Annotated in this window: 49 protein-coding genes, 1 tRNA gene, 1 other RNA gene and 1 riboswitch (2 of these 52 cut by a window edge); of the genes, 27 read left to right on the top strand and 24 right to left on the bottom strand. The window is 65.9% G+C overall.

The window, feature by feature from the left end; translation table 11 throughout:
• Positions 1-236: the end of a response regulator gene (locus AC56LN_RS17705; RefSeq protein ID WP_499573698.1), read on the top strand. It extends 2,614 nt beyond the left edge of the window; only the last 236 of its 2,850 coding nucleotides appear in the window; its start codon lies off the left edge, out of view; it ends in the stop codon at positions 234-236.
• Position 237: 1 nt separating this feature from the next.
• Entirely contained in the window at positions 238-2,394 is a 2,157-nt protein-coding gene (locus AC56LN_RS17700; protein WP_499573696.1) for a putative bifunctional diguanylate cyclase/phosphodiesterase, read from the top strand.
• A 20-nt stretch (positions 2,395-2,414) separates the two neighbouring features.
• Here AC56LN_RS17700 and AC56LN_RS17695 read toward each other — a convergent pair whose 3' ends face one another.
• The 7 genes from AC56LN_RS17695 to ubiD all read right to left on the bottom strand — a co-directional run bounded on the left by AC56LN_RS17695 (position 2,415) and on the right by ubiD (position 11,325).
• Complete coding sequence (locus AC56LN_RS17695; protein WP_499573694.1) at positions 2,415-4,820, bottom strand: penicillin acylase family protein; 2,406 nt, start codon at positions 4,818-4,820, stop codon at positions 2,415-2,417.
• A 118-nt stretch (positions 4,821-4,938) separates the two neighbouring features.
• Positions 4,939-5,919, bottom strand: a complete 981-nt coding sequence (locus tag AC56LN_RS17690; protein WP_499573693.1) for a hypothetical protein — start codon at positions 5,917-5,919, stop codon at positions 4,939-4,941.
• 339 nt (positions 5,920-6,258) lie between these two features.
• Complete coding sequence (gene recR, locus AC56LN_RS17685; protein WP_332529836.1) at positions 6,259-6,849, bottom strand: recombination mediator RecR; 591 nt, start codon at positions 6,847-6,849, stop codon at positions 6,259-6,261.
• 59 nt (positions 6,850-6,908) lie between these two features.
• Positions 6,909-7,238, bottom strand: a complete 330-nt coding sequence (locus AC56LN_RS17680; RefSeq protein ID WP_183550557.1) for a YbaB/EbfC family nucleoid-associated protein — start codon at positions 7,236-7,238, stop codon at positions 6,909-6,911.
• A gap of 40 nt (positions 7,239-7,278) precedes the next feature.
• Positions 7,279-9,513, bottom strand: a complete 2,235-nt coding sequence (locus AC56LN_RS17675; protein WP_499573690.1) for a DNA polymerase III subunit gamma/tau — start codon at positions 9,511-9,513, stop codon at positions 7,279-7,281.
• A gap of 159 nt (positions 9,514-9,672) precedes the next feature.
• An RNA gene (gene ffs / locus AC56LN_RS17670) (signal recognition particle sRNA small type) lies at positions 9,673-9,771 on the bottom strand.
• Positions 9,772-9,840: 69 nt separating this feature from the next.
• The gene (gene ubiD / locus AC56LN_RS17665) at positions 9,841-11,325 is read right to left on the bottom strand and encodes a 4-hydroxy-3-polyprenylbenzoate decarboxylase (RefSeq protein WP_499573689.1); all 1,485 of its coding nucleotides are present in this window, start codon (positions 11,323-11,325) and stop codon (positions 9,841-9,843) included.
• A 621-nt stretch (positions 11,326-11,946) separates the two neighbouring features.
• Between ubiD and AC56LN_RS17660 the strand changes: the two genes are divergently transcribed.
• A complete protein-coding gene (locus AC56LN_RS17660; RefSeq protein ID WP_499573966.1) occupies positions 11,947-12,750 on the top strand; it encodes a transglycosylase SLT domain-containing protein in 804 nt (267 codons plus the stop codon).
• A gap of 210 nt (positions 12,751-12,960) precedes the next feature.
• Here AC56LN_RS17660 and nusB read toward each other — a convergent pair whose 3' ends face one another.
• Genes nusB through ribBA form a run of 3 tightly spaced genes read right to left on the bottom strand, consistent with a single transcriptional unit; the run spans position 12,961 to position 15,076 of the window.
• Positions 12,961-13,431 (bottom strand): transcription antitermination factor NusB, encoded by a 471-nt coding sequence (gene nusB, locus AC56LN_RS17655; protein WP_332529834.1) that lies wholly within the window; start codon positions 13,429-13,431, stop codon positions 12,961-12,963.
• Positions 13,432-13,450: 19 nt separating this feature from the next.
• Positions 13,451-13,930 carry a 6,7-dimethyl-8-ribityllumazine synthase gene (ribH, locus tag AC56LN_RS17650; RefSeq protein WP_183550546.1) on the bottom strand — a complete coding sequence of 160 codons (480 nt, stop codon included), beginning with the start codon at positions 13,928-13,930 and terminating at the stop codon, positions 13,451-13,453.
• A gap of 33 nt (positions 13,931-13,963) precedes the next feature.
• Positions 13,964-15,076, bottom strand: a complete 1,113-nt coding sequence (ribBA, locus tag AC56LN_RS17645) for a bifunctional 3,4-dihydroxy-2-butanone-4-phosphate synthase/GTP cyclohydrolase II (RefSeq protein WP_499573685.1) — start codon at positions 15,074-15,076, stop codon at positions 13,964-13,966.
• A 203-nt stretch (positions 15,077-15,279) separates the two neighbouring features.
• On the opposite strand from ribBA, the gene AC56LN_RS17640 reads away from it, so the two are divergent.
• From AC56LN_RS17640 to AC56LN_RS17620, 5 genes are all read left to right on the top strand, one after another.
• Complete coding sequence (locus tag AC56LN_RS17640; protein WP_499573683.1) at positions 15,280-15,423, top strand: hypothetical protein; 144 nt, start codon at positions 15,280-15,282, stop codon at positions 15,421-15,423.
• Positions 15,423-18,092: a two-component system response regulator gene (locus AC56LN_RS17635; protein ID WP_499573682.1), complete on the top strand. Its 2,670-nt coding sequence runs from the start codon at positions 15,423-15,425 to the stop codon at positions 18,090-18,092. The genes AC56LN_RS17640 and AC56LN_RS17635 overlap by 1 nt, the downstream gene beginning before the upstream one ends.
• 115 nt (positions 18,093-18,207) lie before the next feature.
• Positions 18,208-21,132, top strand: coding sequence for a M16 family metallopeptidase (locus tag AC56LN_RS17630; RefSeq protein WP_499573680.1), 2,925 nt, complete (start codon positions 18,208-18,210; stop codon positions 21,130-21,132).
• A gap of 134 nt (positions 21,133-21,266) precedes the next feature.
• Positions 21,267-21,923 carry an MEDS domain-containing protein gene (locus AC56LN_RS17625; protein ID WP_499573678.1) on the top strand — a complete coding sequence of 219 codons (657 nt, stop codon included), beginning with the start codon at positions 21,267-21,269 and terminating at the stop codon, positions 21,921-21,923.
• 14 nt (positions 21,924-21,937) lie between these two features.
• Positions 21,938-24,361, top strand: coding sequence for a hybrid sensor histidine kinase/response regulator (locus AC56LN_RS17620; RefSeq protein ID WP_499573675.1), 2,424 nt, complete (start codon positions 21,938-21,940; stop codon positions 24,359-24,361).
• On the opposite strand, the gene AC56LN_RS17615 is transcribed toward AC56LN_RS17620, so the two are convergent.
• The 9 genes from AC56LN_RS17615 to glyA form a co-directional block, all read right to left on the bottom strand.
• The gene (locus AC56LN_RS17615) at positions 24,322-24,954 is read right to left on the bottom strand and encodes a riboflavin synthase (protein ID WP_183550533.1); all 633 of its coding nucleotides are present in this window, start codon (positions 24,952-24,954) and stop codon (positions 24,322-24,324) included. The genes AC56LN_RS17620 and AC56LN_RS17615 overlap by 40 nt on opposite strands.
• Positions 24,955-24,960: 6 nt before the next feature.
• Entirely contained in the window at positions 24,961-26,070 is a 1,110-nt protein-coding gene (ribD, locus tag AC56LN_RS17610) for a bifunctional diaminohydroxyphosphoribosylaminopyrimidine deaminase/5-amino-6-(5-phosphoribosylamino)uracil reductase RibD (protein ID WP_499573964.1), read from the bottom strand.
• Positions 26,071-26,185: 115 nt separating this feature from the next.
• Entirely contained in the window at positions 26,186-26,779 is a 594-nt protein-coding gene (locus AC56LN_RS17605; protein WP_499573673.1) for a GspH/FimT family pseudopilin, read from the bottom strand.
• A complete protein-coding gene (locus AC56LN_RS17600) occupies positions 26,776-27,231 on the bottom strand; it encodes a type IV pilin protein (protein WP_499573671.1) in 456 nt (151 codons plus the stop codon). Before AC56LN_RS17600 ends, AC56LN_RS17605 begins: the two co-directional genes overlap by 4 nt.
• 28 nt (positions 27,232-27,259) lie before the next feature.
• Positions 27,260-27,904 (bottom strand): pilus assembly PilX family protein, encoded by a 645-nt coding sequence (locus tag AC56LN_RS17595; RefSeq protein WP_499573669.1) that lies wholly within the window; start codon positions 27,902-27,904, stop codon positions 27,260-27,262.
• Positions 27,905-27,911: 7 nt separating this feature from the next.
• Positions 27,912-28,958, bottom strand: a complete 1,047-nt coding sequence (locus AC56LN_RS17590) for a PilW family protein (RefSeq protein ID WP_499573666.1) — start codon at positions 28,956-28,958, stop codon at positions 27,912-27,914.
• On the bottom strand, positions 28,955-29,482 hold the full coding sequence (gene pilV / locus AC56LN_RS17585; RefSeq protein WP_499573664.1) for a type IV pilus modification protein PilV: 528 nt from the start codon (positions 29,480-29,482) through the stop codon (positions 28,955-28,957). The genes AC56LN_RS17590 and pilV overlap by 4 nt, the downstream gene beginning before the upstream one ends.
• Before the next feature lie 103 nt (positions 29,483-29,585).
• Positions 29,586-30,053, bottom strand: coding sequence for a transcriptional regulator NrdR (nrdR, locus tag AC56LN_RS17580; RefSeq protein WP_482898045.1), 468 nt, complete (start codon positions 30,051-30,053; stop codon positions 29,586-29,588).
• Positions 30,054-30,126: 73 nt separating this feature from the next.
• Positions 30,127-31,374, bottom strand: a complete 1,248-nt coding sequence (glyA, locus tag AC56LN_RS17575) for a serine hydroxymethyltransferase (protein ID WP_332529821.1) — start codon at positions 31,372-31,374, stop codon at positions 30,127-30,129.
• 99 nt (positions 31,375-31,473) lie between these two features.
• Positions 31,474-31,593, bottom strand: a riboswitch (ZMP/ZTP riboswitch).
• A 151-nt stretch (positions 31,594-31,744) separates the two neighbouring features.
• Between glyA and AC56LN_RS17570 the strand changes: the two genes are divergently transcribed.
• The 10 genes from AC56LN_RS17570 (at position 31,745) to AC56LN_RS17525 (ending at position 38,604) form a co-directional block, all read left to right on the top strand.
• On the top strand, positions 31,745-32,491 hold the full coding sequence (locus AC56LN_RS17570) for an SDR family NAD(P)-dependent oxidoreductase (RefSeq protein WP_499573661.1): 747 nt from the start codon (positions 31,745-31,747) through the stop codon (positions 32,489-32,491).
• Between the two features lie 246 nt (positions 32,492-32,737).
• Positions 32,738-33,142: a tol-pal system-associated acyl-CoA thioesterase gene (ybgC, locus tag AC56LN_RS17565; RefSeq protein WP_482898042.1), complete on the top strand. Its 405-nt coding sequence runs from the start codon at positions 32,738-32,740 to the stop codon at positions 33,140-33,142.
• Between the two features lie 23 nt (positions 33,143-33,165).
• On the top strand, positions 33,166-33,849 hold the full coding sequence (tolQ, locus tag AC56LN_RS17560; RefSeq protein WP_482898041.1) for a protein TolQ: 684 nt from the start codon (positions 33,166-33,168) through the stop codon (positions 33,847-33,849).
• Between the two features lie 16 nt (positions 33,850-33,865).
• Positions 33,866-34,297, top strand: coding sequence for a biopolymer transporter ExbD (locus AC56LN_RS17555; RefSeq protein WP_499573658.1), 432 nt, complete (start codon positions 33,866-33,868; stop codon positions 34,295-34,297).
• A gap of 24 nt (positions 34,298-34,321) precedes the next feature.
• Positions 34,322-35,380 carry a cell envelope integrity protein TolA gene (gene tolA, locus AC56LN_RS17550; protein WP_499573656.1) on the top strand — a complete coding sequence of 353 codons (1,059 nt, stop codon included), beginning with the start codon at positions 34,322-34,324 and terminating at the stop codon, positions 35,378-35,380.
• Between the two features lie 31 nt (positions 35,381-35,411).
• On the top strand, positions 35,412-36,683 hold the full coding sequence (gene tolB / locus AC56LN_RS17545) for a Tol-Pal system beta propeller repeat protein TolB (protein WP_499501611.1): 1,272 nt from the start codon (positions 35,412-35,414) through the stop codon (positions 36,681-36,683).
• A 33-nt stretch (positions 36,684-36,716) separates the two neighbouring features.
• Positions 36,717-37,241 (top strand): peptidoglycan-associated lipoprotein Pal, encoded by a 525-nt coding sequence (gene pal / locus AC56LN_RS17540; RefSeq protein WP_332529815.1) that lies wholly within the window; start codon positions 36,717-36,719, stop codon positions 37,239-37,241.
• A gap of 130 nt (positions 37,242-37,371) precedes the next feature.
• Positions 37,372-38,127 (top strand): tol-pal system protein YbgF, encoded by a 756-nt coding sequence (ybgF, locus tag AC56LN_RS17535; protein ID WP_499573653.1) that lies wholly within the window; start codon positions 37,372-37,374, stop codon positions 38,125-38,127.
• A 73-nt stretch (positions 38,128-38,200) separates the two neighbouring features.
• Positions 38,201-38,276 (top strand) — tRNA-Lys (locus AC56LN_RS17530).
• 70 nt (positions 38,277-38,346) lie between these two features.
• Complete coding sequence (locus AC56LN_RS17525; protein WP_499573651.1) at positions 38,347-38,604, top strand: hypothetical protein; 258 nt, start codon at positions 38,347-38,349, stop codon at positions 38,602-38,604.
• A gap of 112 nt (positions 38,605-38,716) precedes the next feature.
• On the opposite strand, the gene AC56LN_RS17520 is transcribed toward AC56LN_RS17525, so the two are convergent.
• From AC56LN_RS17520 to AC56LN_RS17510, 3 genes are read right to left on the bottom strand one after another with little or no spacing between them, the layout of a single operon-like run.
• Positions 38,717-39,526 carry an ABC transporter ATP-binding protein gene (locus AC56LN_RS17520; RefSeq protein ID WP_499573649.1) on the bottom strand — a complete coding sequence of 270 codons (810 nt, stop codon included), beginning with the start codon at positions 39,524-39,526 and terminating at the stop codon, positions 38,717-38,719.
• A 13-nt stretch (positions 39,527-39,539) separates the two neighbouring features.
• Positions 39,540-40,442: a nitrate ABC transporter permease gene (gene ntrB, locus AC56LN_RS17515; protein ID WP_499573648.1), complete on the bottom strand. Its 903-nt coding sequence runs from the start codon at positions 40,440-40,442 to the stop codon at positions 39,540-39,542.
• Between the two features lie 28 nt (positions 40,443-40,470).
• Positions 40,471-41,751 (bottom strand): CmpA/NrtA family ABC transporter substrate-binding protein, encoded by a 1,281-nt coding sequence (locus AC56LN_RS17510; RefSeq protein ID WP_499573646.1) that lies wholly within the window; start codon positions 41,749-41,751, stop codon positions 40,471-40,473.
• Positions 41,752-42,168: 417 nt separating this feature from the next.
• Between AC56LN_RS17510 and AC56LN_RS17505 the strand changes: the two genes are divergently transcribed.
• From AC56LN_RS17505 to AC56LN_RS17485, 5 genes are all read left to right on the top strand, one after another.
• The gene (locus tag AC56LN_RS17505; protein WP_499573644.1) at positions 42,169-42,363 is read left to right on the top strand and encodes a hypothetical protein; all 195 of its coding nucleotides are present in this window, start codon (positions 42,169-42,171) and stop codon (positions 42,361-42,363) included.
• Between the two features lie 41 nt (positions 42,364-42,404).
• Entirely contained in the window at positions 42,405-42,734 is a 330-nt protein-coding gene (locus tag AC56LN_RS17500; protein ID WP_499573641.1) for a hypothetical protein, read from the top strand.
• Between the two features lie 166 nt (positions 42,735-42,900).
• Positions 42,901-43,635: an ABC transporter ATP-binding protein gene (locus AC56LN_RS17495; protein ID WP_499573639.1), complete on the top strand. Its 735-nt coding sequence runs from the start codon at positions 42,901-42,903 to the stop codon at positions 43,633-43,635.
• Positions 43,632-45,062 carry a DUF3526 domain-containing protein gene (locus AC56LN_RS17490; protein ID WP_499573637.1) on the top strand — a complete coding sequence of 477 codons (1,431 nt, stop codon included), beginning with the start codon at positions 43,632-43,634 and terminating at the stop codon, positions 45,060-45,062. The genes AC56LN_RS17495 and AC56LN_RS17490 overlap by 4 nt, the downstream gene beginning before the upstream one ends.
• Complete coding sequence (locus AC56LN_RS17485; RefSeq protein WP_499573634.1) at positions 45,059-46,417, top strand: ABC transporter permease; 1,359 nt, start codon at positions 45,059-45,061, stop codon at positions 46,415-46,417. The genes AC56LN_RS17490 and AC56LN_RS17485 overlap by 4 nt, the downstream gene beginning before the upstream one ends.
• Positions 46,418-46,450: 33 nt before the next feature.
• On the opposite strand, the gene AC56LN_RS17480 is transcribed toward AC56LN_RS17485, so the two are convergent.
• Complete coding sequence (locus AC56LN_RS17480) at positions 46,451-48,250, bottom strand: methyl-accepting chemotaxis protein (protein WP_499573633.1); 1,800 nt, start codon at positions 48,248-48,250, stop codon at positions 46,451-46,453.
• A 242-nt stretch (positions 48,251-48,492) separates the two neighbouring features.
• On the opposite strand from AC56LN_RS17480, the gene AC56LN_RS17475 reads away from it, so the two are divergent.
• The 4 genes from AC56LN_RS17475 to AC56LN_RS17460 all read left to right on the top strand — a co-directional run bounded on the left by AC56LN_RS17475 (position 48,493) and on the right by AC56LN_RS17460 (position 52,423).
• On the top strand, positions 48,493-49,893 hold the full coding sequence (locus AC56LN_RS17475; RefSeq protein ID WP_482898027.1) for an L-cystine transporter: 1,401 nt from the start codon (positions 48,493-48,495) through the stop codon (positions 49,891-49,893).
• 95 nt (positions 49,894-49,988) lie between these two features.
• Positions 49,989-50,750 (top strand): histidine phosphatase family protein, encoded by a 762-nt coding sequence (locus AC56LN_RS17470; RefSeq protein ID WP_499573629.1) that lies wholly within the window; start codon positions 49,989-49,991, stop codon positions 50,748-50,750.
• 11 nt (positions 50,751-50,761) lie between these two features.
• Positions 50,762-51,739 carry an NAD(P)H-hydrate dehydratase gene (locus AC56LN_RS17465; RefSeq protein ID WP_499573626.1) on the top strand — a complete coding sequence of 326 codons (978 nt, stop codon included), beginning with the start codon at positions 50,762-50,764 and terminating at the stop codon, positions 51,737-51,739.
• Between the two features lie 291 nt (positions 51,740-52,030).
• Positions 52,031-52,423, top strand: a complete 393-nt coding sequence (locus AC56LN_RS17460) for a hypothetical protein (RefSeq protein ID WP_499573624.1) — start codon at positions 52,031-52,033, stop codon at positions 52,421-52,423.
• 70 nt (positions 52,424-52,493) lie between these two features.
• Here the strand turns inward: AC56LN_RS17460 and AC56LN_RS17455 are convergent, their stop codons facing one another.
• Positions 52,494-56,607: the 3' portion of an ATP-binding protein gene (locus tag AC56LN_RS17455; protein ID WP_499573622.1), read on the bottom strand. Its footprint extends 125 nt past the window's final position; 4,114 of the gene's 4,239 nt are visible here — the last part of the coding sequence; the start codon falls outside the window, past its right edge; it ends in the stop codon at positions 52,494-52,496.

Below are 56,607 nucleotides of genomic sequence, written 5' to 3'. Positions count from 1 at the left end.
CGCTGCGCCAGGCGCTGGGTGAAGGCGACGCCGAGAGCGTGCGGCGCGTGGCGCACGGCCTGAAATCGGCCAGCGCCAATATCGGCGCGGGTCACCTGTCCGGCCTGTGCCGCGACCTCGAACAACTGGGACGCAGCGGCAACGTGGACAGCGGCGGCCCGCTGCTGTCCGACCTGGAACGCGAGTTCCGCTCGGTGCGCCAGGCGCTTCACGCATCGCTTGAAAAGGAGTCCTGACATGCCCTCCGCACCCACCCAGCGCGTGACGGTCCTGGTTGCCGACGACGATCCCGTCATGCGGCTGTTGATGCTCGAAATGCTCGCGCAGGTCGGCCTGGACGCGATCGAGGCCGGCGACGGCATCGAGGCCCTGGCCCAGGCGCGCAGCAGCCGGCCCGACCTGATCCTGATGGACGTCGACATGCCACGCATGGATGGTTTCGATGCCTGCAGCGCACTGCGCGCCGCCGAACGCGACGGCGTCTGTGTCCCGGTCATCATGGTGACCGGCAGCGACGACATCGACGCCGTCACCCATGCCTACGAAGTGGGCGCGACCGATTTCGTGTCCAAGCCGATCAACTGGCCGATCCTCGGGCACCGCGTGCTGTACGTGCTGCGCGCCAGCGACGCCATCGCCCGCCTGCGCATCGCCGATGCCCAGAACCGCGCCGTGCTCGCGGCGATTCCCGATACGTTCTTTCGCCTGAACGCCGACGGTTTCTATCTGGATTACGAGCCGGGGCACGAACGCCCGAGCCAGGGCGGCCCCACCGGTGCGCTGCCGGCCGATGGCGCCGGCACGCGCTTCATTGGCAGGCACCTGACCGATACGCTGCCACCGGAAATCGCCGGCCGCATGCTGGACCAGATGACGACGGTGCTGGCCACCCACCAGGTGCGCTCGGTCGAATACGAACTGGTCGACGCTGGCGTCGCGCAGCATTTCGAAGCGCGCCTGGTGGCCACCAGCCCGTCCGAAGTACTGGGCCTGGTGCGCGACATCAGCGAACGCAAACGCGCCGAAGAACAGATCCGGCGCCTCGCCTATTGCGACGGCCTGACTGGCATCCCGAACCGCCAGGCGTTCCTGGAAACGCTGGAACGCGAACTGCACCGTTCAAAGGTCGGCAACAAGAAGTTCGCCGTGCTGTTCATGGATCTCGATGCGTTCAAGCGCATCAACGACACGCTGGGCCACAACGCCGGCGACCAGCTGCTCAAGATGGTGTCCGAGCGCCTGCGCGACACCACGCGCCCGAGCGACCTGGTCTCGCGCGGCGACAGCAGCGAAGCGCACACGGATGGCGTGAACAACCTGGCGCGCCTGGGCGGCGACGAATTCACGATCCTGATCCCGGATCTCGAACGGGTCGAGCACGCGCTCAATGTCGCGCACCGGGTCAAGGAAGCGATGCGGCGCTCCTTTCTCATCGAGGGCAACGAGATCTTCGTCACGGCCAGCATCGGCATCTCGCTGTTCCCGGAAGACGGCGACGATTCCGGCTCGCTGCTCAAGTTTGCCGATACCGCGATGTACCACGCCAAGAGCTGCGGCAAGAACAACGCCAAGCTGTACAGCTCATCGCTGACGATGCAGATCATGAGCCACGTGAAGCTCGAAGTGGGCCTGCGCCGCGCACTGCAGAACGACGAGCTGTATCTGGTGTACCAGCCGCAGCGCGACGTGGCCAGTGCGGAAATCGTGGGCGTCGAAGCGCTGGTGCGCTGGCGCCATCCCGAGCGGGGCCTGATTGCGCCGACCGAGTTCATTCCGCTGGCCGAAGAGACGGGCCTGATCGTGCCGATCGGCGAATGGGTGCTGCGCACCGCCTGCCGCCAGGCGCGCACGTGGCAACGCCTGACGCAACGCACGCTGCGCATCGCGGTGAACCTGTCGGCCAAGCAGTTCAAGGACGAAAACCTGTCGCAGATCGTGCTCTCGGCACTGCTCGATACGGGGCTCGAACCGCGCCTGCTGGAACTGGAGCTGACCGAAGGCACGCTGATGGACGATGCGCGCGCCACGATGGTCACGCTCGAACGCCTGCGCAACATCGGCGTGCACCTGTCGATCGACGACTTCGGGACCGGGTATTCGTCGATGAATTACCTGAAACGCTTCGACGTGCGGGCACTCAAGATCGATCGCAGCTTCATATCCGGACTGCCGCAGGACTCCGAAAACGCGGCCATCACACGCGCGATCATCGCGATGGCGCATGGGCTGAAGATGGTGGTGGTGGCCGAAGGCGTCGAGACGGGCGAGCAGCTGTTGCTGCTCGAGGAATATGGCTGCGACATGGTGCAGGGCTACTACCTCGGTCACCCGTCCAATGCCGAGACGATCACCGAGCTGCTGCAGGTCGTGCAACTGATGCTGCCGGCAAGATAAGGCCGGCAGCATTGGTTGTATCAGGGATAGAGGCGCAGCGTATAGAGCGCCGCCCCCGGCAGCAACGGCGTCGGCTTGCCATCGACCCACGCCTGGTGCCCGGTCAGAAAGAACGGCGACAGCGGATGCCCGCTCTGCCCGCCCGGCATATTGTACAAACCCTCTTCTTCGCGGCCTGGCGACACGACCAGGCGTTCGGACTGGCCGAACTTCGGTCCGGCGACGCGCGGCATGTGCGCATCGCCCGCCAGCTGGTCAGCCGGTGCGGCCAGCCAGGGCCGCAGCGCGGGCACCGCCATGCTGATCGGATGCGCGACGCCTGCCGTGTTGCGCTGGCCCCAGGTGGCTTGCGCCAGCGGCGTGCCGGCATCCTGCAGCGCGGCGAGCGCGCGGTCCACCGCAGCCAGTTGCAGCGCCTGCCAATCGGCGTGGCCCGGCGGCAGCCAGCCGGCCGGCCGCGCGTCGAGCAGGCGCGCCACCACGGCCGGCCAGCGCGCGCTGGCGCCGGCGGCGCTGGCTTTCGGATCGAGGTCCTTCAGCGCGAGGTTGGCGCCGCCGTACAGCAGGTCGTGCAATGCCCACATGAAGTCGCGCGCCAGGCGGTAACCGACCGAGTTCACACTGGCGCGGCCATCCCAGCTGGTCTCGAGCAGGCGCCGGAACTCGGCGCGCGCCGGATGCCCTGCCAGCGCCCCGGCGTCGAGCGCCGCCAGCGCGCGTTCACGCCAGGCGCCGATCAGGATCGCCCGGTCGTCCAGCGCCGCGTCGAACGCGCGCCGCACATCGGTCTGCGCGCCCAGCGCGGCCAGGCCATTGTGCAGCTGGCGGTTGCGCATGCCCAGGTCGTAGCCGCCATCGCCCAGCAGCGCGTAACCGGTGCCCATCAGCTGGCGGCTGTTGGCGGTGGTGAGCTGGCCGTTGGCGGGGTTGATCACGCGCGGATGCGCGGCATACGGCAGCGCATTGGCCCAGGTGGGTGTCGCGCCAGCCGGCGCCAGCGGAAACGTGGTGTCGCCCGGCGCCGTAGCGCGCTGCGGCAGCAGGCCGGCGATCGTCCAGCCGATGTTCCCCTGCGCGTCGCCGGCCACGAAGTTCTGCGCCGGGATGCCATCGCTGGCCGCCGTCGCCAGCGCTGCATCGAGTGTGGCGCTGGACTCGAGCCGGATGTGGTGCAGGTTGAGCGCTGCCGGATCGTGCGCGATCCAGTGCACGGCGTAGCTGCGGCCGGCAACCTCGCGCACCGGGCCGAGCGACGTCTCGCGCACGACCATCCGTTCGGCCGGCGCGCCTTTTACCAGGATCGACTCGACGTGTTCCTGCGGCGTTTCCCACTTGCCCGCCACCTGCAGCTGGCCCGGGCGCGCGGCGTCGACGCCCAGTTCGACCAGGTCGAGCGCATCGGCGTAGCTGTTGGTGAAGGCCCACGCCACCTGGCCATTGCTGCCGACGATGACGGAAGGCGGCGCGCCGGGCAGGCTCACGCCCACCAGGCGACGCTGGCCACCGGGGGCAGCGGGATCGGGAAAGCGCAGCGCCAGCCGGTACCAGATATTCGGCAGTTGCAGGCCAAGATGCATGTCGTCGGCGACGATCGCTGCGCCATTGGTGCTGCGGCTGCCGGCCAGCGCGTAATTGTTGCTGCCGACCGAATCCGTCACGTCCAGGCCGGCCAGCTTGATGGGGGCATCCGGAACCGCTGCTGCTGCGCCCCACCAGGCCGGCGCACGTGCCGGGATCGGGGCTGGCGCCGGCGGCGCGCCGCCATCGAGCGTGGTGTCGAACGCAGTTGCCTCGGGCAGCAGGAACGCCAGTTGCGCGGCGTCGCTGTGCTCGCGCAGCCAGCCGCGCGCGATTTCGCGCGACGCCTGCATCCCTTGCAGGTCGATGTACATGGCCCAGACGACGAGCAGCGAATCGGCGCCGCGCCACGGCCGCTGCGCCGCCCCAGTCAGCGCGTATTCAAACGGGCGTGCGCCCAGCGCTGCCACGCCCGCGTTGACGCCGGCCGCGTAGCGCTCGAGCAGCGCGCGCTCGGCCGGGGCCAGGCGCGCGAACGTGGCTTGGGCGCGCGAGGCGAAGCGGTGCAGCCGGTTGGCACGGTCGAGCGGCACGGCGCGTGGCCCGAACAGCTCGGCCAGCTCGCCGCTCGCCGTGCGGCGCAGCAGGTCCATCTGGAAGAAGCGTTCCTGCGCGTGCACGAAGCCGGTCGCATACGCGACATCGAGCCGTGTGGCGCCGGTGATCAGGGGCACGCCAGTCGCGTCACGCTCGATCCGCACATCGGCCGACAGGCCCGCGCCCTGGCGCTCGCCGTCGAGCTGCGGCAGGCTGGCGCGCAGGAACAGCCAGGCGCCCAGCAGCACCAGCAGCACGAGTCCCAGCAGCGCCGCAAGGCCGCGCAACGTCCATTTCTTCCATCCCTGCATGGTGTCTCCCTGAGTGTTCCCTGAGTGTCCCCTTGGTGCTGCGTATGTTGCCAGAAAAAACTGTCAACCGGCATGGAGACGCTGTCGGGCGTTAAGGGCTGCCGGGACCGGCAGATGATCAACCGGCGTTCGTTGACGGCTTACCCGCTATCCGTTGCTGCGCTCGCCAGGGAAGCCTGGCAAACACCGCGATGGGAATCAGGAACGGGTACAGGCTCCAGATGGCCCGGCCTTCGATCCGTACGGACAAGGCTGCGTACAAAGGTGGGATGGCCATCATCAAGAGAATCCCCTTGAGCGGCTTGATCCGGTCGGGCACCCGTTTCCATCCCAGCACCGCCAACGGGATCACGATGATGGCCGCACTGATCAGGGACATCAGCGATCGGTTGTCACGCAACGCTGCAATGACGGTGCCGATATTCGGCATCCAGACATAGGACGGCAGACCGGCAAACAGCCACCACCGCACGCCAATCAGCCAAAGCCCGGCAAGCGCCAGTGCCATGACCCCACGAACCAGCCCGACCCGTCCGAATACCAGCAGCCAGCCGAGCAACAGGATGTTTTCTTCCCTGACTGTCGTGGCAAACAACGCGCCGGCCAGTGCCATCCACGGCTGGCAAGTCACGACACCAAGCACGAACACCGCCTTACCAAAAATGGCGCCAGGATCGGTGAGCAGATAAGGGGCATACCAGAAGGTCGGTACCGAGAAGATGAAGAGCAGTCCCGCGAGTACGGTCTGGCGCCGGTTGCCGCCAGCAGCATGCACGACACAGGACAGGACGATTGCCGTGCCTGCGGTTGCCAGCCAGTTCAGCGTGGCGAAGGCATGGCGAACGTCGCCCGGCATCAACGCCGCCAGCGCAGGCATGGTCACCCGGTAAGGAAATGGCGCGCGCAAGTCGGAAAAAGGCACTTCTCCCCGGAGATACCGCGCCGTATTGAAGTAGGCCAGCGAGTCCTCGACGGTGCCGCCCCAGCGGGCCCACATGATCGCAAGCGAACATGCGGCAAATGCCAGGGACAGGCCGATCCAGTGCGTTCGCAACCATGCGCCTTCAGGAGATACTGCCTCGTGTTTCATGGAATCCATGCTGCGCCGCTTTTTGAAAATTTCATGAGGCCGGTATTCGCCTCGTTGGTGACGGTGGTCTCGAATGCCACTTGCAAGCAGCAGCGTGGAAACAGCAATTCCCATCATCCCACCGTCACAGAGCGGAAGAGTATAGGGGGCAATCCCGCGTGGAAGCTCACAGAAAGTCACACTGGCGCGACGATCCGTGAATCAGGTCGTGCCTGACACGGGGCGTGTCGGCAGCACCTTGTCGGCTCGCCGGGATCATCACCGGGCACCGCGGCGGCACGAAAAAAACGAGGCCCGCGCGAACGGGCCTCGTCTCGATCCGGCCGGCGCTTCAGCCGGCAATGACGCCTATGTGCTGCGCCGGTCGAGCATCGCGCGCGCAATCGTGCCCGCGTCGACGTACTCGAGTTCGCCGCCGACCGGTACGCCGCGCGCAAGCCGGCTGACCTTGAGACCACGCGCCTTGAGCATTTCGCTGATGTAGTGCGCGGTGGCTTCGCCCTCGTTGGTGAAATTGGTGGCCAGTACCACTTCGCCCACCACCTCGTCGGTGGCGCGCGTCACCAATTTTTCCAGGTGCAGATCGCGCGGCCCGATGCCATCCAGCGGCGACAGGCGCCCCATCAGCACGAAGTACAAACCGCGCCAGGTCAGCGTCTGCTCGACCATCAACTGGTCGGCCGGTGTTTCGACCACGCACAGCAGCGTGTGGTCACGCTCGGTATCGGCGCACAGGTCGCAGATCTCGATGTCGGAAAAGGTATTGCACTTGATGCAGTGGTGCACCGTGTCGACCGCCTGGTACAACGCGCGCGACAGTTGCGCCGCACCCTCGCGGTCATGCTGGAGCAGGTGGAACGCCATGCGCTGGGCCGATTTCGGGCCAACGCCAGGCAGGCGCCGGAGCGATTCGATGAGAAATTCGAGGGATGTCGACATGGGTGCGTGAACAAGACGGCCCGCCGGCGTGGTGCCGGCGGGACCGCCTCATGCCTGGATCAGAAAGGCATCTTGAAGCCAGGCGGCAGGCCCGGCATGCCGGCGGTCACGCCGCTCATTTTTTCGGCGGCGGTGGCTTCGGCCTTGCGCGAAGCGTCGTTGAACGCAGCGGCCACCAGGTCTTCCAGCATGTCGCGGTCGTCGCCGAGCAGCGACGGGTCGATCGTGACGCGCTTGACGTCGTTCTTGCAGGTCATGACAACCTTGACGAGGCCGGCGCCCGACTGGCCTTCGACTTCGACCAGGGCCAGCGCTTCCTGCGCCTTTTTCATGTTGTCCTGCATGGCTTGCGCCTGTTTCATCAAGCCTGCGAGCTGGTTCTTCATCATGGTGTGGTTCTCCAAATAGGGGTTGTCTGTATTGGTTGGATCAGGCGATCTTGACCGAGCCGGGCATGACGAACGCATCGAAGCGTTGCTCGAGTTCCTGCACGAACGGGTCGGCCGCGACCAGGGCCTCGGCCTCGCGCTGGCGCGCCTCGCGCGCCGCTTTCTGTTCGGCGCCGGCGGTGTACCACACCGGGCCGATATCGGACTCCACGCTCACGCGCAGGTTCGGGAAATGTTCTTGCAGCGCCGCGGCCAGCTTTTCGCTGTTGCCGCTGGCGCGCAGCGTGTCGACCGGCACGCGCAGGCGGAACGTCACCGCATTGTCGCGTGCTTCGCAGGCAACCAGCTCGGTCTGCAGCGCCAGTTGCTGGGCCACGCCGCGCAGCGGCAGGCTGCCGGCCAGCGCGGGCCAGTTACCGTCCCAGTCGATCTCGGGGACCGGCGTGATGACGTAGGCATGTGGTGCCACACGCGGCGCACGAACGGCCGCCGCCGGGGCCACGACGATGGCTGGCGCGGCCTCGGTAGTGACGGTGGCTACCGCCGTGTCGTCCGAAAACTCGGTGACCCAGGATGGCACATCGTCATCCGGCGGCTGCTGGGCGCGCATCGCCGGCTGCGGCGGCGCGATCGCCTGCGCCTGCGCGGGTGCGACGGACTGCGCGACGGCCTGCTGGCCGCCGCCATCCCATGGCGGCGCGGCGCGGCCTTGCGGCGCCGCCGGCGCCGCATGCATCGTGGCGCCCGGCCCCGGCCCCGGTGCAGCAGGCCGCGGTGGCGGTGCTGGCGGTGCAGGGTCGGCAGCGGGCGCCGGCGCAGCAGCAGGCGCAGATTCGGGACGCTTGTTGCCGCCCGAGCGCATGCCGGCGCCGGCGCGCGCCGCTTCCAGCGCCGCATTGATCGCGGCCCGTGCCGACGTCATCGGCGGCGCGCCGGGTGCCGAGGCACTGGTCGGTGCGGCAGGCATTGGCGGCGGCGTCGTCGGCACCTGCGCCGGACGTGGTGCAGGTGCCGGCGGCATTGCGGCAGCAGCAGGCGCACTCGCCGGTGCGGTCGCCGGTGCAGCAGCACGCGGCGTCACCGCCGCATGGCTGGCTGCCGCGGCGGCAGCGGCGCGAGCGCCTGGCACGTTGATCGGTGCGGCGGCAGGCGGGGCCTGGACCTCGGCGCCGCCCTGCCCGGGGCGAAACGCGAGCATGCGCAAGAGGGTCATCGTGAAGCCCGCGTATTCGTCCGGCGCGAGACCGATCTCGTTACGGCCATGCACGGCGATCTGGTAATACAGCTGCACTTCCTGCGGCTCGAACAGGCCGGCCAGGCGCATGATGTCGGCCAGCTCCGGCAAATCCTGCGGCACTGCGCCCGGCACCGATTGCGCCAGCGCGACGCGGTGCAGCAGCGTGCCCAGGTCTTGCAGCGCGCCGTTGTACGACAGGCTGCGGCTGGCCATTTCATCGGCCACCGCCATCAGGTCGGCGCCGTCCTGCGCGGCAAGGGCATCGAGCAGGCGCACCAGGTACGACTGGTCGAGCGCGCCGAGCATGCCCTGCACCGCTTCGAGCGTGACCTGGCCGGCGGCATAGGCAATGGCCTGGTCGGTCAGCGACAGCGCATCGCGCATCGAGCCGTGCGCGCCCTGCGCCAGCAGGCGCAGCGCCGGCTGCTCGAACGTGACGCCTTCTTGCCCCAGGATGTCTTCGAGGTGGCCGACGATATGCCCCGGTGGCATCTGCTTGAGGTTGAACTGCAGGCAGCGCGACAGCACCGTCACGGGAATCTTTTGCGGATCAGTGGTGGCGAGGATGAACTTGACGTGCGGCGGTGGTTCTTCGAGCGTCTTGAGCATCGAATTGAACGCGTGGTTCGTCAGCATGTGCACCTCATCGATCATATAGACCTTGAAGCGCGCATTGCTTGGCGCGTAGACCGCCTGTTCGAGCAGCTGGGCCATCTCGTCGACGCCGCGGTTGGACGCCGCGTCCATCTCGATGTAGTCGACGAAGCGGCCGGCATCGATGGCGACGCAGGCTTCGCAGACGCCGCACGGCTGCTCGGTGATGCCCCCCTGCCCGTCCGGGCCAATGCAATTGAGCGACTTGGCCAGGATGCGCGACAGCGTGGTCTTGCCGACCCCGCGCGTGCCCGTGAACAGATAGGCGTGGTGCAGCCGCCCGGTGCGCAGGGCATGGCTCAGTGCACGGACGACGTGCTCCTGGCCAACCAGCGTATCGAAATTCTTGGGACGGTATTTGCGGGCGAGGACTTGATAGGACATGCCACGATTTTACCGCAGATGACGCCCGCCGCGGACATTCGGCAGATGCGGCAGCGCGCGACGCCGATGACAGACGTGACGACGCCGGGCTGGCAAACGTGATGCTGAAAGGGAGGGCAAACCGACACCACGGACGCGTGGTGATGCGAGGAGAACGAAAGAGGCGAGCCTGATCTGCGGCACTTGCGGTGAACGGCTTTGGCTGCTTCGTTCCCGACCTGACCAGGTAAACCATGCCGCAATGCGCAGGGGCCCGCCAGCGCGAATTATACCGCACGCTGGCGGTTTGGGGAAATGGCCGGGAACATCCATTGCCGGCCCTGGTCATCAGATCCCCAGCTCTTGCCAGATCGCATCCACGCGCGCCTTGACGTCGGGCGCCATCACGATCGGCGTGCCCCATTCGCGGTTGGTCTCGCCCGGCCATTTATTGGTCGCGTCGATGCCCATCTTGCTGCCCAGGCCACTGATCGGCGACGCGAAGTCCAGGTAATCGATGGGCGTGTTGTCAACCAGCACCGTGTCGCGGGTGGGATCGACACGCGTCGTGATCGCCCAGATCACCTCTTTCCAGTCGCGCACATTCACGTCTTCGTCGACCACCACGATGAACTTGGTATACATGAACTGGCGCAGGAAACTCCAGACCCCGAACATCACGCGCTTGGCGTGGCCCGCGTACTGCTTCTTCATCTGTACGACCGCCATGCGGTAGCTGCAGCCTTCCGGTGGCAGGTAGAAGTCGGTGATCTCGGTGAACTGCTTCTGCAGCAACGGGATGAACACTTCATTAAGCGCCACGCCCAGCACGGCCGGCTCGTCCGGCGGTTTGCCCGTGTAGGTCGAGTGGTAGATCGGGTCACGCCGCATCGTGATGCGGTCGATGGTGAACACCGGGAAACTGTCCTGTTCATTATAGTAGCCGGTGTGGTCACCATACGGCCCCTCGAGCGCGTGCTCGAAACCGGTCGGGTGGTTCGCATCCGGGTAAATATGGCCTTCGAGCACGATCTCGGCGGAGGCCGGCACGCGCAGTTCGCTGCCGATCGCCTTGGTCAGCGTCGTGCGGCTGCCGCGCAGCAAGCCGGCAAACTGGTATTCGGACAGCGAATCGGGCACCGGCGTTACCGCGCCCAGAATGGTGGCCGGATCGGCGCCCAGCGCCACAGCGATCGGATACGGCTTGCCCGGATTGGTCAGCGCGTGCTCGCGGAAGTCCAGCGCGCCGCCACGGTGCGCCAGCCAGCGCATGATGACCTTGTTCCGGCCCAGCACCTGCTGGCGGTAGATGCCCAGGTTCTGGCGCTTCTTGTTCGGGCCTTTCGTGATGACCAGGCCCCAGGTGATCAACGGTGCGATATCGCCGGGCCAGCAGTGCTGGATCGGCAGGCGCGCCAGGTCGACGTCCTGCCCTTCCCAGACGATTTCCTGGCAGGACGCGCCCTTGACTTCTTTTGGCGCCATATCCCACACCGCTTTTACCAGTGAACCCATGCCCATGATGTCGGCAAAGCCCTTGGGCGGCTCGGGTTCTTTCAGGCGCGCCAGCACGTGGCCAATGCGGCGCAGCTCGCTCACATCGCTCGCGCCCATTCCCAGCGCCACGCGTTTTGGCGTACCGAACAGATTGGCCAGCACCGGGATCGTGTGCCCGGTCGGCTTGGAAAACAGCAGCGCAGGACCCTCGGCGCGCAACGTGCGGTCGCACACTTCGGTCATTTCAAGGTGCGTCGAGACAGGAAAATCGACACGTTTGAGTTCACCCATGCGCTCCAGTTGGGCCATAAAATCACGCAAATCTGTATATTTCATCAAGTTTTAAGCTTTTCTTCGGTTGCAGAACATTAGTGAAGCGACGCCGCCAAGTGATTGATTCGACAAGTGTTTCACGCTCATCAGTACCCCTTTAATAACTGGAAGTTATATAGAACAGTCGTGCTAGGGTTGACTTGATATAAGCTCGCCCCTACAATCCGTCCTACTTGATGAGACAGCGATACCTTTTTTGACACAATTTTAGCTGTTCTCATGCATTCACGGGGTCGGGGCCCCACATGACATTGTAGGAGTGTTTTCAACGGGCGTCTGCCCACTCCCCCGAGACAGTTGTTGAGCCACTGGCACCAGTCCCCATGTTGGACGGCAGCCAGCTGAAGCAAGGCAATGACGGCGTTAGTCGGCCGCGTCGCGGCGACAAACGATTTTCTGATGCACGGTCCAGAGCACCCCACGTAACGCCTTCGGCGCGACGACGGGCTTCTTTTCGCCGCGACAAGGGGAAATTCGATGTTTCATCGTTTTATCATGAGCGCAAAGTTCATGCATTCCAGGGCCAGCCAGCCCATCACGGTATCGTCCGTGACCAAAACGGCACGCAGTGTTGTACAAACTGCGCGTTCTACCCTGACTGTATTCGGTCTCAGCGCAGTGGCCCTGATGGCCCTGATCTACTCCAACGACAGCGTCGCCAAGCGCGTCTCCGAGATGCTGCATCCGGAGCCGGTCGTCGTTGCCGCCATGTCGCCAGCACCGGTCGCCACGGTCGTACCGGCAATGCAGGCCACGGCCCAGACGGTGGCCGTTGAAACCACGCACCTGGGCACGTCGTCCGCCACGCTTGGCAACACCAGGCAGCAGCAGTACGTGACCAAATGGCTGTCGAAGCGTTACCGCGTCGCCAGCGACGCCGCCAATATGCTGGTCTCGACCGCCTACCTGACGGCGCACGACCTGAAACTCGATCCGCTGCTGATCCTGGCGGTGATGGCCATCGAATCGGGCCTGAACCCGTTCGCCGAAAGCGCGATGGGCGCCAAGGGCCTGATGCAGGTGATGGCCAAGGTCCACCATGACAAGTTCGAGAAAGTCGGCGGCCAGCAGGCAGCCCTCAATCCCGTCGCCAACATCCGTGTCGGCGCCTTGATCCTGAAAGACTACGTCAAGCGCACCGGTTCGATCGAAGGCGGCCTGAAGACCTATGTGGGCGCTGCCGACATGGACAGCGACCAGGGCTACGGCGCCAAGGTCATCAACGAGTACCGCCTGCTGAACCAAGTCGCGAAAGGCCAGAACGTGCCGGCAATGAAGCGCAATACGCCGGTACGGACATCGGCGCCAGTCGTCGTCAGCAAGCAGCCTGAGGCAGACAGCGTCAAGACGGAAGCAAAGCCAGTACCTGAAGCGACCACTGCGGCCACCGCACCGGTGGTTGCCTCGGACGCGTTGGCCGGTCTGTAAATCGACCGCGCTTCTTAAAACCACCGCCTCGGCGGTGGTTTTTTTATGTAGGGTGGACGGGTTCCCCGTCCACGCGTTCAACGCACGTCGGCGCATCGCAAACACTGCTTGAACGCGTGGACGGCATAGCCGTCCACCCTACCGGGATGCGTCACAAAAAAAGCCACCGGCTTGCGCACGGTGGCTTTTTACATGGTGCAGGCCAGACGATCAGCGGCGCTGATCGCCCGCCGCTTCGTCCGGACGCAGGCGCTGGGCCAGCTTGTCCAGCACGCCATTGACATACTTGTGGCCGTCGATACCGCCAAACGACTTGGTCAGCTCGACCGCTTCGTTGATCACGACGCGGTACGGCACTTCCGGATGGTTCTTCAGCTCGTACGCGCCCAGCAGCAGCACCGCGTGCTCGATTGGCGACAGCTCGGCGATCGAACGGTCGATCAGCGGGGCGATCGACTCGCGCAGCTCGACCGAGGTGCTGATCGCGCCATTGAGCAGCGCCGAAAAGAAGTCGCTGTCGGCCTTGTCGAAACCATGGGCGCTGCGGATATTGGCCGCGACGATGCGTGCCGGCTCATTGTTCAGCAGCCACTGGTACAGACCCTGCAGCGCGAACTCGCGCGCGCGGTGGCGCGGCGTGCGGTTCTTGCTCGGGTTGGCGTGCATATTCTTGTCAGTCATTGTTCTCTTGCCTTTATTGTTATTCGTCCTCTGGCACCAGCTCGTCCAGCGCCATCAGGAGGTTGGCCATTTCGACGGCGACACGTGCGGCGTCGGCGCCTTTTTCGGCCATGCGCACTTCTGCCTGCGCATCGTTCTCGGTGGTCAGGATTGCGTTGGCGACCGGGATGCCGTAATCGAGGCCGATGCGGGTGATGCCCGCGCCCGATTCGTTCGACACCAGCTCGAAGTGGTAGGTTTCACCGCGGATCACCGCGCCCAGCGCGATCAGCGCGTCGAACTGCTCGGTGACAGCCATGCGCTGCAGCGCCAGCGGCACCTCTAGCGCACCCGGCACGGTCACGTGCAGGATGTCTTCGTCGGCCACGCCCAGGCGCTTCAGTTCAGCCAGGCACGACGACAGCAGGCCGTTGCCCACGGTCTCGTTGAAACGGGCCTGCACGATACCGATGCGCAGGTCTTCGCCCTGCATATTGCTTTCAAAAGTTCCTACCGTCATGACTGACCTCTTGTATTAGTTGGATTGAATGGTTCAGGCGTCGGGACGCGGCACGTAGCCGGTCACTTCCAGGTCGAACCCGGTCATCGACGGCATCTTGCGCGGATTGGCCAGCAGCTGCATCTTGCCCACGCCCAGCGCGCGCAGGATCTGGGCGCCGATGCCGTAGGTGCGCAGGTCCATCGACGCGGCGCGTGCGCCGGCGCGGCTGCCCTTGGCGTCCTGCGGCGCCAGTTGCGCAAACAGTTGCTCGGCCGTTTCGCCGCAATTGAGCAGCACGATCACGCCGGCATCGCTGGCCTTGATCGTGCGCATCGCCGAGGCCATGTCCCACGAGTGGGTGGTGGCGCGGTTTTCCAGCAGGTCGAGGATCGACACCGGCTGGTGCACGCGCACCAGCGCTTCCTTGTCAGGCGACAGCTCGCCGTGCACGAGTGCCAGGTGGGCCGAGCCGCTGGGCGCGTCGCGGAACGCCACCAGCCTGAACTCGCCTGCCTCGGTCGACAGCGCGCGTTCGGCAATGCGCTCGACCAGGCATTCGTTCTGGCTGCGGTAATGGATCAGGTCAGCGATGGTGCCGATCTTGAGGTCGTGTTCTCTGGCGAACTCGATCAGGTCGGGCAGGCGCGCCATCGTGCCGTCTTCCTTGATGATCTCGCAGATCACCGAGGCCGGCGACAGGCCGGCCATCTGCGTCAGGTCGCAACCGGCTTCGGTATGACCGGCACGCATCAGGACGCCGCCCTTCTGGGCGCGCAGCGGGAAGATGTGGCCCGGCTGGACCAGGTCGTCCGGCACGGTGCCCTTGTTGACGGCCACCTGGATGGTGCGCGCGCGGTCGGCCGCCGAGATGCCGGTGGTGACGCCTTCGGCCGCTTCGATCGACACGGTGAAATTGGTGCCGAACGAGGTGCCGTTTTTCGACGTCATCATCGGCAGGGCCAGCTCGTCGCAGCGTTCTTCGGTCAGGGTCAGGCAAACCAGGCCACGGGCGTGGCGGATCATGAAATTGATCGCCTCGGGGGTGACGAAATCGGCTGCAAGCACGAGGTCGCCTTCGTTTTCGCGATCTTCTTCGTCGACCAGGATCACCATGCGGCCAGCGCGCAGTTCGGCGACGATTTCCTCGGTGCTGGAAATGGACATACAGATTCCTTGAAACAGGGGTTTTGCGTAATCCGCTATTTTAAAGGATTTACCGGCGCCCAACGGCATTCCCGATGGCCGGAGGGCCAAATTGCCAGCACGGCGCGCCCCTGTCGTCAACCATGCGTTGCCAATAGACAACCACACGTGACCTCTTGTCGGTTAATTGTTAAGCTAGTTCGTTCGCGTGGCAAGCGCGTGGCATGACTGCAACCAACTGGATTATGATTATTACATTATTGCCGTATTTACCCATTCACAGCGGCAGTCTTTCCGACGGAGTTGCCATGCTGGTTGTCCATCCCGATCATTCCCAGGGCACCAACGCCAGCGGCAGGCCCGACTGATGGCGACCATCCTGATCGTCGATGACCGGCCCAGCAACCGCAGTTATCTGAGTGCCCTGCTCGGCCTGTCCGGGTACCGCATCCTCGAAGCCGAAAACGGCGCCTGCGCGCTGGCCATCACGCGCGCCGAGCTGCCCGACCTGATCATCACCGACATCCTGATGCCGACGATGGACGGCTACGAGTTCGTCCAGCAGCTGCGCGCCGAACCGGCGCTGCAGCACACGCGCGTGATCTTCTTCTCGGCCGTCTACTCGGAGCGCGAGACGCTGGCAATGGCGGCCCGCTGCGGCGTGACCACGGTGCTGGGCAAGCCGGCCGACCCGCACCGGATCCTCGAAGCCGTCGATGCCGAACTGGGCGTGGCCGGCGGCGCGCCGGCGCCCTCTCCCAGCGCGCAAGAGCGCGAGCGCGCGCTGCCATTCGACCTGGGCGCGCGCCTGGGCGAACTCGAACGCATGTGCATGATGCTCGTCGGCGAACGCCGGGTCGAGGCGCTGGCCGCAGCGTTCGTCGACGCGGTGCGGCGCGTGCTCGGTGCCGACTGTGTCGCGCTGTGCCTGCTGGGCAGCTCGGAGCGCAGCGTGCGCCATCTGAGCACGCATGGCGTCGATGCCGCGCTGCTGCTGCCAACGGCGCTCGATGAACACGACCTGCCCGGCGTGCTGCTGCGCGCCCGCGCACCCTTGCGCCTGGAATCCGACGATGCGCTGCTGGCCACGCTGCCTGCCGGCCATCCGCGCGTCGCGCACCTGCTCGGCCTGCAGGTGCACGACCTGCAGCATCCGCTTGGCTGGCTGTATTGCACACGCGCCGACGGCGCCGCGCCCTTCACCGACGAAGAAGAGCGCTGGGCCACGGCGCTGGCCGCGCAACTGGCAGTCGCCTACGAGAACCTGAACCTGTACGAAGTGGTGCAGCACCACGCGGCGCAGCTGCAGCTCGAGGCCATTGCCCGCGCCGATTCCGACGCCGCCCTGCGCGACAGCGAACACCGGCTGGAACTGGCGCGCCAGGTATTCGACAGCACGCAGGAAGCCATCCTGATGACCGACGCCGATGCCAATATCGTCGCCGCCAATCCGGCCTTCGAAACGATCACCGGCTACCTCGAAGCCGATGTCATGGGCACCAACCCGCGCTTCATGCGCTCGGGCCGGCACGACGCCGCGTTCTACGCCAGCATGTGGAACTGCCTCGAAAAAGACGGCCAGTGGCGCGGCGAAATCTGGAACCGCCGCAAGAACGGCGAAATCTACCCGGCCAGCATGAGCATCAGCGCGGTGCGCGACGATGCCGGCAACCTGACGGCCTATGTGTCGGTGTCGACCGACCTGTCGGCCCTCAAGGCGGCCCACCACCAGCTCGATTTCCTGTCCAACCACGACGTGCTGACGCAGTTGCCGAACCGCTCGCTGTTCAACGACCGCGTGGGCCAGGCCCTGGCCGCGGCGCGCCAGGACGCCAGCCAGGTCGCCGTGCTGCTGTTTAACGTCGACCGGCTCTCGCGCATCAACGACAGTCTCGGTCACGCGGCCGGCGACACCGTGCTGCGCGAAGTCGCGCGCCGCGTCAGCGTACTGGCCGGCCCCACCGACACCGTGGCGCGCCTGTCGGGCGATGAATTCGTGCTGCTCATGACCGACTTCGATGACACCGATGACGTGATCTACTGCGCACAGAAGCTGATCGATGCCGTCGCCGAGCCGCATGGCGTGGGCGGCCACGACCTGGTGGTCACCGGCAGCGTGGGCATCAGCATTTATCCGCGCGATGGCGACGCGCCGGGCGACCTGCTCAAGGCGGCCGATGCGGCGCTCACGCACGTCAAGGAATCGGGGCGCAATGGCTTTCGCTTCTTCAAGGGCGAGATGAATGCCGAGGCGCTGCGCTGGCTGGCGCTCGAGACGCGCCTGCGGCGTGCGATCGAACGCGACGAACTGGCGCTGCACTACCAGCCGCAGGTCTCGCGCGTGGACGGCTCACTGGTCGGCATGGAAGCCCTGCTGCGCTGGCACAGCACCGAGATCGGCCATGTCTCGCCGGCCGACTTCATCCCGCTGGCCGAAGACACGGGCCTGATCCATCCGATCGGCGAATGGGTCGTGCGCCAGGCGTGCTTTCAGAACAAGGCTTGGCAGGATGCGGGCCTGGCGCCGGTGCGCGTGGCGGTCAATGTGTCGGCCCACCAGTTCAAGGCCGGCGCCGTCGTCTCGGTGGTGCGCGCCGCGCTCAATGACAGCGGCCTGGCGCCGCGCTGGCTCGAGGTCGAACTGACCGAAAGCGTGATGCTGGGCGACAGCAGCGCGGCCGAGGCCCAGATGGCCGAACTGCGCGAGCTGGGCGTGTCGCTTTCGCTGGACGACTTCGGCACCGGCTATTCATCGCTGGGCTACCTGTCGCGCTTCCCGCTCGACAAACTCAAGATCGACCAGACCTTCGTGCGCAACATCACCAGCGAGCAGCGCAGCGCGGCGATCGCCCAGGCCACCATCGCGCTGGCCAAGGGCCTGTCCCTGGCCGTGGTGGCCGAAGGCGTCGAGACGATCGGCCAGAGCGATTTTCTCGGTTCGCTCGGTTGCGACGTGATGCAGGGGTACCTGTACGGGCGGCCCATCCCGGCGTCCGGGATGGCCGGCTTGCTGGCACTGGGCTGCGTGAAGCTGTAAGCGCCGTGCTGGCGCCGCATCCTCTGGTGCGGCGTTCGTTAGTGCAGCCTTAAGCCCAGCCGTGCACCGGCGCGCGCCCTGTAAAATGCACCGATCAAGTCACCGGGAACCCCCAATGAGCAACAAATTTGTACGCGGCGCATGGCTGGCCGCGGTGGTGTGCGTTTCCTCGCTGGCGCACAGTGCGCCGCAGGTCAGTACGCCAACGGCAGCCGTCTCGAAAATGGATGCGCTGCAGCTCGATGCCGTGATCCCGGTCGGCCCACAGGTCAAGGTCGGCAAGCTGGCCAACGGCCTGACCTACTACATCCAGCGCAATGCGCGCCCCGAACGCAAGCTCGAACTGCGCCTGGTCGTCAAGGCCGGCTCGATCCTGGAAGACGACGACCAGCGCGGCCTGGCGCACTTCGTCGAGCACATGGCGTTCAATGGCTCCACCCACTTTCGCAAGCACGAGCTGGTGTCGTACCTGCAATCGATCGGCGTGGGCTTCGGCGCCGACCTGAATGCCTACACGTCGTTCGACGAAACCGTGTACATCCTGCCGATTCCGACGGACAAACCGCAAAATGTCACCCAGGCCTTCCAGGTGCTGGAAGACTGGGCTCATGGCGTGAGCTTCGATACCGACGCCATCGACAAGGAGCGCGGCATCATCCTCGAAGAAGCGCGCCTGGGCAAAGGCGCGGCCGACCGCATGGGCAAGCAGATCTACCCGCGCCTGTTCAACGGCTCGCGCTACGCCGAACGCCTGCCGATCGGTCGCGAAGACGTGCTGCGCAATTTCAGGCCCGAGACGCTCAAGCGCTTCTACAAGGACTGGTACCGGCCCGACCTGATGGCAGTCGTCGTGGTTGGCGACATCGATCCGGCGCAGGCCGAGAAGCTGGTCAAGCAGCATTTCACGCGCCTGAAGAATCCGGCGAAGCCGCGCCCGCGCGACTACGCCGCGATTCCCGCGCGCGCCGACACCGAGGCGCTGGTCGTGACCGACCCCGAAGCGGACGGCAATGCAGTGCTGATCCGCTATCCGGTGCAGCCGGTGCGCGACCTGGGCACCGTGCGCGCCTACCGCGAAGAGCTGGTGCAGGGCCTGTTCGCCTCGATGCTCAGCGCGCGCCTGGCCGAAATCTCGCAACTGCCCGATGCGCCGTGGCTGGGCGCCAGCAGCTCGCTGGGCAAGCTGACCCCGCGCTACCGCGCCTACAACGCGTCGGCCGCCATCGGCCCGCGTGGCGCGCAGCCGGCCATCGCGGCGCTGGTCCAGGAAAACGAACGCGCGCGCCAGCACGGCTTTGGCGTGCAGGAAATCGAGCGCGCCAAGAAAAACCTGATGCGCACCTACGAGCAGGCCTGGAACGAGCGCGCCAAGAGCGATTCGGGCACCTACGCCGCCGAATACATCCGCAACTTCCTGCAGGACGAAGCCATTCCCGGCATCGAAACCGAATACCGCTACGTGCAGAACCTGGTGCCCGGCATCACGCAGGCCGAGATGAACGCGTACGCGCGCAGCACGATCCCGAAGGACTCCGGCAAGCTGGTGCTGTACACGGGCGTGGCCCGGCCCGATACGCCCACTGGCCCGCAGCTGCTGGCAGCAGTGGCCGATGCCGCGCGCCAGCCGGTCGCGCCGTATGATGAAAAGCTGCTGGCGGCGCGCCTGATGGAACGGCCGGCGCAACCCGGCACGATCACGCACGAAGAGCACGACAAGGCGCTGGGCCTGACGCGCCTTACCCTGTCGAACGGCGTGAAGGTGATCCTGAAACCCACCGACTTCCTGAATGACCAGGTGGTCCTGAGCGCGGCGCGTCCGGGCGGCCAAAGCCTGTTCCCCGACCAGGACATCCTCAATGCGCGCTTTTCCAACGCGATCGTGGCCAGCATGGGCGTGAAGGATTTCACGCCGCTGGACATGCGCAAGATCCTGGCCGGCAAGGCGGCCGGCGTGACCGTGGGCCTGGGCAGCTACACCGACGTCATCGCGGGCGCGTCGGGCGCGACCGATATCGAGACGATGCTGCAGCTGTTGTGGCTGAAGTTCGCCGGCGTGCGCCGCGACGAAGACCTGTTCCACGCATATATCGACAAGCAGGCCGAAATCGCACGCAACGCCAGCGGCCAGCCGGGCCGGCGCTTCGGCGACGCCGTGGTGTCGGCGCTGTTTGGCAATCACCCGCGCGCCCCGCGCTCGCTCGAGGCCGACGAGTATGCCAAGATCGACCTCGATCGCAGCATTGCCATCTTCCGCCAGCGCTTCTCGAGCGCAAAGGACATGACCTTCATCCTGGTGGGCAGCTTCGACGAAAAGGCGATCCGCCCGCTGTTGACGAGCTATCTGGGCACCCTGCCGACGCCCGCGGTGCCGGTGGCGTTTCGCGACGTGGGCCTGCGCCCGGTCACCGGCGTGGTCAAGCGCGAGGTGCGCAGCGGTACCGAACCGAAAAGCACGATCTCGATCAACTTCACGGGCCCGGCCGAATTTTCCGAAGCCGAGCAGCTGCGCCTGTCGGCACTGATCGAAGTGACCAATCTGCGCATCATCGAGGTGCTGCGCGAGAAGATGGCGATGATCTACGGCGGCGGCGCCAGCGGTGCGCTCAGCAAGATCCCGTATGGGAACTACTCAATCGGCATCAACCTGCCGACCGGCCCCGAGAACGTCGACAAGGTCGTGGCCGCGACGTTTGCCGAGATCAGGCGCCTGCAGGAGAACGGCCCGGACGCCGCCGAGTTGGAGAAAGTCAAATCCGGCTGGATCCAGAACCACCGCCGCTCGCTGCGCGAGAATGGCTACTGGGTGGCGAACCTGCAATCGAGCCTGACCGAAGGCACCGATCCGGCGTCGATCCTGAAGGTCGAGCAGCAGGTGGGCGCGCTGACGGCCCAGGACGTGCAGGCAGCGGCGCGGCGTTACTTCGATACGAAGAACTATGTGCAGGTGGTGCTCAATCCCGAGCTGGCCACCAAGGCCGCGAACGTCGCCAGGGCGCCGGCCACGGGCAGGCAGGACGTGCCGGCAACACCCGGCACCTGAGCCTCGCACGACCGTTCGCGTGGCGCCGGGCATCGTCTATACTGTGCGTGCACGCTGCCGTGGCAGCGGGCATCCGCCCACGTACAGATCAACGCCGGCGCCAGGCATCACCGGCGCTCTACTGGTGAAACACCATGCGCATTTCCGATAACCCGGTTCACCTGGCCGGCAAGCCCCTCACCCACGCGTGCCATGCCTGCGCCTTTTTTCATACGGACGAAGAAAAGTACCGCGTGCTGCTGCCGTTCATCCTGGAAGGCGTCGAACGCGGCGATCTGGCTGCCCACATCGTCAACCCGGCGCAGCGCGACATGCACCTTGCCCGGCTGGCGCAGGCGGGCGTGGACCTTGACGCCGCCCAGGTGCAAGGCCAGCTTGCCGTGCACACCTGGGACGAGACCTATCTGCAGGATGGCAGGTTCGACCAGCAGCGCATGATCGCCACGCTGCTGGCGCTGATCGCGCCGGCTGACGCACCACCCGGCACCGTCTCGCGCAATATCGCCGACATGGCCTGGTCGCCCGGCTCACGTCCCGACGCCCACGACATCGTCGAATACGAGGCGCGCCTGAACCAGATACTCCCTGAGCACCACAACCCGATCGTCTGCACCTACGACCTGACGCATTTCAGCGCCGATGTCGTGATCGACATCCTGCGCACCCACCCGATGGTGATCATCGGCGGCATCCTGCAGGAGAATCCGTTCTTCGTGCCTCCGGCCGAGATGCTCGAGGAGCTCGCAGCGCGTCGCCTGGCAGGCGCAGCGCCGGCCAGCGCTGCGCAATAGGCGGGCGCTGCGGCATGCATTCACCCGACGAGTACCGCGCCGAAATCGACCGCCTGCGCAAGACCACGCGCGACCTGGTGGCCATGACCACCCTGCCAGCCGTCTGGGGCGACCTTCCGCCGGAAGGCGTCATCGACAGCCTGGCTGGCGTCCTTCTCAGCACGCTGAACCTGGACCTGGTCGGTATCCACCTGCCGGGCAAGGGCGAGACCGATGCACTGGAAATCATCCGCGTCCGGCGCGACGCGACTGACAGCCTGCTGCCCGCCGCGCGTGCGGCGCTCGATGCCGCCATGCAGTCGGGCGAACTGCAAAACGACGACGCGCCGCTGCAGTTCGGCACCGCCCGCTTCGGCATCGGCAGCGATCCCGGCGTCGTGGTCATCGGCGCGCGGCGCGCCGGCTTTCCGTCCGAGCACGAGCGCCTGCTGCTGGGCGTGGCCGCCAACCAGGCCGCCGCGATCCTGCAGCGGCGCCTGGCCGAACGGGCGCTGGCGCGCAGCGAGTCGCGCTTCCAGGACCTGGCCGATGCCGCGCCGGCCATGCTGTGGGTGACCGAGCCCGATGGCAGACTCTCGTTCCTGTCGCGCGCCTGGCACGAATTCACGGCCCAGGACAAGGGGACGAGCCTGGCGTTCGGCTGGACGGCGGCAGTGCATCCCGACGAGCGCGACGCGGCGCTGCACACGGTCGTCGATGCCAATGCGCGCCGCGCGCCATTCAGCATGGAGCATCGCCTGCGGCATGCCGTCGACGGCTACCGCTGGGTGATCGCGACCGGGCAGCCGCGCTTTGCGGCGAACGGCGACTTCCTGGGTTTTGTCGGCAATGTGCTCGACATCAGCGACCGCAAACGAACCGAACAGGCGCTGCACGAAACGCGCGACACGCTCGTGACGATGTTCGACGCCCTGCCGGTGGGCGTGGCCGTGGCCGGCCAGGACGGCAAGCTGCTGCTGTCAAACCAGGCAATGCACCGCTACCTGCCCACCGGCGTGCTGCCGTCGCTGGACGAGGAGCGTTATATGCGCTGGACCGCGTTCCATGATGATGGCCGGCTTGTGGAGCGCCGTGATTTCGCCGGCGCGCGCGCGGCGCGCGGCGAACGCGTCGTGCCCGGCATCGAAGCGCGCTACCTGGGCGACGATGGCGTCGAGATCTGGACCCAGGTGGCCGCCGTACCGCTCAAGGGGCGAGACAACGTCACCCGCGGCCACGTGGCCATCGTCACCGACATCGACGCCTTCAAACGCACGGAGGCGGCCCTGCGCCTGGCCGAGTCCCGGCAGCGCGAGCTGTTCGACGAAGTGGCCAGGGCCAACCGCAACCTGAGCGAATTTCTGGCCGTGCTGGCGCACGAACTGCGCAATCCCCTGGCGCCGCTATTGACGGGCCTGGAGCTGATGCGTATCGGGCCCGCTGACGCCGGCGCCATTGCCAACGTCCGGAGCATGATGGAGCGCCAGGTCCGGCAACTCGCGCACCTGATCGACGACCTGCTCGACATCGCACGCGTCACCAATGGCAAGGTGGAGATCCGCAAAACCCGCGTCGACCTCAATGCGATCGTGGCCGACGCGGTCGAGACCAGCCTGCCGCTGATCGAACAGAAGCAGCACGCATTCGATCTGCAGCTCAATGCTGCCCCGCTGCCGGTGCTGGCCGACGCCACCCGCATCGCGCAGGTGGTCGGCAACCTGCTGACCAATGCAGCCAAGTACACGCCACCGGGCGGCGCGATGTCGCTGCGCGTGACGCAGGATGGGGCCGACGCCGTCATTACCGTGACCGACAACGGCGTCGGCATTCCGGCCGCGTCGCTGGAATCGGTGTTCGAGATGTTCAGCCAGGTAGGCAGCAACCGCAAGCACGCGCAGGGCGGCCTGGGCATCGGCCTGTCGCTGGTACGCCAGCTGATTGCCCTGCACGACGGCGCCGTCAGCGCGCACAGCGACGGCATCGGCAAGGGCAGCACATTCGTGGTCAGACTCGCGCTCGATCAGGCGGCAGTGGCACCTGCGCCTGGCAACGCGCCAGCAGCGCAGGGCGCGCCGGTCGGGCCGCTGCGCATTCTCGTCACGGACGACAATGTCGATGCGGCAGAGACGCTGTCGATACTGCTCGAGATGGAGGGCCACGACGTCACGCTTGCCCATGACGGCCAGCAGGCGCTGCAGATGGCGGCGCAATGCCTGCCGGACGTGGCGTTTCTGGATATCGGGCTGCCGGACATGTCGGGCCACGAGGTGGCGCGCCGCCTGCGGCAGATCGCCGGGCTCGAGCGCTGCGCGATCGTTGCCGTCTCCGGCTGGGGCGCGCCGGACGACCTGGCGCGCTCAAGCGCCGCCGGCTTCGACGCGCACTTCACGAAGCCGGTGGCATCAAACCGCGTGCTCGATTACCTGGCGGTGGTGGCCGCCAGCATGCGCTCGACGTAGCGCGCAATCAGGTCGATCTCGAGATTGACGCGCGAACCGGCGGCCAGGTGCCGCAGCGTGGTGACTTCGATCGTGTGCGGGATCAGGTTGATCGAGAAGCGGCAGACTTTCTGGCCGCCCTCTTCCAGGTCGTGCACCCGGTTGACCGTCAGCGAGACCCCGTTGACGACGATCGAACCTTTATAGGCCAGGAACTTGCCCAGCTCGTGCGGCGCATCGATGATCAGTTCGCGCGATTCGCCGACCGGCTCGAAGCTGTGCACGACGCCCAGGCCATCGACGTGGCCCGACACCAGGTGCCCGCCCAGACGCTCGGCCAGTGTCAGTGCCTTCTCGAGATTGACTTCACCGGGCGCGTCCAGGCCCACGGTCTTGTTCAGGCTTTCGCGCGAGACATCGACCGTGAAGCCGGTGGCGCTCTTTTCGGTGACGGTCATGCAGGCGCCGTTGATGGCGATCGAGTCGCCCAGGCCCACGTCGGCCAGAGGCAACGGGCCGGCATCGATGGCGAGACGCACGCCGGCGTCCAGGCCGCCGGCCAGCGGCGCGACGGAAGTGATGGTGCCGACAGCGGCGACGATTCCAGTAAACATACGACGTTATTCCTTGTTGGGGGTAGCAGAGGATGATTGGGCAGCTTCGGCAAAGCGGGCCAGGATGCGCAGGTCGTCGCCCACGCGCGTGACGTCGTGGAAGCGCAACTGGCGCCGTTCGGTCAGTTGCGTGAGCGGCGGCAGGTCGAACATGCCCTGCCCCGGGCCGATCAGGCTGGGCGCCAAATAGACCAGCAATTCGTCGACGCAGCCTTCGCGCACGAGCGACGCATTGAGCTTGCTGCCCGCTTCGACATGCACTTCATTGACTTCGCGCCGGCCCAGTTCGCGCATCAGCGCCGGCAGGTCGACCTTGCCATGGGCATTCGGCAGGTACAGCACTTCGTGGCCAGCGGCGCGCAAGGCGGCGGCTTTCTCGTCGCCCGGTTGCCCGGCCGCCGCGACGAGCCAGCACGGCTCGCCCTGCAGGATGTGGGCATCGGGATCGATCTCCAGGCGGCTGTCGACGATCACGCGGCGCGGCTGCATCGGCGTGGCAAGGCCGCGCACGGTGAGCTGCGGGTTGTCGGCCTTGACGGTGCCGAAGCCGGTGACGATCGCGCTGGCGCGCGCGCGCCACGCATGGCCGTCGGCGCGCGCATCGGGGCCCGTGATCCACTGGCTTTCGCCGCCCGCCAGCGCCGTGGCGCCGTCCAGGCTGGCGGCCACTTTCAGGCGCACCCACGGCAAGCCGCGCACCATGCGCGAGAAGAAGCCGATGTTCAGTTCCTGCGCTTCGCGCGCCATGATCCCGGAGCGCACGGCGATGCCCGCCGCTTCCAGCTGCGCCAGGCCGCGCCCGGCGACCAGCGGATTGGGATCGACCATCGCCGCGACCACGCGGCCCAGGCCGGCGGCGATCAGCGCCTCCGAGCACGGCGGCGTGCGGCCATGGTGGCTGCAGGGTTCGAGCGTGACGTAGGCGGTGGCGCCACGCACATCGTTGCCGCGTGCGGCGGCGTCGCGCAGTGCCTGGATTTCGGCGTGCGCCTGGCCGGCAGGCTGCGTGTGGCCGGCGCCGATGACGACGTCATCCTTGACGATGACGCAGCCGATGCGCGGATTGGGCGCCGTGATGAACATGCCGCGCGCCGCCCAGGCCAGCGCCGCGGCCATGCCTTCGGTGTCGTTGAGAATGGGTCGGCTGTCGTGGGTCACGTGGTCTTTCATCGATGCGCGTTGTGGCATGCGCTGGTTTTCGGCTTGCTTCAGGCTTGTTTGCAGGCTCATTTCAGGGCGGTGCGGCGGCGCCGTCGCAGCCGGCGTCACGGGCCGGGTTGCACAGGCGCGGGCGACCAAGCATATTGATTTTAATACGGCGTACCCCGCCGCCGTGGAACAGCGACAGCGTGCCCGGCCGCGCGGCGGCGCTGCTGGTATCGCTGCAACTGCGCCCCGCGCCATTGTAGGCGATGTATTGCGGGGCTGCAGCGCTGGCAAAGGAATAGCTCACCTGCACGCCCTGCGCCAGCGTGGCGCGCACGGCCAGGATCTCGTCGCCAGCCCCCGCCTGGCGATTGTTGTCGCGGTCGACGTAGACGGTCCAGCCGCGCGACCAGTCGATGCCGGCTGTGTCATTGGACGTGAGGATGACCGGCTCGTTGCGGGCAATCGCCTGCGAGCGGGCCAGCTGGACTGCGCTGTACAGGTCGCTGGCAGCCACGCGCAGTTCCTGGCCCTGCACGATCCGGTGCAGGCCGGGGGCCGCCAGCGCCGCCGTGATGGCCACCATGCCCAGCACCACGGCCAGTTCGGCCAGCGACACGCCGCTGCAGCGGGCTCGCGGGGCGGATCGGGGCAGCGACTTCACGACGGGGGTTGTCATGGCCAGCAGCGCGCAGATGCACCGCTGGCGCCCTGCGCCCCGGTGCTGTCCAGCGTCAGCGTGCCGCATTCGGGATCGGCAAAAGCAGCGTTGACGTTGGCCGTGCCCGGCCGCGCGCGCAGCAGGATGCACGCAGCAACTGGCTGGCCCGGACAGGCGTCGCCGTCAAGCTCATACGCGCTGGCGGCGGCGCTGTTGCCAAGCCAGGTGCGAAACTGGCCCGTATCGGCAGCGCTGGCGGCCATCGAGAACGCGCCATACGTGTGATGCTGCGCGCGATATTGTTCCTGGCGCTGCATCAGCTCGAGCAGCGCCAGCTGGGCCTCGACCCGGCGTGCCTTGACGATCTGGCGCGCATACGACGGATACGCAACCGATGTCAGGATGCCGATGATCGCCAGCACGGCCAGCAGTTCAATCAGTGTGAAGCCCTTCTTGCGATCCCGTGTCATGCAGTGTTCTCCTGTGTGCTCTGGTGGCTCAGTCGGCTGCGGCGGCAACCAGTGTCGACCAGTTGCCGACCTCGCGCCAGCCGACGCGCCGGCCGCGCGATCCATCGGGTGGTTTGCGGTAATAGGCCTGCAGCGCGACCTGGGCACCTGGCATGCTGCCGGCGCCGTGCGCGGCAATGCGGTACAGCTGCCCTTCGCCGGAGGCCGGCATCAGTTCGATCAGGTAGCGCGGCAGCGCGAGCGGCAAGCCGCCCTCGCCCGTCGGCAGCGTGGCGCCGGTGAAGGTGCCGAAGCCGATACCCGGCCCGTCATCAGCGGCCAGTCGGGCAAGCTGGCGGTTGGGGTCGGCGTCGTGCGCGCACAGGCCGCTATACGGGCGGGCGCCGAGACAGCCACCGATGAACGCATCCGCGCTGCCACCGACGATCGCATTGGCGCGCGCCGATCCCGGCGCCGCGCCGCCGTCGATATCGTGTTCAGCATCGACCAGGGCGGCTTGGGCCATCTGCATCGCCAGCACGCGATCGCGTTCGTACGCAGCGCCCCGCGTGCCTTGCAGCGCGCCACGCGCTGACGCAATGCCCGTCATCAGCACCGCCAGCATCAGGACGAGCGCAGTGATGAGCGCGATGCCTGCCTGGCGCCGGGGGTTGGGTGAACGTCGATTGCGCATGCCCGGCTCAAGGCGCGGCCACGGACGGCGCGATGGAAGGTGCAGCGCGCGGCCCTGCGGGTGGCGACGCGGGCGGCCCGGCGGGCGGTACAGCGGGCGGCGCCGACGGCAACACAGGCAACGCAATCGGCAACGCAATCACCGCGCCATACACCTTGCGCATGCGCGCATCGCCCTCGCTGTCGAGGTCAGCCGCCGCCAGCCTGGCACCCGGATCGGCGGCAGCCAGCGCCCCGTCGTAGCCCGGCCCGAACAACCAGTGCACCAGGCTCGCACCGCTGCCGGCAGCCTGGCGCGGGCCGTGCAGCAGCAGGCCCACACGCACGCTCGCGACACGCTTCCAGTGACTGCGCGTGCGCAGGTCGGCGTCACGCTCATCCAGCGTCGACCCGGCCAGCACGAGCGCCGCATCCAGCGCCCGGATCGCGCTGGCGTTCACGTACCGGTTGGGCGCGCCATCGCCATCGGTATCGAGCCCGTACAGCACCTGGAAGCTGTCGACATGCCCTGCCACCGCATCGGACGACCAGCTGCCGGCGCCCCGGTATTTGCAGCGCAGTTCGGCGTCGCCCTGCGCATTGCGCGTGACATAGAAAATGCTCCCCCCTTCCTGGTCGCGATGGACCGGAAAGCCGGCGCAGTCGAGCGTGCCGCCATCGCCATCCGGTGGCGCACCGGTGCCGGCAAAGCGCAGCGCCAGCACGTCGCTGCCGTTGACGGCAAGCGGCAGCGGCGCATCGATCCCGGCGCCGGCATAGGTCAGCGAGGCCGCATCCAGCCCGGCAATGGCAGCCGGGACTGCCGGGTCTGGCACTGGGTGCGCCGCCCAGTCGACGTGGCCGGCCAGGCGCACGGCGCGTGCCAGCGCATCCAGTGCATAGCGGCCGGCGTCGTCCATCTCGGCCGCTTCGAGCAGCGTCGCGTGCGCCCGCGTCGCGCCGATCAGCAGCGAGCCAGCCGCCAGCAGCACGGCCAGGCCGAGCACCATCGCCACCATGAACTCGGCGATGGTAAAACCCGGCTGGCGCGCGCGAAGGTGCCGGTCGCGCGTCATCGCGCCACCATCAGCACGAACGCCGGCAGGTCATCGTTGCCGTGCCAGCCGATCTTGATCGCCACCCCCGCCTGCGCCCCGCCGCTGCATGCCCATTGATAGCGGTGGCTGCCGGCATCCCACGGCGCCGCATCGCGGCAGACGGCAATGCGCCCGCCGGGAAAGCGCCCGTGCACGAGCAGGCGCGTCTCATCGAGGTCGAACGCCGCCAGCGCCAGCGGATCGCATGCGGCGCTGCCGAAGCACGCAGCGGCGGCGACGGGCGGGCCGTCGGCGACGGCGTCGTAGTCGAGCGACAGATAGGGATTGCCCGCATCGGGCAGGCTGGCCAGCGGCGCATTGGCGTTCATGCGCGCTGCCAGCGAATTGGCGAGCTGGGCCGCTTCGGCCGTCAAGGCCGCCTGCTGGCGCGTGCGCTCGGCCACCAGGTGCGCCGCGCCGGCGCCGACGACACCGATGGCGAGCACGAACAGCGCCACCAGCACTTCGATGAGCGTGAAACCGCACTGAGACTGGTGACGCATGCGAGCCTCCCGATAACGAACCTTGACGTTATCAGGCCGGCTTCGCGCACCCGTGCGGCGGCGCAAGCGTACGCCGCGCCGTTCGGGGAACCTCGGGAAGGGATTAGTTGTCGAGTTTGTGCTGATGCCCGACTTCGGCCAGCGCTGCCTGGAAGGAATCCAGGTCTTCAAAATTCTTGTAGACGGACGCGAAGCGGATATACGCGATCTTGTCGAGGCCCTTGAGCTCTTGCATCACGAGCTCGCCCACATGGCCGGTATCGACTTCGCGGAGACCGCTGGTGAGCAGCTTTTCTTCAATCGAGGCAACGGCCTTGTCGATGGCTTCGGCTGCCACGGGCCGCTTGCGCAATGCCAGCATCAGGCTGCCGCGCAGCTTCGACGACGCAAACTCGGTGCGGCTGCCGTTTTTCTTGACGATGATCGGCATCGACAGTTCGATGCGCTCATAGGTGGTAAAGCGCTTGTCGCACTTGCCGCAGCGGCGCCGGCGCCGGATAGCGTCCCCTTCCTCCGATACGCGGGTATCGAGGACTTGTGTATCTTCATGCTGACAAAAGGGACATTTCATGGCGCCGGGGCTGCAAGACTACGTGGGACGACTACCGGGCCGGCGAACCGGCCCGCGAAGGCAGAGCAGCAAATCAGGCAGCGTAGACCGGGTACTTGCTGGTCAGCTTCTTGACTTCGCCCTTGACGCGCTCGATGGTCGCGGCGTCGTGCGGGTTGTCCAGCACGTCGGCGATCAGGTTGCCCACGGTGACGGCGTCTTCTTCGACAAAGCCACGCGTCGTGAAGGCCGGGCTGCCCAGGCGGATGCCCGACGTGACGAACGGCTTCTGCGGGTCGTTCGGGATGCCGTTCTTGTTGCAGGTCATGTGTGCCTGGCCCAAGATCGCTTCGGCTTCCTTGCCGGTCAGGTTCTTGGCGCGCAGGTCGACCAGCATCACGTGCGATTCGGTGCGTCCTGACACGATGCGCAGGCCACGCGCGGTCAGCGTGTCGGCCAGTGCCTTGGCGTTCTTGACGACCTGCTGCTGGTACGTCTTGAACTCGGGCGTCAGCGCCTCTTTGAACGCGACGGCCTTGCCGGCGATCACGTGCATCAACGGGCCGCCCTGGATGCCAGGGAAGATGGCCGAGTTGATGATCTTCTCGTGCTCGGCCTTCATCAGGATGATGCCGCCACGCGGGCCGCGCAGCGACTTGTGCGTGGTCGAGGTGACGAAGTCGGCGAACGGCACCGGGTTCGGGTACTCGCCCGCAGCGATCAGGCCGGCATAGTGGGCCATGTCGACCATGAAATAGGCGCCGACTGCCTTGGCGACCTTGGCGATGCGCTCGAAATCGATCTTCAGCGAGAACGCCGACGCGCCGGCGATGATCATCTTCGGCTTGTGCTCGTGCGCCTGGCGCTCAAGGGCCTCGTAGTCGATGTCTTCTTCAGCGGTCAAGCCGTACGAGACAACGTTGAACCACTTGCCGGACATGTTCAGCGGCATGCCGTGGGTCAGGTGACCGCCTTCGGCCAGCGACATGCCCATGATCGTGTCGCCTGGTTTCAACACGGCGAAGAACACGCCCTGGTTCGCCTGCGAACCCGAGTTCGGCTGCACGTTGGCGGCTTCCGCGCCAAACAATTGCTTGAGGCGGTCGATGGCCAGTTGCTCGACGATGTCGACGTATTCGCAGCCACCGTAGTAGCGCTTGCCCGGATAGCCTTCGGCGTACTTGTTGGTCAGTTGCGAGCCCTGCGCTTCCATGACGGCTGGCGAGGTGTAGTTCTCGGACGCGATCAGCTCGATGTGGTCTTGCTGACGGACGTTTTCCTTCTGAATGGCATTCCACAGATCCGGATCGACATTGGCCAGCGTATGGTCTTTAGCAAACATGTAAAACTCCAATCGATAGTATTCCAGGCAACGAGCGGCGCTGTGTGCGGGTGCGGGAGCCAAAGGGCGCGGGCAGCCGCGATCGAACGCGTACCGGTTGATGGCTGCCCAGGCGAACGGCGTATGGCGTCTCACGTTCCCCGGTGGGTACCCACCTTTGCCGCGCTGCGCACCAATCGGTGGCGCTCGTGCGGTGTTTCGCCAGTTACGTGAGACGTAAAGTCCGCAAATTGTACTGAACTCCCCATTGAAGGGCAAGGAAAGCGGGGAATGGGCCGCCCGCCGCGACCCGCTGGTCATTTCGGCTACAATTTTGCGTTCTTGCTCAGCTGTCTCACCGCGCACTCATTGCCCACCTTAAGGATTCATCATGATCGTCCTCATTACCGGCGCCTCGGCCGGCTTCGGCGCCGAAATGGCGCGCACCTTCGTCTCGCACGGCCATCGCGTGATCCTGGCAGCCCGCCGCACCGATCGCATCGCCGATCTGGCCGCGGAGCTGGGCGACGCCGCCCTGCCGGTGACGCTCGACGTCACCAGCCGCGCATCGATCGAGGCGGCGCTGGCCGGCTTGCCAGCCGACTGGAAAGGGATCGATGTGCTGATCAACAATGCCGGCCTGGCGCTCAACACGGTGCCGGCGCACGAAGTGCCGCTGGACGACTGGGACACCATGATCGCCACCAATTGCAAGGGCCTGGTGACGATGACCCGTCTGGTACTGCCCGACATGGTCGCGCGCGGCAGCGGGCTGGTGATCAATATCGGCTCGACCGCCGGCCACTACCCTTACCCGGGTGGCAATGTGTACGGCGCCACCAAGGCCTTCGTCGAACAGTTCACGCTCAATCTGCGCGCCGACCTGGTCGGCACGGGCGTGCGCGCCACCAATCTGGCGCCGGGGCTGTCCGGTGGCACCGAGTTTTCGAACGTGCGCTTCAAGGGCGACGATTCGGCTGCGGCCAAGGTGTACGAAGGCACGACGCCACTGAGCGCGAAGGACATTGCCGATACCGCCTACTGGATCGCCACGCTGCCGCCGCACGTGAACGTCAACAGCATCGAACTGATGCCGACCTGCCAGGGCTTCTCGCCATTCACGATCAAGCGTGCCTGATGCAAGCGACACCTGCTCGGGCCTCCGCGCGGGTGTCGACCAGGCCAACCAGAAGCGCGTTCGCCATTTGTGAGAAAATGTTACAGTGATTGGTCTTTTTGCTACGCTTCAAGTCTACTACTGCCCAAAAGCACGATTTCGTGCGAGGGCTACGTAAGTATTTTCCGCGCTCAATGTTCTTTAGCGGACATATCGAGAAGGAAACTCGCGTAGAATGTTTCTCATGTTCATGTATCGGCAGTAACAATGTCTTCAGTATTTAACTGGCCAGTCAGGGTGTATTACGAAGATACCGACGCTGGCGGCATTGTTTTCTATGCCAACTACCTGAAATTCTTTGAACGCGCCCGTACCGAATGGCTGCGCGCGCTTGGCGTGCAGCAGCAAGCCCTGCTCGATGCGGACAACACCGCCTTCGTCGTCAAGAACGTGACGCTCGACTACCACGCTTCGGCGCGCCTCGACGACCAGTTGACGATCCAGACCAGCGTCGCCAGGCTGGGCCGCGCATCGGTCCAGTTCCTGCAGCAGGCCTGGCGCGGTGACACCCTGCTCAATACGGCCAGCGTGACCGTGTGTTGTGTCGATATTGCCACAATGCGCCCACGCCCCTTGCCCGACCACGTGGCTGCTAAAATGCGTGCCGCCTGAATCCATTCCTAGATAATTCGCCCATGACCGTCACCCCAGACCTTTCATTCGTCGCCCTGATCGGCAATGCCCACGTGCTGGTGCAATTGATTATGGCCTTGCTGCTGCTGCTGTCGATCGTGAGCTGGACCTACATCTTCCGCAAGGTATTCGCGATCCGCGCCGCGCGTGCGCAGACCGAGCAGTTCGAACGCACCTTCTGGGCCGGCGGCAATCTGCACACGCTGCATCAGAGCGCCAGCAGCCAGCGCGACCAGAGCGGCGCCTTGGCCCGCATCTTCGAGTCCGGCATGGGTGAATTCATCAAGGGCAAGCAAGCCTCGCGCGAAACGCTCGACATGAACTCGGTGCTCGACGGCGCCCGCCGCGCGATGCGCGCCTCGTTCCAGCGCGAACTCGATGCCCTGGAATCGCACCTGAACTTCCTGGCGTCGGTCGGTTCGGTCTCGCCGTACATCGGCCTGCTCGGTACCGTCTGGGGCATCATGAACGCATTCCGCGGCCTGGCCAGCGTCGAGCAAGCCACGCTGGCGATCGTCGCGCCCGGTATTGCCGAAGCACTGATCGCCACCGCCATCGGCCTGTTCGCTGCAATCCCGGCCGTGGTGGCATACAACCGCTTCACGCACGATATCGACCGCCTGGCCAACCGCTTCGAGAGCTTCGTCGAAGAATTCTCGAACATTCTCCAGCGCCAGTCGCGCTGATCGGGGGAGACTGTCCATGGCCTTTTCCAGCAGCATGCGCGGCGGACGTCGCCGCAAGTTGAAGTCCGAGATCAACGTCGTGCCGTACATCGACGTGATGCTGGTGCTGCTCATTATTTTCATGGCAGTGCCGGCCAACCAGGCGCCGAGCGTAGTGAACCTGCCGCGCGCCGAGAAATCGGCGCTGCCGCCGGACACCTATATCCAGATTTCGATCGAGCCCGAAAATCGCCTGTCGATCGGCGTGCAGGGCAAGGGACGCGTGGCGCAGGAAGACGTGGCCGACCGCTCTGCCCTGCTGCAGCGCCTGCGCGCACTGCATGAAGAACACCCTGATTATCCGGTGCTGATCGCGGGCGACCGCGAGAGCAAATACGACGACGTCATCCAACTGATCTCGGAAGCCAAGAAGATGGGTATCAACCGGGTTGGCCTGGCCACCCAGTGATGTCGATGCATTGATGCCTAGAATATGCCCGAAATAAAGCCAGACAACGCCGGCGTACCGTACCACGTGCCGCCCGAACCGAGCCGCCTGCCATCGTTCCTGCTGGCAGTGGCCGTGCACGCCGCGTTGCTGGCGTTTCTGTGGATCGGCGTGAGCTGGACGGCCAAGACGCCGATCACGGTCGAGGCCGAAGTATGGGACATGTCGGTGCAGACGGCCGCCGCGCCCGAGTTGCCGCCCGAGCCCACGGTGCAGCCAGAGCCAACCCCTGAGCCGGAACCAGCGCCGGAACCGGAACCCGTGCGCACGCCGCCACCGCCGCCACCGCTACCGGTGGTCGAGCAACCGGCACCGACGCCGGCGCCGGACATCGCGCTGCAGCGCGAAAAGGAACGCAAGGCCGAGGAAGCGAAGAAAAAAGCGCTGGCCGAGAAGCGTGACGCGGAAAAACGCGAGCGTGAAGAAAAGCTCGCCGAGCAAAAGAAGAAGGACGAGGCCGAGCGCAAGCTGAAAGAAAAAGAAAAAGAGCTGCTCGCGAAGAAGGAAGCGGACGAGAAGAAAAAAGAAGCCGACAAGAAAGCGGCAGCGCTGGCCGCGGCGGAAAAGAAAAAAGAAGCGGACGAGAAAAAGAAAGCCGATCAGCTGGCGGCTGCTGCCGACAAGAAGAAAGCGGACGCGGCCAAGGCCAAGGCGGCCGCGGCCGAAGACGCCAAACTCGCGAAGCTGCGTGCCGATGAACTCAAGCGGATGGCTGGCGCGATGGGCAGTGGCGGCAGCGCCGCCAAGTCGACGGGCCCGAAATCGGATGGCGGTTATATCGCCGCGATCACGGCGGCCATCAAGAGCAGCACGGCCTATCCGGGTAACACCGATGTGTCGGGCAATCCGCGCGCCACGTTCCGTGTCGACCAGTTGCCGACCGGTGAAATCATGTCGGTCAGGTTGGTGAAAAGCAGCGGTGTGCCAGAATTTGACAGGGCAGTGGAAAATGGTATCAAGAAAGCATCGCCACTGCCCAAAAAGAAGGACGGGACGGTAGAGCGTACGCTAGACGTGAATTTCTCGATGCGCGATTACGATTGATTCGGTTCGAACCAGTTTTACAAGAGAAACTATGAAAAAAATCCATTTCCTGCTGTTTAGCGCTTCCCTCGCCATGGGATCGGCAGCCAATGCGCAGCTGCAAATCGAAATCGCCGGTGTCGGCAGCAACCAGATTCCGGTCGCCATTGCGGCCTTCGCCGACGAATCCGTCGCACCCGACAAGGTCTCGGCCGTCATCCGCGCCGACCTCGAGCGCAGTGGCGTGTTCAAGGTCATCGACGCCGGCCAGGTCATCAGCGACCGCGACGCTGGCAGCATCAACCTGGCTGCCTTCAAGGCCAGCGGCGCCGACGCGCTCGTGGTCGGCAGCGTGTCCAAGCAACCGGATGGCCGTTTTGCCATCCGCTACAAGCTGATGGACACCGTCAAGGGCGGCGAAATCTCGCAGATGGGCGGCGAAGTCCAGCCCCGCTACACGCGTCTGCAGGCGCACCGCATTGCCGATGACGTCTATGAAAAGCTGACCGGCGTGCGCGGCATCTTCTCGACCCGCATCGCCTACGTCAAGGCCGACAGCGGCGCCAAGCGCTATGTGCTGGCCGTGTCGGACGCCGATGGCGAGAACGAAGTCATCGCCACCCAGGGCAAGGAACCGATCATTTCGCCATCGTGGTCGCCGGACGGCTCGAAAGTCGCCTACGTCTCGATGGAAGACCGCAAGCCGGTCGTGTATCTGCAAGACCTGATGACGGGTCGCCGCAACGTGATCTCGAACCAGAAGGGCAACAACTCGGCGCCATCGTGGTCGCCGGACGGCTCGACGCTGGCCGTGGCCCTGTCGAAGGACGGCAATACCGAGATCTACTCGGTCAATTCGGGCGGCACCGGCCACAAGCGGCTGACCAACAACCCGGCGATCGACACCGAGCCACAATATTCGGCCGACGGCCGGACCATTTATTTCACGAGCGACCGCAGCGGTGGCCCGCAGATCTACAAAATGAGCGCAGCCGGCGGCAACGCCACCCGTGTGACGTTCAATGGCAGCTACAACATCAGCCCGCGCGTGTCGTCCGACGGCAAGACGCTGGCCTGGATTTCGCAGCGCGGCGGCGCTTACTCCTTATATGCGATGGACCTGGCCAGCGGCCAGGAACTGCGCCTGGCCGATGGGGCCACGGAACCGAGTTTTTCGCCTAACGGCAAGTACATCATGTATGCAACCAAGGGTGGCGGTCGCACCTCGCTGGCCGTGGTGTCTGTGGATGGACGAGTCAAGCAACGCTTGACAACCAAAGCGGGAAACATTCGGGAGCCCAGCTGGGGTCCCTTCATGAAGTAAGAAGTAAAACCTCAACATAACAGGAGAAAATCCATGCGCAACTTCAAGAGTGTAGCTTTCATCGTTTCCACCGCAGCCCTGCTGGCCGCCTGCTCGTCGCCAACCAAGCTGAACGAAACCCCGGTCGTCGAGAAATCGCCAACCCCGGCAGCGCCAGCTGCTGATCCACGCGACATCAACCCGGTCCAGACCGGCAGCGTCGATCCGCTGAACGACCCACAAGGCGTTCTGGCCAAGCGCAGCATCTACTTCGACTACGACAGCTTCGTCGTGCGCGCTGATGGCCAGCCAGTGGTCCAGAACCACTCGGCGTTCCTGACCAAGAACACGTCGCGTAAAGTCCTGATCCAGGGCAATACCGATGAACGCGGCGGCACCGAGTACAACCTGGCCCTGGGCCAGAAGCGTGCTGAAGCCGTCCGTCGTTCGATGGCGTCGCTGGGCGTGTCGGAAGGCCAGATCGAAGCCGTGTCGCTGGGCGAAGAAAAGCCAAAAGCCACCGGCAGCAACGAAGAATCGTGGGCTGAAAACCGCCGCGCAGACATCGTCTATCAATAATCGATTCGGCTGAACAAGCCGGACAGGTTCGATTGACAGGGGGCGGGACGCAGTGCAGACTGCTACCCGCCCCTTGTTTTATCTCAGCAACCGCCGAAGTCACTGGCTTAGTAGAAAGAACACAACGCTTATGCTCAAACTGTCCAAGTCCCGCCTCGCATGCCTCGTGCTGGCCCTGTCGATGCCGCTGCACGCCGTCGCCGGCCCGTTCGACGACGAAGAAGCGCGCAAGGCCATCCTGGACCTGCGCACCAAGGTCGACAACATCACGCGCGACCTGACCGCACGCATCGACAGCAAATCGGACAAGACGGTGCAGATCGAGATGCTCAACCAGCACGAGCAGACGATGCAGGAAATCGCCCGCCTGCGCGGCCAGATCGAAGTGCTGGCCAACGAAGTCGCCAAGGCCCAGAACAGCCAGAAGCAGCTGTACGCCGACCTCGACGCCCGCCTGAAGAAGGTCGAGCCTCGCGCCGAAATGATCGACGGCCAGACGGCCGAAGTGCTGCCGACCGAAAAGACTGCGTACGAAGCCGCCACCGCCCTGTTCCAGTCGGGCGACTACAAGGGCGCCTCGGTCGCGCTGCAGGAATTCGTCCGCCAGTACCCGCAGTCGCCGTACGCTTCGAATGCGCAGTACTGGCTCGGCAACACCTTCTACGCACTGGGCGACTACAAGAAGGCCATCGCGGCGCAGCAGGTCGTCACGACCACCTACGGCACCAGCCAGAAGGTCCCGGACGCGATGCTCAATATCGCCAGCAGCTACGCCCTGCTCAAGGACAACAAGAACGCGAAGAAGTCGCTGCAGACGCTGGTGGCAAAGTACCCGGATTCGAGCGCCGCGCAGACCGCGCGCGATCGCCTGGCGTCGCTGAAGTAACGACACGGAGATGCGATACGCCGGGCGCGGCATTTGACAGCGTCCGTGTCGCCCCCTATAATCTTGCTTCTTCGGGTCGTTAGCTCAGCTGGTAGAGCAGCGGACTTTTAATCCGTTGGTCGCAGGTTCGAATCCCGCACGGCCTACCAAAGATTCAGCAAAAAAGCCAACCTTCGGGTTGGCTTTTTTGTGTTCCGCACACATTAGGATGATCGCACCATGACTTATGAAGATTTTCTCGACGAGGTGACCACGCTCCTCACGGAGATGTATGACCTCACCGACGAAGCGGCGATCAAGCTGGTGGTCGACGCGCAAGCCAACGATTACTTCGTCGCGCACGACGACAAGGAAGAGCTGCGCACCGCCGAACAGGCCAAGCTGGACGCCACCGCGCTCCACGAAGGCAAGCAGAACCGCAACCAGACGCAGCGCAAGCAGCAACAGCGTCATGTGCAGAAGAAAAAAGCGGTGTAAGAACCGTAGGGTGGACGGCTATGCCGTCCACGCGTTCAACATGCGCTTGAATTCTCGGCAATTCGGCGATCGTTGAACGCGTGGACGGGAAACCCGTCCACCCTACGACCAGTCAAGCCGCCACCGCCGGATGCGCCTGCTTGCGGTACAAGAACTCCAGCACCTGCCGGCGATGCTCGGTATAGCGCGCATCCTGCGCCAGCGCCACCCGGTCTCGCGGGCGCTCGAGTTCCACGGCGACGATCTCGCCGATCGTCGCCGCCGGCCCGTTGGTCAGCATGACGATCCGGTCCGACAGCAGCACTGCCTCGTCCACATCGTGCGTCACCATCACCACCGTGGATTTGGTCGCCGCCACGATCTTGAGCAGCTCGTCCTGCAAGTGCGCCCGCGTGAGCGCGTCGAGTGCGCCGAATGGCTCGTCCATCAACAGCACCTTCGGCTGCATCGCCAGCGCCCGCGCGATGCCGACACGCTGCTTCATGCCGCCCGAGATTTCATGCGGCCGCTTCGTTTCCGCGCTCGTCAGGCCCACCAGCGCCAGCGCATCCATCGTCCGCTCGCGCAACTGCGCGCGTGATTCCAGTGAGCCAAACACCCGCTCGACGCCCAGGTGGATGTTCTCGTAGCACGTCAGCCATGGCAGCAGCGAATGATTCTGGAACACCACCGCGCGCTCCGGTGACGGGCCGCCGATCTCGCGGCCAGCGCAGATCAGCACGCCCGCCGTCGGCTTGAGCAGCCCGGCGACCAGGTTCAGCAGTGTCGACTTGCCGCAGCCCGAGTGGCCGATCAGCGTGATGAATTCGCCCTTGCGCACTGTCAGGTCGACCCCCTGCAGCGCCTGGAACACGCCCTTCTTCGTGTGAAACGCCATCTCGACGCCGGCGATGTCGATGAATTTCTTTTGCAGTTCGTCCATGATCGAAACCCTTTCAGTTAGCCACTTGTTCGTGGGTCAGTGCGCGCGCCAGCGACACCAGCGCCAGTTCGAGCAGCAGGCCGACGACGCCGATGATGGCAATTGCGATGATGATGTGCGCCACGTTCAGGTTGTTCCACTCGTCCCACACCCAGAAGCCGATGCCCACGCCGCCGGTCAGCATTTCGGCTGCGACGATGACGAGCCATGCGGTGCCAATGGCCAGGCGTACGCCGGTCAGGATGTACGGCAGCGCCGATGGCAGCAGGATCTTGGTGAGGATCTTCCACTCCGACAGGTTCAGCACGCGCGCCACGTTCATGTAGTCCTGCGGCACACGCTGCACGCCGACGGCCGTGTTGATGATCATCGGCCAGATCGAGCAGATGAAGATCGACCAGATCGCCGCCGGGTCGGCCGACTTGAATACCAGCAGGCCAATCGGCAGCCAGGCCAGCGGCGAGACGGGCTTGAGCAGGCTGATGATCGGGCCGAACATGCGGCTGACGAACTGCACGCGCCCGATCACGAAGCCCAGCGGAATCCCGATCAGTGCCGCCAGGCCGAAGCCGATCGCCACGCGCTGCAGCGATGCCAGCACGTTCCAGCCGATGCCCTGGTCGTTGGGGCTGTTGCGGTAGAACGGATCGGCAAACAGTTCGAGCGCCGCATGCCACGTGACCAGTGGCGATGGAAACGCCTCGTTCTGCGCGGCGATCACCTGCCAGACCAGCAGCACGAGCGCGATGCCGGTCAGCGGCGGCGCCACGCGCCGGACTGCCGTGGCAAACGGCTGCGCGCGACGTGCAGCGACGGCAGCGGCCGGCTTGCGCGGCGTCGCGGTGCGTGCCGGCCCGCTGACGGCCACCGGCACTGGCGCCGGCTCGTGGGGAACGGATTTCAACAGGGCATTCATGACGGCTCCTCGCAGTACGGGTGAATGGTCAAGCCTTGACCTTGAACGACGCGGCATACGCCTGTGGGTTCTTGCCATCCCACACGGTGCCGTCCATCAGCTTCGATGTGCGCAGCAAGCCCGCCGGGACCGGCGTCTTCGTCATCGTCGCGGCTTCCTTGTACAACTGCACCTGGTTGACCGCCGTGGCCACCGCCAGGTAATCCGGATCGGTCTTGAGCAGGCCCCAGCGGCGATGCTGCGTCATGAACCACATGCCATCGGACAGGTACGGGAAGTTGACCAGGCCGTCGTTGTAGAACTTCATGTGGTTCGCGTCGTCCCAGGTCTTGCCCATGCCGTTCTGGTAGCGGCCCATGATGCGCTGGTCAATCGCGTCCTTGCTGGTGTTGACGTACGATTTGGCGGCGATCACTTCGGCCATCTTGTTCTTGTTGGCCAGCGATGCATCGATCCACTTGCCTGCTTCGAGGATGGCAGCCATCATCGCGCGGCACGTGTTCGGATTGGCTTTCGCGAACGCCAGCGTCGAGCCCAGTACCTTCTCGGGGTGGTCGCGCCAGATGTCCTGGGTCGTCGTGGCCGTGATGCCGATGCCATCCATGATGGCGCGGTGGCCCCACGGCTCGCCGACGCAGAAGCCGTCCATGTTCCCGATGCGCATATTGGCCACCATCTGCGGCGGCGGCACGGTGATCACCTTGGCGTCCTTCATCGGATTGATGCCGTTGGCGGCCAGCCAGTAATACAGCCACATCGCGTGGGTGCCGGTCGGGAAGGTTTGCGCGAACGTGTAGTCGCGCTTTTCGGTGCGCATCAGTTTGGCGAGCGAGGCGCCGTCGACCGCGCCCTTGGTGGCCAGTTGCTTCGACAGCGTGATGGCCTGGCCATTGTTGTTCAGTCCCATCAGCACGGCCATGTCCTTCTTCTGGCCGCCAATGCCCATCTGCACGCCGTACAGCAGGCCGTACAGCACGTGGGCGGCATCCAGGTCGCCATTGGCAAGCTTGTCGCGCACGCCGGCCCACGAGGCCTCTTTACTCAGCACGAACTTGACGCCGTATTTCTTGTCGAAGCCCAGCACCGACGCCATCACGACCGATGCGCAGTCGGTCAGCGGAATGAAGCCGATTTTGATCTCGGTCTTCTCGGGTTTGTCCGATCCCGCTGCCCATGCCCCGCCCCCGGCCAGCCCCAGCAGGCCGCCAGCCGCTGCCAGCGAGGCACCCTGGATGATGTTCCTGCGCGTCCCGTCGACGTTCGTGCCGGTGGACGGGTTGCCCTGCGCTTGACGCTGTTGATTTTCCATTGCGAATCCCAAAAAGTGATCAGGCAAAAAAAAACGACTACCCCACATGAACGTGTTCATGCGTTGGTAGACGTCGTTGTCCGGGGAGGCGGGCCAGCATTGGCATGCACCTCGTGCGCTCCGTTGCGCATCAGTCATTACGCAAGCTTCGTGCCAGTGGCCTCCGCAGAGTGCGGCGCAAGAATGGCCACGCTGCGGTGCACCGCAGCATGGCGTGCGCGGCGCACTACGATCGCGCAGCGCCTCTTTTTGGACGGCGCTGCAGGCCGGGCAAGCCGGCTGTCCGTACGCGCGCACGGTTGACAACGTGGCCTTCCACAACCCGATGCGTGCATGCTAGGATTGTTTATTGCCTCAAACACAAGCAGAAGCACAGTACCGACCGTGCACCGCCGGGGCCTGCAACTGGAGCCAACCATGCACACCGAACAAGCGCAGCGTCACCGCACGCCGATCCATACGGCGACCGCCGTCGACCGCAGCAATCCCAAGAAGCCGCGCCGGCATATCGCGCAAGACATCGTCTCGGGCCGCCGCCGCCTGCGCCAGCGCATCGGCGTGGTCGCCGTCGTCTGCATCGGCCTGGCCACGCTGCTGGTCGCGTTCGAGTAAGCCGGGCTATACTGCGCCATTACCCGTTCAGCCAGGATCGCATGTCGCTGTTGCACACGCTACGCATTACGCACACCAGCACGGCCCTGCGCCGCTTGCTCCTGTGCGCATGCGCGCTGATCCTGGCGCTGCAACTCATCGGCAGCTCGTACCACGACCATGACCTGGCCGAGCAGCTGTCCGACTGCGTCAGCTGCCAGGTTGCAGCGCATGCCACGGCCGACCTGCCGGCCGTGTCGCCACAATTGCTGGCCGTCTTCCTGGCGGTCGCCTACCTTCTGGCGCGCCTGCCGCGCCCTGCGCCCTTCTACCGGCGCCAGTACCTGATCCCTTCCCCCCAGGCGCCACCACGCCACCAGTCCGTCCACTGATTCGTTCGTGCGCCGCCGCGGCTGCCAGCGTGGCCTGACGGCGTAGCGGCACGAGTCATCTCCATCCCGTTTGCCGGCGCGGCACCTGTGCGCGCGTCTGCATCCGGCGCGCACGCTGCATGCGTGCGCCGGCATACCTTGTTGACTTTGAAAGAACACGATGACCATGACCACTCCTGCCATGGAAGCGACCGGCGTGACCGTCGCCTACGGCGCCACGACCGTCCTGCGCGACCTGAACCTGCGCGTCGCGCGCGGCGAAATCTACGCCCTGCTGGGCGGCAATGGCGCCGGCAAATCGACGACGCTCAACGCCTTCCTCGGCTTTCTCGCACCGCAGGCCGGCAGCGTGCGCGTGTGCGGCATCGACGTTGCCGCCGACCCGCTCGCCGCGCGCGGCCAGCTTGCCTACGTGCCGGAAAACGTCGCACTCTATGAACACCTGAGCGCCCGCGAAAACATCGACTACTTCCTGCGCCTGGCCGGTAGTCACCCCATCGACGCCACCATCGACGATGCCTTGCGCGCGGTGCGGCTCGACCCGGCCGCATGGACGCGGCGCCTGGGCGGCTACTCGAAGGGCATGCGCCAGAAGGTCGCGATCGCGCTCGCCGTGGCGCGCCAGGTGCCGCTGCTGCTGCTCGACGAGCCGACCACGGGCCTGGATCCGCAGGCCACCAGCGAATTCAACACGCTGCTGCAGGACTTGCGCGCACGGGGCAGCGCCATCTTCATGGTCACGCATGATCTGCTGGGCGCCGCCGAAGTGGCGGACCGCATCGGCTTTCTGGAGCGTGGCCACATCAGCCACGAAGTGGCCGCCAGCAGCGCCGAACGCTATGACGTGCGCGACCTGTACCGGCGCTACGCCGGCGCTGCTGCCAGACCGGAGGCCGCATGAGCGTTTCCCAAGCACTGCCCGCAGTTGCCTTGGGCGAGTGGCGCGCCATGCTGCGCAACCAGGTGGCCGTGGCCGCCGGCATCCTGATGCTGGCGCTCACGCTCGTGGCGATCGTCGTCAGCCATGAGCGTGTCAGCGCCGTGAATGCCGAACGGGCGCGCTTCCAGAGCACGGTCGATGCCCAGTGGGCCAACCAGCCGGATCGCCACCCGCACCGTGTCGTCCATTACGGGCACTATGTGTTCCGGCCATTGAGTCCCCTCGCCTTCTTCGATTTCGGCGTCGATCCGTTCACCGGCAGCACGCTGTTCCTGGAAGGTCACCGCCAGAACAGCGCCAACTTCAGCGACGCCGCCCAGTCGTCGGTGCTGCTGCGCTTTGGCCAGCTGACACCGGCTTTTGTCCTGCAGGTGCTCACGCCGCTGCTGATCGTGTTCCTCGCCTTCGGCAGCGTCGCACGCGAACGCGAGCGCGGCCAGTTGCGGCTGCAGATCGTGCAGGGTGTCCGTGGCACGACGCTGTTGCTTGGCAAGCTCGTGGCCCATGCGGGTGTGGCGCTGCTGCTGGGCGCGCCGGCCTTCATTGCGCTCGTGGTGATCGCCGTCGTGCACCCGGCCGTCGCGGCCGAGGCGATCGCGTTGCTGGGCGGGTATGCGCTGTACCTGCTGGTGTGGGTCGTGGCAGCGGTGCTGGTATCGGCCTCGCTGCCCCGGGCGCGCGATGCGCTGCTGGCGCTGGTGGCCGGCTGGATCGTCACGGCAATCCTGCTGCCGCGCGTGATGCCCGATGTCGCGGCTGGCGACGTGAATCGCCCGAGCCGCATCGAAACCGAGGTCGCCATCCACGAGCGGCTGGCGGCGATCGGCGACAGCCACAACCCGGACGACCCGTACTTCAATGCGTTCCGGGCGCGCACGCTGCAACACTACGGCGTGACGCGCGTGGAAGACCTGCCGGTTAATTACAGCGGCCTGTTGATGGCCGAGGGTGAGCGCATGACCAGCGCCCTGTTCGACGAATTCATGCGCGCCGATTACGCACGTCAAACTGCGGAAAGCGCGATCGTCCATTCGGCCAGCGTGGCCAGTCCGCTGATCGGGCTGCGTCGCATGTCGACCGCCCTGTCCGGCACCAATCTCGACAGCCATGCGCGCTTCCTGCTCGAAGGTGAACGCTACCGCTACGCCTTCGTCCAGCGCCTCAACGGCCTGCACGTCAATGTCGTCACGCCCACCGGCGCCGGCGACGAGCGCATCGACAAGCACCACTGGGACGACACGCCGCGCTTCGGCTACGCCCCTGCACCGTTCGCCGAGGTCGCTGCGCGCCACGCCTGGCCTGCGTTTGCCCTGCTGGGCGGCTGGCTGCTGGCGTTGTTGGCCATCGGCGGCTGGGTCGCCAAACGCCTGGAAAGGAATCCGGCATGAAAACGTACTTTCTTGAACTGCGCCAGATCGCGCACTCGCGCCTGGCCGTCGGCGCCGTCGTGCTGCTGGCGCTGCTGTCCGCGCTGTCGGTCTGGACCGGCCTGCACGCCGTCAACCAGCAGCGCGCCACGCTCGAGCGCATCGCCACAAGCCATGCCCATGACCATGCGGCCATCCTGGCAACGCAGCTACGCAGCGGAAGCGCCGAAGCCGGTGCGGTCGGCTACTACCTGCCACACCTGACCGTCAATCCGCCATCGCCACTGGCGTTTGCCGCGATAGGTGGGCGCGACCTGCAGCCGTCGGCGCTGCGCGTGCGGATTCTCGGGTTGCAGTCGCAGTTGTACGAATCGGAGTCGATCAATCCCGAGCTGGCCATGCCGGGGCGCTTCGACTTCGCGTTCGTGCTGGTGTACCTGACGCCGCTGTTCGTCATCGCGCTGATGCACGACCTGGTGTCGAGCGAACGCGAAGCCGGCCGCCTGCGCCTGCTGGCATCCCTGCCGAAAGGCGCGGCCGATACCTGGCGCCGCCGCGTCGGCCTGCGCTATGGATTGTTATGGCTGGCCGCCCTGCTGCCACTGGCCGTGGGCGCCTTCATCGCCGGCGCCGGCGTGACGGGCTTCGGCCAGATCGCGCTGGTGGCAACGCTGTACCTGGCGTTCTGGTTCGGGCTGGCGGCCTGGGTGGCGGCGCGTGCGCGCACGTCGGCGGGCAGCGCGGCGATCCTGCTGGCAAGCCTGGTGGGGCTGACGATGATCCTGCCAACGCTGGCCGATGCGGGCATCGCGCGCCTGTCGCCGGTGTCGAAGGGTGTCGAGCTGGCGCTGGCGCAACGCCAGGCCGTGCACTCGGCGTGGGACGTGCCCAAGCCCGAGACGTTCGAAAAATTCTTCCGCACGCATCCAGAATGGAAGGACACGGCGCCGGTCACGGGGCGCTTCCACTGGAAATGGTATTACGCGATGCATCAGGCAGGCGACGACGCGGTGGCACCTGGCGTGGCGCAGTATCGCGCCAGCATGCAGGCGCGCGAAGACTGGACTGCGCGCGCGGGGCTGCTGCTGGCGTCGGTGAACGTGCAGGTGCTGCTGCACCGGCTGGCCGATACCGATCTGGCCTCGCAACTGGCGTACCACGACCGGATTGGCGCGTATCACACGCAGCTGCGGCAGTTCTTCTATCCGTACCTGTTCGGCGAGCGGCCGTTCACACCAGGCGATGCGGCAAAACTGCCCGTGTATGACGGCAGTGCGATGAAGGGAACGCTGGCGCCGGGACAGTTGCTGGCGCTGGCCGTGCTGGCATTGATGGCGCTGACAGTGGGCCTGCGCACGTTGCGCACGGTGCGGTAGGAAAGGCGGCGTGGCCGCCTTTCCCGGACCGCGTCAGAACTCTTCCCAGCCGTCGCCGGTGCTGGCGTTGGCTGGCTCGGCCTTCGCCGGCTTTGCAGCCGGCGCGGCATCGGCGCGGGCTGTCGTGACGACTGGCTTCACCGGCGCTTTTGCAGGCGCTTTTGCAGGCACTTTTGCAGGCACATTCGCAGGCGCCTTCTCCACCGGCTCCGGCGCTGCATTGGTCACCATCTTCGGCGCGCTGGTCACCGCGCGCGGCTTGGCCACGACTGCGCGCACGCCTGCCGGCGTGGCAAGCTTGAACTCGCCCACGGTCTGCGCCAGCTTGGCCGCTTCTTCCTGCAGCGAGGTCGCCGCCGCCGACGCCTGCTCGACCAGCGCCGCATTCTGCGTGGTCACCTGATCCATCTGCGCAACAGCGCCGTTGATCTGCTCGATGCCGGCCGTCTGTTCCTGGCTGGCGGCGGTGATCTCGGCCATGATGTCGGTCACGCGGTTCACGCTTTGCACGATTTCGGCCATCGTCGTACCGGCGCGGTCCACCAGTTCCGAGCCGTGATGCACCTTCTGGACCGAATCGTCGATCAGCACCTTGATTTCCTTGGCCGCCGCCGCGCTGCGCTGCGCCAGGCTGCGCACCTCGCCCGCCACCACCGCAAAGCCGCGGCCCTGCTCGCCGGCGCGCGCTGCCTCGACAGCTGCATTCAGGGCCAGGATATTGGTCTGGAACGCGATGCCGTCGATCACGGCGATGATGTCGACGATGCGCGTGGCCGACGTGTTGATCGCGCCCATCGTCTGCACCACCTCGGCCACCACGGCGCCGCCCTTGCCCGCCACTGCCGATGCCGACGTGGCCAGCGCATTGGCCTGGCGCGCATTGTCGGCGTTCTGCTTGACGGTCGACGTCAGTTCTTCCATCGACGAGGCGGTTTCTTCCAGCGAACCGGCCTGCTGCTCGGTACGCGATGACAGATCCAGGTTGCCAGCTGCAATTTCGCTCGACGCGGTGGCGATATTGTCGGTGCCGGTACGGACCTGGCCGACGATGCGCACGAGCGATTCGTTCATGTCCTTGAGTGCCCGCAGCAGGCGCCCGGTTTCATCGGTCGAGGTGACCTCGATGGTCTGGGTCAGGTCGCCCTGGGCGACGGCGCCGGCGATCTTCACGGCCTGCTCGAGCGGGCGCACGATCGCGCGCACCAGCAGGTAGCCGACCAGCGCAGCCATGATGAGGCCGAAGGCCAGGCCGGCCAGGCACACCGCGCGCACAAGTTCGAAGTTTGCCTGCGACGCCTGATATTCGGCCAGTGCGGCAGCCTGCTGTTCGTTGATCAGCCGGATGCCCAGCGTATTGAGCGATGCGTACAACTGCGTCATCGGCCCGTTCAGCAGCTGGGTCGCCTGCGCATTGTCATTGGCGCGGATCGCGGCCACTGCCGGCAACAGGCCGCCATCGAGAAACGCCTTGCGCGCTGCGGCGATCTCCCCGACCAGCGCGCGATCTTTCTCGCTCATCGGAATCTGCGTGAACTCGCCCCACAGCTTGTTGATGGTGGCGCTCGTTGCGGTGACGGTGTCCATGGCGGCGCTGCGCTGGCCCGGATCGGTCAGCGTGACCGCCTTGGCCACGGTCAGCTGGTTCGCCGTGATCAGCTGGGTGACTTCCCCGGCCTGGCTCAAGCCGACCAGACGGCGATCGTACATCTGCTTGAGCTCGGCATTGGCAGTGCCAAGGTTGTAGATGCCGATGACGGCGCCGGCGATGAGCTCGACCGCGAGAAAGGCGATGACAAAAATGAGGCGCGACTTGATGCTGAGATGTTTGAACATGTTCGCTGGACTGGCTGATGAAAGAATAAGGGGTGTTTTATTGGATTATAGAAACTTTGCCTTACCTGTGGGAAGTATTGACCGGGAGATTGACCGGTTCCCTATGCAAGCCGGGAAGTACGTCGCTGCGCAGCAACAACCCGTGGCTAACCGCGCATTGGCAAAAATGACAATCGCACTGTGAACCAGCAACTTTGTCGATAAAATGACATGATTGTCCACGCCGTCCCATCGAAGCCCCCATGACACTTCCCGTCCTGCTCAACCTGGCCATCGCCCTGGCTGTCTGCGTCTTCCTGTACCGCCTGCAGGCCAATTACGTGTCGTTCACCAAGCGCGTGTTCGCCGGCCTTGGCCTGGGCGTCGTGCTCGGCGCTGCGCTGCAGGTGATGTACGGCGTGGGTGAACCCGAGATCAAGGCCACCAACGAATGGCTGAACGTGATCGGCAGCGGCTATGTCCAGCTGCTGCAGATGATCATCATTCCATTGATCATGGTCTCGATCATCCAGGCAATCCTGAAGCTGCGCGACGCCTCGTCGCTCGGCAAGATCAGTACGCTGACCATCGGCATCCTGCTCATCACCACCATCGTGGCGGCCTCGATCGGCATCCTGATGGCCAAGCTGTTCGGCCTGACAGCGGTCGGCCTGACCTCCACCGCCGCCGAAGTCGCGCGCGGCGAGTACATGCAGGGCAACCTGGCGGCGGCCAAGGAACTGTCGCTGCCGTCGCTGCTGCTGTCCTTCATCCCGGCCAACCCGTTCCTCGACATGACGGGCGCGCGCAAGACCTCGACCATCGCGGTGGTGGTATTCGCGATCTTCATCGGCGTCTCGGCCACCGGCATCGCCGGCAAGAAGCCGGAAGTCTTCACGTCGTTCAGCAGCTTCGTGCACGTGGCGCACGTGATCGTGATGCGCATGGTCACGCTCGTGCTGCGCCTGACCCCGTACGGCGTGTTCGCGCTGATGGCCAAGGTCGTCTCGAGCTCGAGCTGGCAAGACATTCTTGGCCTGCTCAACTTCGTGGTCGCCTCGTATGCGGCGCTGGCGCTGATGTTCTGCGTCCACCTGGCGATGGTCGCAGCAGCGGGCCTGAAGCCATGGCGCTACGTGAAGAAGATCTTCCCTGTTCTCGTGTTCGCGTTCACCTCGCGCACCAGCGCCGGCTCGATCCCGATGAGCGTGGCCACGCAGACCGCGCGCCTGGGCACGCCGGAAGGCACGGCCAACTTCGCCGCGTCGTTCGGCGCCACGATCGGCCAGAACGGCTGCGCCGGCATCTACCCGGCCATGCTGGCGGTGATGATTGCGCCGACCGTGGGCGTCGATCCGTTCACGGCCGCGTTCCTGCTGCCGCTGCTGGCGATCATCGCCTTCGGCTCGATCGGCGTGGCCGGCGTGGGCGGTGGCGCCACGTTCGCGGCGCTGATCGTGCTGTCGGCGATGGACCTGCCGGTGGCGCTCGCGGGCCTCTTGATCTCGGTCGAACCGCTGATCGACATGGGCCGCACGGCACTGAACGTCAGCGGCTCCATCGCTGCCGGTACCGTCACCAGCCGGGTCATGGGCCAGACCGACATGCGCGTGTTCGACGACGATGCCGACATCAACCTGGACAGCGAGGCGCGGGCCGTCTGACGCCGCAAGGCGGTGTCGGCGCACGGAACAATCGTGCGCTGAGGCCGTCGCGAATCCTTCTATGATGACGCCAAGATAACTTTTTGGCGGACTTTATGGAACAAAAATGGCCACAAGAAATTTGGGTCGTGCGGCACGGCCAGAGCGCCGGCAACGTCGCGCGCGACCTGGCTGAAGCAGCCGCAGGGCACCGCATCGACATCGCCGAACGCGACGTCGACGTGCCCCTGTCCGACCTTGGCGAGCGCCAGTCCGACGCCCTCGGCGCCTGGTTCGCGGCGCTGCCCGCAGCGCAGCGCCCGACCGTCGTCCTGCATTCACCGTACGTGCGCGCCACCGAAACGGCCAACCTCGTGATGCGCCACCTCGACCGCGACAACCTGTGCGTCCTCCAGGACGAGCGCCTGCGCGAAAAGGAATTCGGCGTGCTCGACCGCCTGACCACGCACGGCATCGCGCACCACTTCCCCGACCTGTACGAGCAGCGCAGCCACGTCGGCAAATTCTATTTCCGTCCGCCTGGCGGCGAGAGCTGGTGCGACGTGATCCTGCGCCTGCGCAGCGTGATGGACACGCTCGAACGCGATTTCAGCGGCGAGCGCGTCTTGATCGTTGCGCACCAGGTCACGGTCAATTGCTTCCGTTACCTGTTCGAGCACCTCACCGAAGCGCAGATCCTCGAATTCGACCGCAACGGCGATGTGCCGAACTGCTCCGTCACGTCCTACGAATTCGATCCCGACGCGGGCAAGCGCGGCGACCTGGCGCTGCGCCTGGTCAATTTCGTCGCGCCGCTGGAAGAGACCGGCACGCCGGTCACGGTGGCCAAGGACGTCGCGTCCGCCCCCAACGCGTAAGGTCGACTGGCATGGACACGCACCAGGTACACGACGTCGACGCCGCCATGCTGGCCGCCTGGCCGCTGCCCCAGCCGGGCACCGGTGGCGACAAGGAAATGCGCGGCCACATCCTGATCATCGGCGGCTCGCGCGAGATGCCAGGCGCCATCATCCTGGCGGCCACGGCGGCGTTGCGCGCCGGCGCCGGCAAGCTCACGATCGCAACCGGCGCCAGCGTGGCCCAGCTGGTGGCGCTGGCGATGCCCGAGGCGCGCGTGATCGGCCTGACCGAGCACGATACCGATGGCTTCAGCCTCGATGCCGTGGCGAGCCTGGACCCGCTGGCCGATCGCGTCAATGCCGTGCTGGTCGGTCCCGGCATGCGCGACGAGGCAAGCACGGCGCGCCTGCTGCACGCACTGATGCCGCGCCTGGTCGAGGCCAACGTGGGCCTCGTGCTCGACGCCTGTGCGATGGACGTCCTGCTTCATCCACCAGAGCACTGGCCGGAGGGCAAGTCGATGCGCTTCGACCGCCCGGTGATCATGACGCCGCACTGCGGTGAAATGGCGCACCTGACCGGCATCGATAAGGATTGCATCGTCGGCCTGCCCGACGCGCCCGCCCTCGCGGCGGCGCGCGACTGGAATGCCGTGATTGCGCTCAAGGGTGCGCGCACCGTGATCGCTGCGCCGGACGGCACGCTGTGGCAGCACGAAGGCGCCGGCAATATCGGGCTGGCCAGCTCCGGCTCGGGCGACGTGCTGGCCGGCATCATCGGCGGCCTTCTCGCGCGAGGCGCGACCGAGACCCAGGCCGCGTGCTGGGGCGTTGCACTCCATGCGCGCGCCGGCGACCGGCTCGCGCAGCGCCTGGGCCCGCTCGGCTACCTGGCACGCGAAATCGCCGCCGAGGTGCCAGCGCTGCTGGAACAGATCGGACGGCAGGACCTGTCAGTGGCAGGGGGCGGAAAGCCGGCATCGGGCGATGTACACCTGGGCACGTAGCTCACTGGCAGTCACCGGATCTGTGTAAATAATGTTACCAATTTCCCTAAGTGTGCGGTATCTAACGAACCAGCTGTCGGGCTTGCGGTCTAATCGACACAGATGCATTGGAACACATTGAAGTGGAACAAGATTTACTGAAGTACGCACCGGGGCCGCGTATTGCGTGGTTACCCTCACCGTTTCACCAGCGCCCATCGCGTATCGGTGGAACTGACCTGGCGCCGCACCTGCCCACCGTCTGACCTGGCATCTGCGGCACACAAATAGACGTCACTCGAGGAGTAAAAAATGAATGCAATGACCAAGGCACCAAAAATCCTGCTGACCGCCGCTGTGCTGGCAACCCTGCTGGGCGCATGCAAGAAAGACGAAGCAGCGACTACCACGACCGTCCCGGCTGATACCTCGGCCACCATGCCTAGCGGCACTTCGGGCGCCACCGGCACCATGGGCGACACCGGCACTGGCGCAACCGGCACGGGCACCACGGGTACGGGCGACATGGGCACGGGCGCTGCTGCCGGTACCACCGGTACCACGACCGATACGTCGGGCGCAGCAGGCACGAGCGGCATGACGGGTGCCACCGGCACCACCGGCACCGCGGAAGGCGCCACCAGCCCGCAGACCACCGATCCAACCAGCACCACCACGCCGCCAACCGGCACGACCGGCAAGTAATTGCGGTCAATTAGCTGAACATCGCCCCGCAGGCTGGGGCAGGTTCAGTGCAGCATGGCAGCCCGGCTTTTCAGTCGGGCTGTTTGTTTTGGGCCGGCACGCCCTCCGCCACGTCGCGGATCAATTGCTCCACAATCAGAAAATCGGCCGGCTTGGTCAGATGATGATCGAACCCCACCTGGCTTGAACGACGCCGGTCCTGCTCCGCACCCCAGCCCGTGAGCGCGATCAGCGTCGCGCCTTCCATCCCGGCGATGCGGCGCAGCGCTTCGGCCGCGTCATACCCGGTCATGTCGGGCAGCCCGATATCGAGGAACACGATGTGCGGCAGCAGCGCAGCCGCCTGCAGCAGCGCCGAGGCGCCATCGTGCACGGCGGTCACCGCATGCCCGTTCATCTCGAGCAGCGCCTGCAGCGTCTCGGCCGCATCGACGTTGTCGTCGACCACAAGGATCCGCAGCACGCCTGGCTCGGCATGTGGCGCTGGCAACGCGGCAACGGCCGCCATCGGCGGTGGCGTGGCGCTGTCGGCCGGCAGCGGCAGCCAGACCGTGAACTGGCTGCCCTGCCCGACCCCGGCGCTGGTGGCGGCAACCCGGCCGCCATGCAGCTTCACCAGCCGCTGCACCAGATTCAGGCCCACGCCCAGACCGCCCTGCGCCATCTCGGCGCCGGCGTGCGCCTGCGCATACATGTCGAACACGCCCTCGAGTGCATCCGCAGCGATGCCGATGCCGTTGTCCAGGACCGAAATCGCCACCTCATCGCCCTCGATCTGCGCCCGGATGGCCAGTGCGCCGCCCGGCGGCGTGTACTTGGCCGCGTTGTTGAGCAGGTTGCTCAGGATCTGGGCCACGCGATGGCGGTCGGCGTGCAGGCCCACATGCCCGTCCGGCAGGTGCACGGCGAGCGCGTGGCGGCCACGCTCGACCAGCGGCATGCTCATGTCGACGGCTTCGCGTACTGCGTCGGCCAGCAGCACGCGCTCGCAGCGCAGCGTGACCTTGCCTTCGGCCAGGCGCGCCATGTCGAGCAGGTCGTCCACCAGATGCACCATGTGATCTACCTGGCGCCGCATGATGGCCTGCACGTCGCCGCTGGCCGCGCCGATGCGCATCAGCTCCAGGCCCGAGCGGATCGGCGCCAGCGGGTTGCGCAGTTCATGCGCGAGGGTAAACAGGAAGTCGCTCTGCGCGCGGTTCTTCGCGCCCAGTTCGCGCGCCAGGCGCTGCAGTTCCTGCTCGGCCTGCTTTTGGCTGTCGATGTCGAGCGTGACGCCGTCGAAGCGCTCGGGCTGGCCGTTCGCGTCCAGGCCACACCAGCCGATCGCGCGCAACCAGCGCGGCGCGCCATCGGCGCCATCGCCGCCCGGTCCCGATGCGGCAACGCGCGTACGGAACTCGAGGTCCAGCGGCGCGCCGGCGCGCACCGCGTGCGCCACACTGTCGGCCCAGCGCGCGCGGTCTTCCGGGTCGACCGCCGCCATCAGCTCGTCGATCGAGGCGGGGCGACCCGCTTCGACACCAAAGTGCAGGGCCATCTCGGCATTGATCTGGAACTGCGTGAACGGCACGTCGGCATACCAGACGCCGATGTCGCCCGCCTCGGCCACGCGCTCGAAGCGCTCCTGCAACAGCTTGCGCGCATGGACATCGATGACGGTGCCGACATAGCCGTCCGGCTCACCGGCAGCGTTCACGCGCGGCAGGCCGGCATCGATGAACCAGCGGTAGCTGCCGTCATGGCCGCGCAGGCGGTAGTCGAACGAGAACGGCTGGCGCGCCGCACTGGCGGCCAGGAAGATCTCGCCCGAACGCGCGGCGTCGTCGGGGTGCACGTTCTCGAGCCAGCCCATGCCCAGGTCCTGCTCGGGCGTGCGGCCCGTGTAGTCGTACCAGCGCTGGCTCAGGTAGGTGCACAGGCTGTCGTTGTCGGTGGTCCAGAGCATCGCGGGCGAGGCGTCGATCAGCGCCCGCACATGCGCTTCGCGCGCCTGCGCATCGCGGGCGTTCTGGCACCGTTCGCGCCCCAGCGCCACCTGGGTGCCGATGCGCGCCAGCAGCTCGTTGGCCGAAAACGGCTTGACCAGGTAGTCGTCGGCTCCGGCCTGCAGGCCCTCGACCTTGGCTTCTTCGCCGGCGCGCGCCGACAGCAGCATCACCGGCAGATGACGCAGCAGCGCGCTGGCGCGCACCTTGGCGATCAGGCCGAAGCCATCCAGGCGCGGCATCATCACGTCCGACAGCAACAGGTCGGGCGGGTCCAGCAGCGCCATTTCGTAGGCCACCTGGCCGTCGGCCACCGCGCGCACGTCGGCGTGCGGCTCGAGCAGCGACTTGAGGTAGGCGCGCATGTCGTTGTTGTCGTCGGCGACCAGGATGCGTGGCCGCGCTTCGGGCTGCACGTCGGACTGCGCGGGCGCGCTCGTGTTCGTGTCCTGGTCCGTGTCCGTTGCTGGCGGTACGCCTTCCTGTGTATCGGGCAGCCAGCGCAGCGCTTCCTCGACGAACGCCGCGCCCATGCGCTGGCGGTCGGCCGTCGCCTCCGGCGCCTGCACGATGCGGTCTGCCGGCAGGTGCGCATCGCCAAACGGCAGGTCGACGTCAAAGCGCGTGCCTTCGCCGAAGATGCTCGCCACCGCGATGGTGCCGCCGTGCAGCCGCACCAGTTCCTGGATCAGCGCCAGGCCGATGCCGGTGCCTTCATACGTGCGGCCCGGGGCACCCTCGATGCGGTGGAAGCGCTCGAACATGCGTGGCAGTTCGTGCTCGGGAATCCCGGTGCCGGTGTCCTGCACCGACAGCCGCGCCATGCCGGCGTGTTCGCGCAGGCTGACCGTCACGCCGCCCTGCAGCGTGAACTTGAAGGCGTTCGACAGCAGGTTGAAGACGATCTTTTCCCACATGTCGCGGTCGACAAAGACCGGCTGCGTCAGTGGCTGCAGATCGACGCTGTAATCCAGGCCACCCTTGGTCATGGCCGATTCGAATACGCCGGCCAGGTCGAGCGTCAGGCGCGCCAGGTCGACCGGCATGTAGCTGGCCTGCACGCGGCCGGCTTCGATGCGCGAAAAGTCGAGCAGCGAATTGACCAGCTTGAGCAGGCGCAGCGAATTGCGGTGCGTGAGTTCGATGCGCTGGCGCTGGATCGCGCTCATGCTCTCGGGCGCATCGGCCAGCGCATCGTCGAGCGGGCCGAGGATCAGCGTGAGCGGCGTGCGGAATTCATGCGAAACGTTCGAGAAGAACGCCGTCTTGGCGCGGTCGATCTGGGCCAGTTCTTCGGCGCGGCGCTGCTCCTGCTCGTAGGCGACGACGTTGCCCACCGCAGTATTGACGGCCGCGCCGAGCAAGGCGTAGAAGTTGCGGTAGTCGGCGTCGAGCGCGCGGCGCACGCTGACCCCGGCCACGACAAACCCGAACAGCGCCTGCTGGCCGGGCAAGGTCAGCGGCAGCACCAGCGCCGAGCGCGGCGCGTCGTCGTACGGTCCGCAGGCAACGCCGCCGAGGCGCGTCGCGACGTCATCGACCTGATGGGCGCCGTGCGACGCGCTGCTGCGGGCAAAGGGCCAGATGCTGTCGTCGATGGCGATTGAAACAGGTGCGAGCGCGCTGTCCGGCGCCAGGCCGGCGCTGCCGCGCAGCACCAGCATGCCCGTCTCGGCATCGATCTGGTAGAACAGCACGAACGGCACGTCGGCCGTCATCTGCGTGCAATGGCTTGCCAGTTGCGCGCCGATGTCGCCGATCGACCGCACGCCCGCCAGGCTGGCAGTCAGGTCGCGCAGGCCCTTGCTGCGGCGCGCGCTGAGCACCTGGGCCGTGGTTTCGGTGATCGGGTGGAACACCCCGCCGACCGCGCCGGACTCGTCGCGAATGGGCGAGAACGAGAACGTCATGTTGGCTTCTTCGAGATAGCCGCTGCGGTCGAGGAACATCTGCTGGTCGCGGATGTACGCGCCGGAACCCTGGTGCGCGAGCTCGAAGGCGGCGCCCACGACCGGCAGCGCCGAGGCCCAGACCACCTTGAACGGCGCGCCCATGGCCGCCGGATGCAGGTCGCCACAGATCGGGCGGTAGGCATCGTTGTAGATCTGGATGTCGTCCGGGCCCCAGCAGACCAGGATCGGGAACGTCGACGACAGGCACAGGCTGACGGACGTGCGCAGGCTCTGTGGCCATCCG

The sequence above is a fragment of the Telluria sp. ZT3P26 genome, assembly GCF_059686035.1.
The sequence above is the reverse complement of the archived record's forward strand: the minus strand, read 5'-3'. Positions and strand labels throughout refer to the sequence as shown.

What these genes read in the sequence shown, in the direction of transcription:
- AC56LN_RS17700 (WP_499573696.1), top strand. Translation starts at nt 238, where the DNA reads ATGCCCTCCGCACCCACCCAGCGCGTGACGGTCCTGGTTGCCGACGAC.
- AC56LN_RS17695 (WP_499573694.1), bottom strand. Translation starts at nt 4,820, where the DNA reads ATGCAGGGATGGAAGAAATGGACGTTGCGCGGCCTTGCGGCGCTGCTG.
- AC56LN_RS17690 (WP_499573693.1), bottom strand. Translation starts at nt 5,919, where the DNA reads ATGGATTCCATGAAACACGAGGCAGTATCTCCTGAAGGCGCATGGTTG.
- recR (WP_332529836.1), bottom strand. Translation starts at nt 6,849, where the DNA reads ATGTCGACATCCCTCGAATTTCTCATCGAATCGCTCCGGCGCCTGCCT.
- AC56LN_RS17680 (WP_183550557.1), bottom strand. Translation starts at nt 7,238, where the DNA reads ATGATGAAGAACCAGCTCGCAGGCTTGATGAAACAGGCGCAAGCCATG.
- AC56LN_RS17675 (WP_499573690.1), bottom strand. Translation starts at nt 9,513, where the DNA reads ATGTCCTATCAAGTCCTCGCCCGCAAATACCGTCCCAAGAATTTCGAT.
- ubiD (WP_499573689.1), bottom strand. Translation starts at nt 11,325, where the DNA reads ATGAAATATACAGATTTGCGTGATTTTATGGCCCAACTGGAGCGCATG.
- nusB (WP_332529834.1), bottom strand. Translation starts at nt 13,431, where the DNA reads ATGACTGACAAGAATATGCACGCCAACCCGAGCAAGAACCGCACGCCG.
- ribH (WP_183550546.1), bottom strand. Translation starts at nt 13,930, where the DNA reads ATGACGGTAGGAACTTTTGAAAGCAATATGCAGGGCGAAGACCTGCGC.
- ribBA (WP_499573685.1), bottom strand. Translation starts at nt 15,076, where the DNA reads ATGTCCATTTCCAGCACCGAGGAAATCGTCGCCGAACTGCGCGCTGGC.
- AC56LN_RS17640 (WP_499573683.1), top strand. Translation starts at nt 15,280, where the DNA reads ATGACTGCAACCAACTGGATTATGATTATTACATTATTGCCGTATTTA.
- AC56LN_RS17635 (WP_499573682.1), top strand. Translation starts at nt 15,423, where the DNA reads ATGGCGACCATCCTGATCGTCGATGACCGGCCCAGCAACCGCAGTTAT.
- AC56LN_RS17630 (WP_499573680.1), top strand. Translation starts at nt 18,208, where the DNA reads ATGAGCAACAAATTTGTACGCGGCGCATGGCTGGCCGCGGTGGTGTGC.
- AC56LN_RS17625 (WP_499573678.1), top strand. Translation starts at nt 21,267, where the DNA reads ATGCGCATTTCCGATAACCCGGTTCACCTGGCCGGCAAGCCCCTCACC.
- AC56LN_RS17620 (WP_499573675.1), top strand. Translation starts at nt 21,938, where the DNA reads ATGCATTCACCCGACGAGTACCGCGCCGAAATCGACCGCCTGCGCAAG.
- AC56LN_RS17615 (WP_183550533.1), bottom strand. Translation starts at nt 24,954, where the DNA reads ATGTTTACTGGAATCGTCGCCGCTGTCGGCACCATCACTTCCGTCGCG.
- ribD (WP_499573964.1), bottom strand. Translation starts at nt 26,070, where the DNA reads ATGGCCGCGGCGCTGGCCTGGGCGGCGCGCGGCATGTTCATCACGGCG.
- AC56LN_RS17605 (WP_499573673.1), bottom strand. Translation starts at nt 26,779, where the DNA reads ATGACAACCCCCGTCGTGAAGTCGCTGCCCCGATCCGCCCCGCGAGCC.
- AC56LN_RS17600 (WP_499573671.1), bottom strand. Translation starts at nt 27,231, where the DNA reads ATGACACGGGATCGCAAGAAGGGCTTCACACTGATTGAACTGCTGGCC.
- AC56LN_RS17595 (WP_499573669.1), bottom strand. Translation starts at nt 27,904, where the DNA reads ATGCGCAATCGACGTTCACCCAACCCCCGGCGCCAGGCAGGCATCGCG.
- AC56LN_RS17590 (WP_499573666.1), bottom strand. Translation starts at nt 28,958, where the DNA reads ATGACGCGCGACCGGCACCTTCGCGCGCGCCAGCCGGGTTTTACCATC.
- pilV (WP_499573664.1), bottom strand. Translation starts at nt 29,482, where the DNA reads ATGCGTCACCAGTCTCAGTGCGGTTTCACGCTCATCGAAGTGCTGGTG.
- nrdR (WP_482898045.1), bottom strand. Translation starts at nt 30,053, where the DNA reads ATGAAATGTCCCTTTTGTCAGCATGAAGATACACAAGTCCTCGATACC.
- glyA (WP_332529821.1), bottom strand. Translation starts at nt 31,374, where the DNA reads ATGTTTGCTAAAGACCATACGCTGGCCAATGTCGATCCGGATCTGTGG.
- AC56LN_RS17570 (WP_499573661.1), top strand. Translation starts at nt 31,745, where the DNA reads ATGATCGTCCTCATTACCGGCGCCTCGGCCGGCTTCGGCGCCGAAATG.
- ybgC (WP_482898042.1), top strand. Translation starts at nt 32,738, where the DNA reads ATGTCTTCAGTATTTAACTGGCCAGTCAGGGTGTATTACGAAGATACC.
- tolQ (WP_482898041.1), top strand. Translation starts at nt 33,166, where the DNA reads ATGACCGTCACCCCAGACCTTTCATTCGTCGCCCTGATCGGCAATGCC.
- AC56LN_RS17555 (WP_499573658.1), top strand. Translation starts at nt 33,866, where the DNA reads ATGGCCTTTTCCAGCAGCATGCGCGGCGGACGTCGCCGCAAGTTGAAG.
- tolA (WP_499573656.1), top strand. Translation starts at nt 34,322, where the DNA reads ATGCCCGAAATAAAGCCAGACAACGCCGGCGTACCGTACCACGTGCCG.
- tolB (WP_499501611.1), top strand. Translation starts at nt 35,412, where the DNA reads ATGAAAAAAATCCATTTCCTGCTGTTTAGCGCTTCCCTCGCCATGGGA.
- pal (WP_332529815.1), top strand. Translation starts at nt 36,717, where the DNA reads ATGCGCAACTTCAAGAGTGTAGCTTTCATCGTTTCCACCGCAGCCCTG.
- ybgF (WP_499573653.1), top strand. Translation starts at nt 37,372, where the DNA reads ATGCTCAAACTGTCCAAGTCCCGCCTCGCATGCCTCGTGCTGGCCCTG.
- AC56LN_RS17525 (WP_499573651.1), top strand. Translation starts at nt 38,347, where the DNA reads ATGACTTATGAAGATTTTCTCGACGAGGTGACCACGCTCCTCACGGAG.
- AC56LN_RS17520 (WP_499573649.1), bottom strand. Translation starts at nt 39,526, where the DNA reads ATGGACGAACTGCAAAAGAAATTCATCGACATCGCCGGCGTCGAGATG.
- ntrB (WP_499573648.1), bottom strand. Translation starts at nt 40,442, where the DNA reads ATGAATGCCCTGTTGAAATCCGTTCCCCACGAGCCGGCGCCAGTGCCG.
- AC56LN_RS17510 (WP_499573646.1), bottom strand. Translation starts at nt 41,751, where the DNA reads ATGGAAAATCAACAGCGTCAAGCGCAGGGCAACCCGTCCACCGGCACG.
- AC56LN_RS17505 (WP_499573644.1), top strand. Translation starts at nt 42,169, where the DNA reads ATGCACACCGAACAAGCGCAGCGTCACCGCACGCCGATCCATACGGCG.
- AC56LN_RS17500 (WP_499573641.1), top strand. Translation starts at nt 42,405, where the DNA reads ATGTCGCTGTTGCACACGCTACGCATTACGCACACCAGCACGGCCCTG.
- AC56LN_RS17495 (WP_499573639.1), top strand. Translation starts at nt 42,901, where the DNA reads ATGACCACTCCTGCCATGGAAGCGACCGGCGTGACCGTCGCCTACGGC.
- AC56LN_RS17490 (WP_499573637.1), top strand. Translation starts at nt 43,632, where the DNA reads ATGAGCGTTTCCCAAGCACTGCCCGCAGTTGCCTTGGGCGAGTGGCGC.
- AC56LN_RS17485 (WP_499573634.1), top strand. Translation starts at nt 45,059, where the DNA reads ATGAAAACGTACTTTCTTGAACTGCGCCAGATCGCGCACTCGCGCCTG.
- AC56LN_RS17480 (WP_499573633.1), bottom strand. Translation starts at nt 48,250, where the DNA reads ATGTTCAAACATCTCAGCATCAAGTCGCGCCTCATTTTTGTCATCGCC.
- AC56LN_RS17475 (WP_482898027.1), top strand. Translation starts at nt 48,493, where the DNA reads ATGACACTTCCCGTCCTGCTCAACCTGGCCATCGCCCTGGCTGTCTGC.
- AC56LN_RS17470 (WP_499573629.1), top strand. Translation starts at nt 49,989, where the DNA reads ATGGAACAAAAATGGCCACAAGAAATTTGGGTCGTGCGGCACGGCCAG.
- AC56LN_RS17465 (WP_499573626.1), top strand. Translation starts at nt 50,762, where the DNA reads ATGGACACGCACCAGGTACACGACGTCGACGCCGCCATGCTGGCCGCC.
- AC56LN_RS17460 (WP_499573624.1), top strand. Translation starts at nt 52,031, where the DNA reads ATGAATGCAATGACCAAGGCACCAAAAATCCTGCTGACCGCCGCTGTG.